Raw genomic sequence first — 56,517 nt, 5'->3', positions numbered from 1 at the left:
GGCTGGTCACCGTCGTCGACTACCTGCCCGAGGGTGCGGCGGTGGCGCTCGTCGACCCCGAGCGCGCCGTCACACGCGCCATCACTCTCGGCGACACCAACCGGGAGTTCCTCGAGGCCGCGTGGAGCGCCGCGACAGCCGGTGCCCAGACCCCCATCGACCTCGGGGCAGGCGATTTCCTCACGCTCCCGGCGCTGCGCGAGGCCGCGCAGGCGCGCGACGACGTGTGGTGGACGCTGAGCGCGTTCGATTCCGGAGAAGCGGATGCCTCCGCCGAGGGCCTGCTCGACATCGACGTCGCCCTCGAGGCGGCTGCGGCGGTCCGCGTCGCCGCCGCACCGGTGCCCTCGTTCCAGGGCAACGTCGACGGGGCGACCGCGCACGTGGGCGAGCTGCTCGCCGACGGCTGGCGCGTCGTGGTCGCCGCGTCCGGCGTGGGCCTCGTCGAGCGTGCGCGCGACGTGCTCGCCGAGCGCGGGATCGCAGCCCGCAAGGTCGACGAGGTGCTCGCCGCACCCGAGCCGGGCGTCGCGCACCTGATCGTGTCGGTGCTCGAGCGCGGCTTCGAGGTGCCCGACGCGAAGCTCGCCGTGCTCACCGAGACCGAGTTCTACGGCCGCACGATCGGCGGCGACCAGCGCGTCGTCAAGAAGCTCGCGTCGCGCCGCAAGAACGTCGTCGACCCGTTGCAGCTCAAGCCCGGCGACCACGTCGTGCACGTGACCCACGGCATCGGCAAGTTCGTGGAGCTCACACAGCGCGAGGTGTCCAGCGGCGGCCGCAACCCCGTGAAGAGCGTGCGCGAGTATCTCGTGCTCGAGTATGCGCCGTCCAAGCGCGGCTATCCGGGCGACAAGCTGTTCGTCCCCACCGACCAGCTCGACCTGCTCTCGCGATACGTCGGCGGTGAGGCGCCCAGCCTGTCGAAGATGGGCGGCAGCGACTGGGCCGCGGCGAAGGGGCGGGCGCGCAAGGCCGTGCGCGACATCGCCGTCGAGCTCGTCAAGCTCTACTCCGCCCGCATGGCGGCCAAGGGGTACGCCTTCGGGCCCGACACCCCGTGGCAGCGCGAGCTCGAGGAGGCGTTCCCGTTCGCCGAGACGCCCGATCAGCTCCAGACGATCGACGAGATCAAGGCCGACATGGAGAAGCCGATCCCGATGGACCGCCTGCTGTCGGGCGACGTCGGATTCGGCAAGACCGAGGTCGCCGTGCGTGCCGCGTTCAAGGCGATCCAGGACGGCAAGCAGGTCGCGATGCTCGTGCCGACCACGCTTCTCGTGAAGCAGCACCTCGAGACGTTCACCGAGCGCTTCGCGGGATTCCCGGTCAAGGTCAAGGCGCTCTCGCGCTTCCAGACCGACAAGCAGGCGCGCGAGGTCGTCGACGGCCTCGCAGACGGCACGGTCGACATGGTCATCGGCACGCACCGCATCCTCACCGAGAAGGTGCTCTTCAAAGACCTCGGCCTCCTGATCGTCGACGAGGAGCAGCGCTTCGGCGTCGAGCACAAGGACCAGCTGAAGAAGCTCAAGACCAATGTCGACATCCTGGCGATGAGTGCGACGCCGATCCCGCGCACGCTCGAGATGGCGGTCACCGGCATCCGCGAGATGTCGACGCTGCAGACCCCTCCCGAGGACCGGCATCCGATCCTGTCGTATGTCGGCGCCCGCAACGACAAGCAGATCGCGGCGGCGATCCGTCGCGAGCTGCTGCGCGAGGGCCAGGTGTTCTTCGTCCACAACCGCGTGCAGTCGATCCAGCGGGTGGCGTCCGAGCTCGCCGAGCTCGTGCCCGAGGCGCGCATCGCCGTGGCGCACGGCCAGATGGGGGAGCACGCGCTGGAGGAGGTCGTCGACGCCTTCTGGGAGCGGCGGTTCGACGTGCTCGTGTGCACCACGATCGTCGAGACCGGTCTCGACATCTCCAATGCGAACACGATCATCATCGACCGCGCCGACAAGTACGGCCTGTCGCAGCTTCACCAGCTGCGCGGCCGCGTGGGCCGGGCACGGGAGCGCGCGTACGCGTACTTCCTCTACGACGAGCTCAAGCCGCTGTCCGAGACGGCGGCCGACCGGCTCGAGACGATCGCCGTGAACAACGACCTCGGCAGCGGCATGCAGGTGGCGCTGAAAGACCTCGAGCTCCGTGGCGCCGGCAACCTGCTCGGCGCGGAGCAGGCCGGCCACATCGCCGGCGTGGGCTTCGACCTGTACCTCCGAATGATCGGCGAGGCCGTTTCGGCTTTCCGCGGCGACGACGTCGAAGGCCCCGCCGAGCTCCGGCTCGAGCTGCCGGTGCAGGCCCGCATCCCCGAGTCGTACATCGACAGCGAGCGGCTGCGCCTCGAGGCGTACCAGAAGCTGTCGGCCGCGGCATCCCTCTCCGCCAAAGACGACGCGATCGACCTCGTCGTCGAGGAGCTCACCGACCGCTACGGCGAGCCGCCCGCCGACGTCGAAGGACTCCTCGCCGTCGCGCGCCTGCGGCGCCGCGCCGCGCGGGCCGGTCTTTCCGACGTCGTCGCGATGGGTCCCAACCTGCGGATCGCACCGGCGAACCTGCCCGACTCGATGCGTGTGCGGCTGCAGCGGCTGCACCCGAAGGCGAAGCTGCTGCAGGGCGGCGAGGCGCTCGTCGTGCCGCTGCCGACCGCCGGCGGGGAGCGCGTCGCCGACGCCGACCTGATCGCGTGGGTGAGTCAGCTGCTCGACCAGCTCTGGCCGGTGCCGCAGGCGGCCGAGGCATCTGCCGCGGGGAACGGCTCCTCCTGACGCGGCAGCCGCGCGTCCGCGGGTCACGGGCGGCGCCGTCGCCCGTGCCGCGGATTCCTGCTGTGACGAATGGGCTGCACGCTCTATAGTCGCCGCATGGGTCCTGGGGCAGGCCGAACCAGGCTCGGCGAGGCCGCGGCGGCCTTCTCGAGCAACTGGCGCAACCCGAACCTGCGCCGCGCCCAGTTGAGCTTCCTCGGTGCGTGGACGGCGGAGTGGGCGTTCACCGTCGCGCTCGGGGTCGTCGCGTACGACCATGGCGGCGCCCTCGCGCTGGGCCTGGTCGGACTGCTGCGCATGCTGCCGTCCGCGCTGCTCGCGCCGCTGCTGTCCCCGTTCGCCGACCGCGGCCGGCGGGAGCGCGTGCTCGTCGTGGTGTCCACGCTCCGCGGGATCGCGACGGCCGTCGCGGCGCTGATGGTCGCGCTGGCAGGCCCGGTCATCGTCGTGTACGCGCTCGCGGTGCTCTCGACGATCGCCGCGACGCTCTTCCGACCCGCGCACTCCGCGCTGCTGCCCACGCTGTGCCGCACCGGCCACGAACTGGCCAGCGCCAATGTGGTCCGCGGCCTGCTCGATTCCGTCGCCACCCTCGTGGGGCCGCTCCTGGCCGCCGTGCTGCTCGCGGTCGCCGACGTGTCCGTCGTGTTCGCCGTCGCGGCGGCCGCCTCGTTCTGGGCGGCGCTGCTGCTCGCGCGCGTCCGGTACACGGCTCCGCCGCGGCCCGCAGCCCCGCCCCGTCCCGATCTGATGAAAGAAGCGGTCGAGGGCGTCCGCGCCGTCATCCAGAGTCGCGATCTGCTCCTCATCCTGGGGTTGGCGGCGGCCCAGTCCCTGACCCGCGGCGCGCTGACGGTGTTCTCGGTGGTGGTGGCCATCGAGCTGCTCGGCACCGGCGACCCCGGCGTCGGGGCCCTCATGGCGGCGGTCGGCGTCGGGGCGGTCCTCGGGTCGCTGGGCGCATCGTTCCTCGTCGGGACCGGCCGGCTGGGGGCGTGGTTCGCCGTCGGGGTGGGTCTGTGGGGGCTGCCCATCGCGCTCATCGGCGTCTTCCCTCAGCAGGCCGCCGCGCTGGGCGTGCTCGCGTTCGTGGGTGTCGGCAATGCGCTCATCGACGTGGCGGGGTTCACGCTGATCGCCCGGCTGGCTCCCGACGCGGTCCTGGCCCGGGTGTTCGGCGTGCTGGAGAGCCTCGTCGCCGTGTCCATCGGCGTCGGGGCGATCCTCGCGTCGGCCGTGATCGCGTGGTTCGGCGTCGAAGTCGCGCTCGTGTCGATCGGGCTGCTCTGCCCGCTGCTCGCTCTGGCGTCGTGGTGGCGGCTGCGGCGGATGGACGGCGCGGTCGGCGCGCTGGATGACGAGGTCACGCTGCTGCGTCGCGTCCCGATGTTCCGCCCCCTGCCGCTCCCGACGATCGAGCAGCTGGCTCGCGGTCTCGAACCCCTGTCGGTGCCCGCCGGCGAGACCGTGGTCTCGCAGGGCGACATCGGCGACCGCTACTACGTGATCGAGGCCGGCGAGGCCGAGGTGCGCGGCGACGGCAGGATCGTCGCAGAGCTCGGGCCGGGCGACGGCTTCGGCGAGATCGCGCTGCTGCGCCGCACGCGCCGAACGGCGACCGTGCTCGCGCGGAGTGCGCTCCGGTTGCAGGCGCTCGGGGCCGACCGTTTCGTCTCAGTCGTCCTCGGCTACCTGCCGAGCGCGGAGGCTGCAGCGGCGGGGGTGGACGACCAACTCGGCCGCTTCGCACCCCGTGAGCCGTCCGACGGGCCGCAGGCATGATCGTGTCAGCCTCGGCCGTTGAGAAGGCGCGGCCCGGATGGGAGGGTGAGGCATGACCTCCGCCCGCGCCGCTCTGCTCATCGCCGACATCGGCGGCTACACCGCCTACATGAGCTCGCACCGCATGACCCTCGCGCACGCGGAGGTCAACACGGCCAGGATGCTCGACAGGATGATCGGCGCGGCGCCGGGTTTCGACCTCGTCGAGATCGAGGGGGATGCCGCGTTCCTGTCGCGCAAGGTGGATGCGCGCGACCCCGATACGACCGTGACCGATGTGCTGCGCACGGCGGCCGCGATGCACCGCGCGTTCCACGTCGAGCGCCACTACGTGGCGAAGAACCTGTGTCCGTGCGGGGGCTGCAAGCAGGTGGGGGAGCTGAAGCTCAAGTTCGTGGCGCACGTCGGGGAGGTGGCGACGCAGACGATCCGCGGGAGGGACAAGCTCGTCGGGATCGACGTGATCCTCGTGCACCGCCTGCTGAAGAACTCGGTTCCCATCCCCGAGTACGTCCTGCTGTCGGAGGATCTGTATCTGACGGATGCCGGGGCACTGCCGGATTCGCTGGGCGAGATCACCCCCGACCTGGAGGGGATCGGGACGGTCCGCGCGTACTTCGCCGATGTGGCGCAGCTCGACGGGGAGCTGCCGCCCCTCCCGGACCCGTCATGGCGGGGTCGACTGGGGAGCACGCTCACCGCGGTGCGCGAGGGACTCCCGTACATGCTCGGCCGCAAGAAGCCGCGGCTGCAGCGGTGACCCGCCCGCGCGGCGGCGTCCCCGGGCCGACGCAGCGCGTCAGATGACGCCCTGCGCGAGCATCGCGTGTGCGACGCGCGTGAAGCCCGCCGCGTTCGCCCCCACGACGTAGTCGCCCGGTCGGTCGTAGCGCTCCGAGGCGGCGAACGCGGCGTCATGCACGTCCGACATGATCGAGCGCAGCTTCTCCTCGCTGTCCGCGAAGGTCCAGCGCTGTCGCGCCGCGTTCTGGCTCATCTCGAGTGCCGAGGTCGCCACACCGCCCGCGTTCGCGGCCTTTCCGGGACCGAACAGCACGCCCGACTCCCGGAACGCCGCGACGGCGCCGGGGGTCGACGGCATGTTCGCGCCCTCGGCGACGGCGCGCACGCCGTTGCCGATCAGCGCCGAGGCGTCGAGCTCATCGAGCTCGTTCTGGGTCGCCGAGGGCAGGGCGACGTCCATCGGGACCTCCCACGGCCGCGCGCCCTCGACGAAGCGCGCGCTCGCGCGGCGTGCCGCGTACTCGGCGATGCGGCCGCGCTCGATCTCCTTGACCTGACGGAGCAGGCCGACGTCGATCCCGGCGTCGTCGACGACGTAGCCGGACGAGTCCGACGCGGTGACCGGGATGCCGCCGAGCTGATGGACCTTGTCGATCGCGTAGATCGCGACGTTGCCCGAGCCCGACACTCCCACGCGGCGGCCGGCGAGCTGCTGGCCGTGCACCGCCAGCATGTTCTGCACGAAGAACACCGCACCGTAGCCGGTCGCCTCGGTGCGCACCTCGGCGCCGCCCCACTGGACGCCCTTGCCGGTGAACATGCCCGACTCGTGGCGGTTGGTGATCTTGCGGTACTGGCCGAAGAGGTAGCCGATCTCGCGCGCGCCGACGCCGATGTCACCGGCGGGCACGTCGGTGTGTTCGCCGAGGTGACGGTAGAGCTCGTTCATGAACGACTGGCAGAAGCGCATGATCTCGCCGTCGGAGCGGCCATGCGGGTCGAAGTCGCTGCCGCCCTTGGCGCCGCCGATGCCCTGGCCGGTGAGCGCGTTCTTGAAGATCTGCTCGAACCCGAGGAACTTGATGATCGACAGGTTCACGGTCGGGTGGAAGCGCAGGCCGCCCTTGTACGGCCCGAGCACCGACGAGAACTGCACGCGGAAGCCACGGTCGACCTGGAGCGTGCCCTGGTCGTCGACCCAGGGGACGCGGAACATGATCTGCCGCTCCGGCTCGACCAGGCGCTCCACGATGCCGCCGGAGACGAACTCGGGATGCCGCTCCAGCACCGGCACGATCGAGTCGAGCACCTCGTGCACGGCCTGCTGGAACTCGGGCTCGTGGGGATTGCGCGCCTGCACGGTGTCGAACACGGTACGGACGGCGGACGGCAGGGCGACGAGAGTGTCGGTCACGGATGGAGCTTTCTTCGGGACTGATCGGGGGCCGCGTCGCATGGCGCCGGGCCCGCGGGTGAGCGGGCATCCGGGCGATCCGCGGGGTGACACGGGACGCCGGGGCAGGCGCGGGAGAGCGCGCCGGGGACGGGCTGTTCCAGCCTACGCCCGCTGGAGGGCCGGGTCTCGGCGTGTGACGTTCCGGGCCGCTACGCTGGCACCGATCGAGGAGGAACCATGCGGTTCGAGCACCTCGGGGCGCAGCCCCGCATCCATCCCGACGCCGTGATCGCGTCGACCGCGGTGATCAGCGGAGACGTCGAGATCGGCGCCGACTGCCAGGTGCTGCACGGCGCCGTCATCACCGCCGAGGGCGGTGCGATCACGCTCGGCACGAACGTCATCGTCATGGAGAACGCCCTCATCCGCGCGACCTCGACGAATCCGGTGCACATCGGCGACCACGTGCTGGTGGGACCGATGGCGAGCGTCTCAGGCGCGGTCGTCGAGGAGGAGGTCTTCCTCGCGACCGGCACGCGCGTGTTCAACGGCGCCCGCATCGGAGCGCGCAGCGAGGTGCGGATCAACGGCGTCGTGCACCTGCGCACGACCCTGCCGGCGGAGTCGACGGTGCCCATCGGCTGGGTGGCGATCGGAGACCCGGTGCAGATCCTCCCGTCGGACCGCCACGAGGAGATCTGGGCGGCCCAGCGCGAGCTCGACTTCCCGGGCTACGTCTTCGGCCTCGATCGCGAGACGCCCGACCTCATGGTGCAGCTCACCGAGCGCTACGGGCGCAGCCTCGCCCGGCACGTCGACGACCGCAGGCTCGACTGAGTCGCCCAGACATCGAGCGTTCGGGATGCCGCGGCCGCGGCATCCCTCAGCGGTCGCTCTTCAGTCCCAGACCAGGCGGCAGCCGCGGCACTCGAATTCGAGGCGCTCGACCCAGCCGTCGTCGAGGTCACCGCGTCGATCGAGGTCGACGCGGAACCACCGGGGCTCGCTCGCGCGCACATCGAGCGACCCGCAGTCGGGACATGCTTCGGCGACGATGATCCGTGCCATGCGGCCACGGTAACCCCGGCGATCCGGAAGCGCGGAAGCGACGCGCGTGTCAGCCGGTGTTCTGGAGGCCGGCCGCGACGCCGCTCACCGAGAGCAGCAGTAGCCGCTGCTGCTCGGGGTCGACCGGCGCGCCCTCGGGAGTGTCGCGCAGAGCCCGCAGCGCGCGCAGCTGCAGCAGCGACAGCGCGTCGACGTACGGGCTGCGCATCTTCACGGCACGCTGCAGCACGGGCTTGTTGCCGAGCAGCTCCGTGCCACCGGTGACGCGGATGACCCACGACCGGGTGAGCGACATCTCCTCGCGCACCAGGGACGCGAGATCGTCGCGGTCGCCCAGCTCGAGGTAGTGGCGCGCGATGCGGTCGTCGGCCTTGGCGAGGCTCATCGCGACGTTGTCGATCAGCGTGCGCAGCAGCGGCCATTCGTCGTAGGCGCGCTGCAGCAGCTGCTCGTCGCCGACCGCCTCCAGCGCGGTGCCGAGCCCGAACCAGCCCGCGAGATTGATGCGGGCCTGCGTCCACGCGAAGACCCACGGGATCGCGCGCAGATCCTCGAGCGACTCGACCGACAGGCCGCGTCGCGCCGGGCGCGAGCCGAGGGCGAGCAATCCGACCTCCTCCATCGGCGTCACGCGCGCGAACCACGGCGCGAACCCGGGCGCCTTCACGAGCGAGAAGAAGCGTGCTCGGGATGCCTCGTCCAGCGTCGCTGCGACCGAGGCGTAGCGCTCTGCCGCGGCGCGATTGCGCTCCTCGTTCGAGGGCGACGACGCGAGCAGGATGGCAGCGGCGACCTGGTCGATGTGCCGCATCGCGATGGCCGGGTCGCCGTAGCGGGCGAAGATGACCTCGCCCTGCTCGGTGAGTTTGAACCTGCCGTCGACGGAGTGCGGAGGCTGCGCGAGGATCGCAGAGTTCGCCGGCCCGCCGCCGCGGCCGAGGGCTCCGCCGCGTCCGTGGAAGAGCGTCAGCTCGATGCCCTGCTCCTGCGCCCAGGCGGCGATGGCCGCCTGCGCCTCGTACAGCGCGAGGTTCGCCGCGACCGGTCCGACATCCTTCGACGAGTCGGAGTAGCCGAGCATCACCTCGAGCCGCCGGCCGGTCGCCGTGAGGCGCTCGGCGAAGGCGGGGTGCTGCACGATCTCGGCGAGGATGCGCGGCGCGGCCTGCAGGTCGGCGAACGTCTCGAACAGCGGGACCACGTCGAGCACCGGCACGTCGCCGTCGGCTCCGGCCGCGTACCGCGCGAGACGATGGACCGCGGCGAGGTCGTCTGCGGACTGCGTGAACGACACGACGTAGCGTCCGGCCGCGCGGGGGCCGTAGCGCTCCTGCAGGAAGGCGATCGAGCGGAAGACGTCGAGCACCTCCTCGGTCTGCTCGGAGCGCGGTCCGCCGGCATCGAGCTCGGCGAGCACCTTGGCGTGCACCGCGGAGTGCTGGCGCACCTCGAGCTCGGTCAGGTGAAAGCCGTAGGTCTCGACCTGCCACAGCAGCTGCTGCAGGTGGCCGTACGCCTGCCGGGCCGCCCCGGCCTGCACGAGCGAGTCCTGCACGATGCGCAGGTCCGCGAGGAAATGCTCGGGGTCGCGGTAGGCGAGGTCGGCGTCGCGCTCGCGCGTGGCCGTGAGCTTGCGCGCGAGCAGCAGCATGATGCGGCGGTGGGGCTCGTTGGGGGAGCGCTTCGCGATCTCGGCTGCGGCCTCGTCGTCGGCCGCCGCCAGCCGCTGCCAGAGCGCCACGAGCGCGGCGCTGGGCGGGGTGGTGGCCGCGTCGAGGGTGAGCGTGCGGCCGATCCGGCTCGCCGTGCGCTCCAGCCCCAGCAGCACGTGCTCGCTGGCGATCTTCGCCGCGGTGCGCGTGACGGATGCCGTCACGAACGGGTTGCCGTCGCGGTCGCCGCCGACCCACGAGCCCACCCGCACGAACGGGCGGACCACAGGAGCGCGACCGCCGGCCGCCGGGCCCTGGAGCGCGTCGTCGACGCGCCGGTACACGTGCGGGATGGCGGTGAACAGCGTCTCGTCGAACACCGCCATGACGGCCCGCACCTCGTCGGTCGGTGAGGGCTTCTCGGGCCGCAGCGGCGCGGTGCGCCACAGGGTGTCGATCTCCTCGAGCATGCGACGCTCGGCGCGTCGCTGGTCGGCGCCGTTGCGGAGCGAGGCGTCGTGGTCCTCGAGGAGTGCGGCGAGGCGCCGGATGCTCGCCGACACCGCGCGGCGACGAGCCTCGGTCGGGTGCGCCGTGAAGACAGGGTGGAACCGCAGCGCCTGCAGTCGCGCGAGGGCGGTGTCGTCGCCCACCTCGGCGGCAAGGCGCATGAACGCGGCGGCGACGGAGTCGGTCGCGCGCTCGCGGTCGGGGCGGCCGTCGCGCTCGCGGAGGATGCGCACCCGCTGGTGCTCCTCGGCGAGATTCACGAGGTGGAAGTAGGCCGTGAACGCGCGGGCGACTTCGTCGGCCCGCGCGACCGTGAAGGAGTCTGCGATGGCGGCGGCCCGTGCGAACGCCTCGGGCGTCTCGTCGGTGTACGCCTGGATCGTCGCGATGCGCAGCCGCTCGACGTCGTCGTAGAGACCGGGCGATCCGCTCTCGCGCAGCACCTGGCCGAGGAGCGATCCGAGCATGCGCACATCCGCGCGCATCTGCTCCGGGATCTCCTGCTCGGCCTCGAAGCGTCCCACGAGGTCGATCGCTTCGGTCTGGGTGAGTTCGCGCATCCGTCCACGGTACTGGCGAGCGGCCGCGCCGCCGTCCGCGGGGACGTTGTGTGACGTCCGCGGCGGCGTGGCGGGCCGCCGATAGACTGACCACGGTGTGCCGGGAAGTCTGGTCGGCGATGCGCCGCCGCGCCGACCGACCACCCCGACGAAAGGACCCGCGTGTCCCTGCTCCGCTCCGCCCGTTTCCCGGCCATCGTGCTCCTGGCCTCGGCGATCCTCGCCCTCGTGCTGGCGAACTCGCCTCTCGGCCCGGCGATCGCGGCGGTGAAGGGCGCGTACGTCGGCATTCCGGGGGTCTTCGAGATGTCGGTGGGCCACTGGGTGCAGGACGGCCTGCTCGCCATCTTCTTCTTCATCGTCGCCGTCGAGCTGCAGTTCGAGCTCACCAACGGTGAGCTGAACTCGGCGCGCAAAGCGATGCAGCCCGCGATCGCCGCAGCCGGCGGTGTGGTCGTGCCGATTGCCGTGTTCCTGCTGTTCGCCGGCGGGTCGGAAGCGGTCGACGGCTGGCCGATCCCGACCGCGACCGACATCGCCTTCGCGCTGGGCGTGCTCGCCGTCTTCGGCAAGGGTCTGCCATCCGGCATCCGGATCTTCCTCCTGGCCCTCGCCATCCTCGACGACATCGTCGGCATCATCTTCATCGCGGTGCTGTTCACCGACGACGTGAATGTGGGGCTGCTCGCGCTCGCCGCGGTGGCCGTGGCGATCTTCGGCGTCCTCAGCCGCCAGCTCGTCAGGCGCAACCGGCTGCCGATCGCGATCGTCCTGGTGATCCTGGCTGTCACGACCTGGGTGCTCGTGTACCTGTCGGGCGTGCACGCGACGATCGCGGGCGTCGCACTCGGCCTCGCGATGGCGCAGCGACCCGCGCTGCATGTGCGCCACTCGCTCGAGCCATGGGTGAACGGCATCGTCCTGCCGCTGTTCGCCTTCTCCGCCGCCTTCGTCGTGATTCCGTCGGTGACGCCGTCGCAGCTGTCGCCGGCGTTCTGGGGAGTGCTCGTCGCGCTGCCCGTGGGCAAGATCATCGGCATCTCCATCGCCGGCTGGATCTCGCTGCGCATCGGCAATCGCGGCGCCGCGCCGCACCTGTCGCTGCTCGATCTCATCGCCGCCGGCGCCCTGGGCGGCATCGGCTTCACCGTGTCGCTGCTGCTGTCGGAGCTCGCGTTCGCGGACGAACCGCTCGTGCGCGACGAGGCCACACTCGGTGTGCTCGGCGGCTCGATGATCTCGATCGTGCTCGCGGCGATCCTCGTGGCGCAGCGTGCACGTCACTACCGCCGCACGGCGCCGATCGCCGACGACGAGCTGCCGCCGCCCGCCAGCCACGAAGGACAGATCGCATGACCGACGCGACGCCCGCGACCGATCCGCTGCGGGAGGCGGCCGACACGATGCGCGCGGTGCGCGACCGCTGCGTGTGGACGCAGCAGATCGACCACCGTGCGCTGGTGCCGTACCTGGTCGAGGAGAGCGCCGAGCTGATCGACGCCGTCGAGGAGGACGACCGTGCCGAGCTCCGCGAGGAGCTCGGCGACCTGCTCTGGCAGGTGCTCTTCCATGCCGAGATCGCGTCGCGCGACCCCGCCGACCCGTTCGACATCGACGACGTCGCACGCGGGCTGACCGACAAGATGGTGCGGCGGCATCCGCACGTCTTCGGCGACGCCGTCGCGAACACGCCCGAAGAAGTGCTCGTGCACTGGAACGCCGCGAAGGCCGCCGAGAAGAGCGCGCGCACCAGCGTGCTCGACGGAGTGAGCGAGCGGATGCCGAGCCTGGCGCTCGCACAGAAGCTCCTGGGCAAGGCGGCCCAGGTCGATGTCCCGCCGCCCGTGCCCGCTGCCGGGGGAGCGCCGTCGTCCGAAGCCGAGCTGGGCGACGCGCTGCTCGCCCTCGTGGCGTCGGCTCGCTCGAACGGCTGGGACGCCGAGCGGGCCCTGCGCGAACGCCTGCGCGCCCTGTCGTCCGCCATCCGCTCCGCCGAGACCGCCTGACCCCCCTGACCCCGCCGCCCGCGAGACACCACTTCCGCGTCGAGACGGCGCACCAGGCACGCCGTTTCGTCGCACACACGTCGTCTCGCGGACGGCCCCGCGGACACCGGGCGAGGCCGGCAGCGCCGACCTGGAAAGATAGAGGCGTGGCATCCGTGAACCCGCCGCGCGGTATGCGCGACTTCCTCCCCGCCGACAAGGCCCGCCGCGAGCGCGTGCTCGCCGTCATCCGCGACCGCTACCGGGTGCACGGGTTCGACGAGATCGAAACGCCCGTCATGGAGGAGTACGCCCGCCTCCACGCCGGGATCGGCGGCGACAACGAGAAGCTCGCGTACAACGTCCTCAAGCGCGGTCTCGACGCCGACGCCGTCCGGGCGGCCGCCGACGACCCGTCGCAGCTCACCGACCTGGGCCTGCGCTACGACCTCACGGTGCCTCTCGCGCGCTTCTACGCGAGCCACCGCGGCGAGCTGCCCACGGTGTTCCGCTCGATCCAGATCGCGCCGGTGTGGCGCGCCGAGCGCCCGCAGAAGGGCCGCTACCGGCAGTTCATGCAGTGCGACATCGACATCATGGGGGATGCCTCGCCCCGCGCCGAGGCGGAGCTCATCGTCGCCACCCTCGACACCCTCGACGCCCTGGGCCTCGAGGGCGGCAGCGTGCGCATCAACGACCGCCGCGTGCTCGACTGGATGCTCGACAGCTTCGGCTTCGCTCCCGACGAGCGTCCCGGCGTGCTCATCACGATCGACAAGCTCGACAAGATCGGCGCCGTCGGCGTGGCCGCCGAGCTGCGCGAGCGCGGGGCGACGGGGTCCGCCGTCGACGCGTTCGAGGCCTTCCTCAGTCGCCCGATGACGCTCGAGTACAACCCGTTCGGCGAGCGCCAGATCCGCAAGGTCCTGCCCGCCGACGCCCCGGACGACGTGGTCGCGCACCTGGTGGGCATCGGAGACGCGGTCGCGGCAGCGCGGGCGGCGTCCACGACTGACGCGGCCGACATCCCGCTCGTGTTCGACCCGTTCCTGGTGCGCGGGATGGGGTACTACACCGGCACGATCTTCGAGCTGGCCCACCCGTCGGCCGACTACTCGCTCGGCGGCGGCGGGCGCTACGACGGCATGATCGGCCGCTTCCTCGGCCAGGACGTGCCGGCGGTCGGCTTCTCGATCGGCTTCGAGCGCATCGTCGACCTCGTCGACGCGGCCGCAGACGACACCCGTCCCGCCGTGGTGCTCGTGCACGACCGCGATGTGCCCGAGGCGGAGCTCCTCGCACACAAGGCCGCGCTGATCACGGCGGGCTCGCGGGTGCGTCTGGAGCACCGCACGAAGAACCTCAAGGCGCTGCTCGAGCGCGCGACGGGCGACGGCTACACGGCGTTCGCGACGGTGTCGGCCGGGGCCGCGCCGGGATCGCTCGAGCTCAAGCCGCTCGGCTGAACCGGAGTCGCAGCATCCGGTAGACGACTCCGGCGATCACGACGACGGCGCCGGCCACCACGCTCTGCCACGGCAGCGTGAGACCGAGGATGACGCACCCGGCGGCGCCGACGACCTGCAGCGCGCGAGGGTAACGCCGCGCCTGCGCGCCCTGGCGGAACGCGGCGAGGTTCGCGACCAGGTAGTACAGCAGCACACCGAACGACGAGAACCCGATCGCGCCGCGGAGGTCGACGAGCGTCACGGCGACGATCACGATGGCGGCGATCGCCGCTTCGGCTCGGTGGGGCACATGCCAGCGCGGGTGGACGGCAGAGAAGAACCGGGGGAGGTCGCCCTCGCGCGCCATGGCGAACGCGGTGCGTCCGATGCCTGCGATGAGGGCGAGGAGAGCACCGAGGGATGCCGCGGCCGCTCCGACCCGCACGACCGGCGCCGCCCATGCCCAGCCCGACGCGGCGGCGGCCGCGGCGACCGGCTCACTCGACGCCGCCGTGGCGTCGGGGCCGAGCGTCGAGAGCACGGTCGACGCGACGAGCGCGTAGACGATCAGCGCGCCCGCGAACGCGAGCACGATGGCGCGCGGGATGGTCTTGGCGGGATCGCGCACCTCCTCGCCCATCGTCGCGATGCGGGCGTAGCCGGCGAAGGCGAAGAACAGCAGCCCGGCGGACTGCAGGATCCCGTAGACGCCGTCCGCCCACAGAGCCTGAGGGCTGAGCCACTGCGCGCTGTCGGGCGCCGCGCCGCCCGCGGCGACCGCCACTGCCAGCGTGAGCAGCACGACGATGACGATCACGCGCGTCGCCTGCGCCGTGCGCGTGACGCCGAACCAGTTCACCGTCGCGAGGGCCACCACGGCGGCGATCGCGATCGGCCGCTCCCATCCGGGCGGTGCGGCGTACGCCGCGAACGTGAGCGCCATGGCGGCGCAGCTGGCCGTCTTGCCGATGACGAATCCCCACCCGGCGATGAACCCCCACCACGGTCCGAGCTCCGCGCGCCCGTAGGCGTAGGTGCCGCCCGAGGTCGGGTGCACGGCGGCCAGCTGCGCCGACGACGTCGCGTTGCCGAAGGCGACGACGGCGGCGATCGCGAGTCCGACGAGAAGGCCGCTCCCGGCCGCCGCCGCCGCGGGTGCGAAGGCGGCGAAGACCCCGGCGCCGATCATCGACCCGAGGCCGATGAACACCGCGTCGCCGAGACCGAGGCGGCGCTGCAGGGACGGGCTGGTCACGCGGGGACACTAGCGCACGCCGGTGAACGCGTGGCCGGCGTCAGCGGGCGACCTGTGCCGTGACGCGCTTCTTCTCGCGCACGTAGACCTCGCGTCGTACGCGCGCGACGACGTCGCCCGAGGCATCCGTGATGTCCGTGTCGAACCACTCGAGCACCTTCGCACCGCCGCGGGCGCGTTCGCGCAGCTCGTCGGCCTTCTCTCGCGGCACCTCGAACCGGGCGGTGAGCACGCCGCGTCCGGGCTTGACGAATTCGATCTCACCGCGCGTGTCCCACACGACGTAGTCGCTTCCGAGCTGGTGCATCACGAGCATGAAGAAGTACGGGTCGGTCATCGCCGACATCGAGCCGCCGAAGGCCGTCTTGACGTAGTTGCGGGTGATGAGGTTCACGTGGAGCTCGACGGTGGCGCTGGTCCAGTCGTCGGCGAATCTCTTCACGCGGATGCCGCTCCAGAGGTTCGGGGTCCACAGGCTCATGCCGAGGGCGAGGCGACGAGGAGTCATGCGCATGCGGGCCATCGTGCCAAAGCCTCCGCAGGAAGGCGACATCCGTTGTCGCCAGACGACAATGCTCAGCGCAGGTCGCGCCCACTGTTCTACTTGTTATAGAATAGTCGCGTGCTCATCCGAATCGATCCCGCCAGCGAGGACCCGATCTTCGCGCAGGTGGCCGCGTCGGTGCGCGCAGACGCCGCCACCGGACGGCTGCGTCCCGGCGACCGACTGCCGTCCGCGCGCGACGTGGCCGACGCGCTCGGCGTCAATCTGCACACCGTGCTGCGGGCCTACCAGGATCTCCGCGACGAGGGTCTGGTCGACATGCGTCGCGGGAGGGGGGCTGTGGTGACGGATGCCGCGACCCCGCTCGCCCAGCTGTACGACGACATCGCCGCCCTCGCGCGCCGCGCCCGCGCCCTCGGGCTCTCGCCCGACACCCTCGCCTCTCTCGTAAAGGAACACCGATGACCCCTCTCGCCGCCTCGAGCGATGTCCGCCGTGCCCGCCGCGCCTACGCCATCGTCGCGGTCTGGATTCCCGTGCTTCTGACGACCGTGGCGGTGATCCTCCTGCTGACGTGGCTGCCCCAGGTGCCGGCCACGGTCGCGATCCACTGGGGTCGCGGCGGCGAGCCCGACGGGTTCGGGCCCGCGTGGTCGGTGCCGCTGCTGACGGCCGCGGTCGGCTACGGACTCGCCGCGCTGTTCGGTGTGATCGCCCTCGGCACGCGCAGGTCGGGCGAGTGGGGGCCGACTCTGCGGTTCCTGGGCGCCCTGTCCTGCGGGACCACCGCCTTCCTGCTTGTGCTGGTGACCGTGTCGTTCGCGACGCAGCGCGGCCTCGCCGATGCGAGCGACGCTCCGAGCATCGGGTTGCCGCTGGTCGCCGGGCTGGTCGCCGGTGCGATCGCCGCTGCGGCGGGCTGGTTCGCCCAGCCCGCGGTCACCGTGAGCGGCGGCTCCGGCGAAGCGGCCGTCTCCGCCGTCGCCCTCTCCGAGGGGGAGCGGGCCGCGTGGCTGCGCACCACCACGATGTCGCGTGCGGCGATGGTCGCGATCGCGGGAGTCACCCTGCTGATGGCTGTCCTCGCCGTCGTGTTCGGCGTCTCCGGGGGAGAGCTCTGGTGGCTGTTCGCGGCGCTCGCGCTCCTGTTCGCCGTGCTCGCCGCGACGACCTTCGTGTTCCGGGTGAGCGTGACCGAATCGGGTCTGCGTGTGCAATCCCTCGTCGGCCTTCCCCGATTCTCCGTGCCGCTGGCCGAGATCGAGTCCGTCTCGGTCGTGCGCGTCGACCCGGCCGCCGAGTTCGGCGGCTGGGGCTTCCGGCTCGGGATCGACGGTCGATTCGGCATCGTCCTCCATGCCGGCGAAGCCATCCAGGTCGAGCGCCGGCACGGCCGCCCGCTCGTGGTGACGGTCGACGACGCACAGACCGGGGCGGGGCTGCTGGCCGCGCTCGTCGGCCGGGCGCAGACCGCGCGCCCTTGACGCGTGCCCCCGACCGCTTGTTGGCTGGGGGGATGAGCGACCCGACCCCCGAGCTGTGGCGCCGCGTCGACGCCTATCTGACCGAGACCCTCGTCGGGCACGACCCCGGCCTCGAGCACGCGGTCGCCGACCAGCGCGCGGCCGGTCTTCCTCCCATCGAGGTGGCGCCGGTCAATGGCAAGTTCCTCCACCTGATCGCCCGCATCAGCGGGGCGCGACGCGTGCTCGAGATCGGCACGCTCGGCGCCTACTCGACGATCTGGATGGCGCGAGGCATCCCGTCGGACGGTCAGGTGATCACGATCGAGGCCGAGCCCCGCATCGCGGAGATCGCGCGAGCGAACCTCGAGCGCGCCGGCGTGGCCGAGAAAGTCGAGGTGAGGCTCGGCCGGGCCGCCGACGTGCTGCCGACCCTCGAGGGGGCCGAACCGTTCGATCTGGTGTTCATCGACGCCGACAAGGAGTCGAACACGATCTACCTCGACTGGGCGGCGCGGCTCGGACGGCCCGGCACGGTCGTCATCGTCGACAACACCGTGCGCGGGGGAGAGGTGGCCAATCCCGCCACCGAGAACCCGCAGATCATCGGCGTGCAGCGCGGCCTGGAGATGCTCGGACGTGATGCCCGCTTCGACGCCACGGCGCTGCAGACCCTCGACCTCAAGGGGTACGACGGGGTGGCGCTCGCCGTCCTGGTGTAACAGCCCCGCGTCGAACGGCGCCGCATGACGCGGGCGCCTGTGGGGTGGCATCCCGGTCACTAGACTCGGACGCGGACCGACGATGCTCCGAAGAACCACCCTCCACAAGCAAGGAGTCCCCCTGTGGCACTTATCGAGGCTGTAGGCGCGCGCGAGATCCTCGACTCGCGCGGTAACCCGACCGTCGAAGTGGAGGTGCTCCTCGACGACGGAATCGTCCAGCGTGCAGCCGTCCCCTCCGGCGCGTCCACCGGTGCCTTCGAGGCATACGAACTGCGTGACGGCGACAAGAGCCGCTACGGCGGCAAGGGCGTGCTGAAGGCCGTCGCCGCCGTCATCGACGAGCTCGGCCCCGCGATCGAGGGCGTCGACGCGAGCGAGCAGCGCATCATCGACGAGATCCTCATCGAGGTCGACGGCACCGACAACAAGTCGCGCCTCGGCGCGAACGCCATCCTCGGCGTCTCGCTCGCCGTCGCCAAGGCCGCGGCCGACTCGGCCGACCTGCCCCTGTTCCGCTACCTCGGCGGACCGAACGCGCACATCCTGCCCGTCCCGCTGTTCAACGTCATCAACGGCGGCGAGCACGCCGACAACGGCATCGACATGCAGGAGTTCTTCCTTGCGCCCATCGGCGCCGAGACGTTCTCCGAGTCGCTGCGCTGGGGCACCGAGGTGTACCACGTGCTGAAGGGCGAGCTGAAGGCCGCCGGCTTCGCGACGGGCCTCGGCGACGAGGGCGGCTTCGCCCCCGACCTGCCCAGCAATCGGGAGGGCCTGGACTTCCTGGTCAAGGCGATCGAGAAGACCGGCTTCACGCCGGGCTCCGACATCGCGCTCGGTCTCGACGTCGCCGCCACCGAGTTCTTCAACGACGGCGTGTACCGCCTCGACAACAAGGACTGGACGGCCGCCGAGCTCACCGAGTACTACGTCGGTCTGGTGAACGACTACCCGATCGTCACGATCGAGGATGCGCTCGCCGAGGACGACTGGGACAACTGGAAGGCCCTCACCGAGGCGCTCGGCACCAAGACCCAGCTCGTCGGCGACGACCTGTTCGTCACCAACCCGACGCGCCTCGCCGACGGAATCAAGCGCGGCGTCGCGAACTCGCTGCTCGTCAAGGTCAACCAGATCGGCACGCTCTCCGAGACGCTCGACGCGGTCGACATGGCGCACCGCGCCGGCTACACGGCGATGCTCTCGCACCGCTCGGGTGAGACCGAGGACACCACGATCGCCGACCTCGCCGTGGCGACCGGCGCGGGTCAGATCAAGAGCGGCGCGCCCGCCCGCAGCGAGCGCGTCGCGAAATACAATCAGCTTCTGCGCATCGAGGAGGAGCTGGGCGACGCGGCGACGTTCATCGGCCGCGCAGCCTTCCCGCGCTTCCAGGACTGACACGCTGACGAGAGGGGGAGCCGTGGCGAAGACGACGGCTCCCCCTTCCCGTCCCCCGCGGCGCCGCCCGGAGCGCGGCCCGGTCGACGTGCGGCAGTGGCTGGGCGGCATCCGTCTGTCCGGCTTCATGGTCATCATGCTGGGCCTGGTCGTCCTGGCGGCCTTCGTGCTCGTGCCGACGATCGGCACCTACGTCGACCAGCGTCAGCAGATCGCGGCGCTCGAAGCGGCCGTCGAGGTGAGCCGCCAGGAGGTCGCCGACCTCGAGGCGCAGCGCGACCGCTGGGCCGACCCGGCCTACATCACGACCCAGGCGCGCGAGCGGCTGTATTACGTGCGTCCGGGCGAGGTGGTCTACCTCGTCGACAACGATCTCCCTGCCGAGCTCGTGCCGCAGGAGCAGGATCCGGTGAGCGACGAGGTGGAGCAGACGCGCACCGACTGGATGTCGCAGCTCGTGCGCTCGGTGACGTCGGCCGGACTCGCCCAGACGGTGAAGGCGCCCACTGTGGGCGTGCCCGACGAGCAGCCGACCCCGACGCCGACCGACGCTCCCTGACGGCGAACGGGCCTCGCCGTCCGGACAGCCCGTGCCGACGGGCATCCCGATCAGCGCCTTGCCAGGAGCCCCCGCTAGCCTGGCGACGTGACGACCTCGCCGTTCCCCCCTGCCACCGACGCCGACCTCGCCGTCCTGCATGAGCAGCTCGGCCGGCCGGCCCGTGGCGTCGTCGGCATCGCTGCGCGGTGCGTGTGCGGCAACCCGACCGTCGTCGCCACGTCGCCACGGCTGCCCGACGGTACGCCGTTCCCCACGTTCTACTACCTGACCCATCCCGCGGCGACGGTCGCGATGTCGGTGCTCGAAGCCGCGCACTCGATGCGCGAGCTGAACGATGCGCTCGCCGAGGACGAGGAGCTCGCCGCCGACTATGCGCGCGCGCACGAGGCCTATCTGCGCGATCGTGCCGCCTACGGCGAGGTCGAGGAGATCGAGGGCATCTCCGCCGGCGGCATGCCGACCCGCGTCAAGTGCCTGCACGCCCTCGCCGGGCACGCCCTCGCCGCCGGACCCGGCGTCAACCCCATCGGCGACCGCGCGCTCGCTCTCTCGTCGTGGTCGCCCGACCGCTGCGTCTGCGCCCAGCCCGGGGCGGCCGGATGAGGCGTGGCCTCCTCGCGGCCGTGGCCGCGACCGCCGCGGCGCTGACGCTCGTCACCGCCGCGCCCGCGGCCGCCGTCGCCGTGCCCGAGGCGCCGGAGGAGGATCCGGTGCGCGCCGCAGAGTACTGGCTCGAGGACTACGGCATCGACGAGGCGTGGAAGAAGACCCGCGGCGAGGGCGTCACGATCGCCATCATCGACACCGGCATCGGCAAGGGGCCGGTCGAGTTCGAGGGCGCGGTCGTCGACGGGACGGACGTCTCGGGGGTCGGAACCCCCGACGGGCGCACGCCGGTCGGCGCCGTCGACTCCAACCACGGCTCGTGGGTGGCATCGCTCGCGGCCGGTCGCGGGACCGGCGAAGACACCGGCATGATCGGCGTCGCCCCCGAGGCGGAGCTGCTCTCGGTCTCGGTCGGGTTCGGGTCGTCGGCGACGAAGTCGTTCACCGAGCAGATCGCGGAGGCCATCCGCTGGTCGGTCGACCACGGCGCCGATGTCATCAACATGTCGCTCACCACGAACGTGCCGGACTGGGACGAGAGCTGGGACGACGCCTTCCTCTATGCGTTCCAGAACGACGTCGTGGTGGTGGTCGCCGCCGGCAACCGGGGGAGCGGCACCACCCGCGTCGGCGCCCCGGCCACCATCCCCGGCGTGCTGACGGTGGGCGGCGTGGACCCCGACGGCAAGGCCAGCGTCGACGCCTCCACCCAGGGGATCACGATCGGCGTCTCGGCGCCGAGCGAGGAGCTCGTCGGCGTCTCGGCCGACGGCCGTCTGGTGCTGTGGAACGGCACCAGCGGCGCCGCGCCCATCGTGGCGGGCATCGCCGCGCTCGTGCGGGCGGCCCACCCCGACCTCGACGCGAACAACGTCATCAACCGCATCGTCGAGACCGCCCGTCCGCCGGCCGGCTCGACGGCGGTCCACGATCCCCTGTACGGGTACGGGCTGGTGGATGCCGCGGCCGCCGTGTCGGCGAAGGTGCCGTCCGTCGACGCGAACCCCATGGGCAGCCTCTCCGAGTGGATCCGCCTGTACCGCCGCGCACAGAGCGACCCCGTCCCGCAGCAGCCCGTCGAGCCGGTCGCTGTGCCGCCGCTGCCGCGTCCCGACAGCGCGGAGCGCGCCGCATCGCCCCTTCTGCCGTCAGGTCAGACCCTGCTCTACGGGACGCTCCCGCTCTCGGTGGCCACGGCGGCGGCTATACTGGTGGCGCTCGGCGTCACCGCAGCTGTCCGACGCATCCGATTAACGTCCCGCGCGCCGAGCCGCTGACCCAGGAGGAGCCTCCAAACGTGACCAACACCGTGCCCAAGATCCTCATCGTCGGTGGCGGATACGCAGGCTTCTACACGGCCTGGAAGCTCGAGAAGCATCTGCGCAAGGGTGAAGCAGAGGTGACGATCGTCGACCCGCTGCCCTACATGACCTACCAGCCGTTCCTCCCGGAGGTCGCGGCCGGCTCGATCGAGGCCCGCCACTCGGTGGTGGCTCTGCGCCGTCACCTCAAGAAGACCACCGTGGTCGCCGCCAAGGTCACCGGCATCAACCACGCGAACAAGGTCGCCACGATCACGCCGATCGCGGGCGACCCGTACGAGTTCGAATACGACCAGATCGTCGTGACCGCCGGCGCCGTCTCGCGCACGTTCCCGATCCCGGGCATCGCCGACAACGCCATCGGCCTCAAGACGATCGAAGAGGCCGTCGCGATCCGCGACCGCCTGATGTCGAACTTCGACAAGGCCTCGGTCCTGCCCCCCGGCCCCGAGCGCGACCGCCTGCTGACGGTCGTCGTGGTCGGCGGCGGCTTCGCCGGCATCGAGGTGTTCGCCGAGCTCCGCTCGCTCGCCTCGTCGCTGGTCAAGAGCTACCCGCAGCTCACCTTCGACGACACGCACTTCCATCTCATCGAGGCGATGGGCCGCATCATGCCCGAGGTGTCGCTGAAGACGAGCGAGTGGGTGCTGAAGGATCTCGCCAAGCGCGGCGCGTACGTGCACCTCGACACGCAGGTCACCGGCGCCGTCGACGGCAACATCGAGCTCTCCACCGGCGAGACGATCCCGAGCGACCTCATCATCTGGACCGCGGGCGTCATGGCCAACCCGACCGTCGTCCGCGGCGGCGACCTCCCCATCGAGGAGCGCGGCCGCATCCGCACCCGCGCCGACCTGCGCGTCGGCTCCGACGAGGAGATCGTCGAGGGCGCCTGGGCGGCAGGCGACGTCTCGGCCGTCCCCGACCTCTCGGGCGGCGGTGTCGGCGGCTACTGCGTCCCCAACGCGCAGCACGCTGTGCGTCAGGCGAAGCTCCTCGCGAAGAACCTCGTCGCGGTCCTCCGCGGAGAGGTGCCCCGCGAGTACTTCCACAAGAACCTCGGCGCCGTGGCCGGCCTCGGCCTCTACAACGGTGTCTTCCAGTCGGGCAACCTCGCCCTCAAGGGCATCATCGCGTGGGTCGCCCACCGCGGCTACCACGGCCTGGCCATGCCGACGTGGGAGCGCAAGTGGCGCGTGCTGTGGGGCTGGTGGAACAACCTCTGGCTCCGCCGCGACCTGGTCAACCTGTCGACGGTGCAGAGCCCGCGCTACGTGTTCGAGGAGTTCGCCGCGCGCCCGCGCCCGCCGCAGCCTGCCGCCACGCCGCCGGCCGAGCCGCGCGAGCAGGGGAAGAGGGCCGACCAGCCCGCGAAGGTGACGGCCGACAAGGCCGCCGCCGAGAAGGCGACCGCCGAGAAGGCGACCGTCACCCGCTGACTCCCGTGCCCGGCACTGCCGGGCGGTAGCGTGGAGGCGTTCGCTCCGGCGGGCGCCCCCGTAGCCCAATCGGCAGAGGCAGGCGACTTAAAATCGCTTCAGTGTGGGTTCGAGTCCCACCGGGGGTACGTGCTGCTCGACGCGTTGACCGACGACCCCTCGATCGGCCTGCGCTGGTCGGCCTGCGTCCTCGACGCCGGTTCGCGCGAGGTGCTCGCCGCGCATCGGCCCGACCGCGTCCTGTCGACGGCCAGCATCGGCAAAGTGCTGCTGCTGCTCGAGCTGTCGCGCCGCTTCCGCACCGGTGCACTCGACCCGTCGACTCCCGTCGCCCGCGGCGGCGAGACGGTCGCCGACTCTGGGCTGTGGCACGTGATGGAGGCCTCCTCCCTCGCGGCCTCGGACGCCGCACAGCTCGTCGGCGCAGTGAGTGACAACCTCGCGACCAACGTGCTGCTCGACGTCGTCGGGCTGGATGCCGTCGCCGACCTCGCCGCGTCGCTCGGGTTGGGTCGGACCGCACTGCTCGACCGGGTCCGGGATGCGCGCGGGCCGCAGCATCCGCCCGCCCTCTCGCACGGATCGGCGGCCGAGCTCGCCTCCCTCGTCGCGGCGATCGACTGCGGCGACGCCGTCGCCCCCGACGTGAGTGCGCTGGTGCGGGACTGGCTCTCGCTCGGCACCGATCTGTCGATGGTCGCCTCGGCGTTCGGCCTGGATCCGCTCGCGCACCGCGACGTCGACCGCGGAGTCGTGCTGTGGAACAAGACCGGCACCGACAGCGGTGTCCGCGCCGACGTGGGTGCGGTGCGGTCCGGGGACCGCGCGATCGCGTACGCCGTCCTCGCCGAGTGGGAGTCCGGTGCAGACCGGTCGGCGCGCGACACCGTCCTCGACGCGATGCGCGAGACCGGACGGCGCCTGCGGTCGGACCTGGAGCGCGACACATCCACAGGGCGTCCGGTCCCGGCACGCCCCGGGCTCTAGGCTGGTGCGCATGTGCGCGCACCCGAAGCGGGCCGTATGAGCCTCGATCTGCTGTCCTCAGCCACTGCGACGGAGCCGTGGAAGGAACCCGCGTCCTTCTGGGGCGGTCTGTCGCATGCCGTCCGCGATGTCTCCGGTCCGGTCGCGACGCTCAGCCTGCCGGCGCTCCGGTACAACGCGCTCGACATGGTCGTGCGCGCCGGCGGCGTGCCGATCCGCGTGGCGAGCAAGTCCGTGCGCGTGCGCGAGGCGATCGACGCGACGCTCGCGATGGCGGGCTATCAGGGGATCCTGGCGTTCACCCTTCCGGAGGCGCTCTGGCTCGCCGAGGCGCACGACGACGTGGTCGTGGGGTATCCGACCGCCGACCGGGCTGCCATCGCCTCCCTCGCGGCAGACGAGCGCGCAGCGCGTCGCGTGACGCTGATGGTCGACGACCTCGCGCAGCTCGATCTCATCGACGCCGTCGCCGCACCGGGCGCGCGCCCCGAGCTGCGCGTCGCGATCGATGCCGACGCGTCGTGGCGGGCTCCCGGCCTCGGCCACATCGGCGTCTTCCGGTCACCCGTGCATGAGCCGGGCGAGGTCGCCGCACTCGCCCGCGGCATCGCTGCCCGCCCGGGCTTCCGGCTCGTCGGGCTGATGATGTACGAGGCGCAGATCGCCGGCCAGGGCGACGACACCGGGTCGGGCGACGGCATGATCCGCTGGATGCAGCGCCGTTCGTCCCGCGAGCTGCTCGAGCGCCGAGCCGAGATCGTGGCGGCACTGCGCGACGTCGCCCCGCTCGAGTTCGTCAACGGCGGCGGCACCGGCTCGCTCGAGTTCACCGCATCCGATCAGTCCGTCACCGAGCTCACCGCCGGCAGCGGACTCCTCGCGGGTCACCTCTTCGACGGCTACCGGTCGTTCGAGCTCGCACCGGCCGCCGCGTTCGCGCTCGAGGTCGTGCGCAAGCCCGCGCCGGACGTCGCGACCGTGCTCGGCGGCGGCTGGATCGCCTCCGGCCCGCCCGTCGCCTCGCGGCAGCCGCTGCCGGTGTGGCCGCAGGGCCTCACGACCCTGCCGCGCGAGGGAGCGGGCGAGGTTCAGACGCCGCTCAGGGGCGACGCCGCCCGCGATCTGCACGTGGGAGACCGCGTGTGGTTCCGGCACTCCAAGAGCGGCGAGCTGGCGGAGCGGGTCGATCGGTATCACGTCGTCGACGGTGAGCGCCTCATCGGCGAGGTGCCCACCTATCGCGGCGAGGGAAAGGCGTTCCTGTGACGCGTCCAGGCGGCAAGTGGCAGAACTGGGCCCGCTCCGAGTCGGTGCGCCCGCGCCGAGTGGAGTTCCCCCGCACCGCCGACGCGGTGCAGCGTGCTGTCGCCGCTGCGGCACGGCAGAAGCTCCCGGTCAAGGCGGTCGGTGCCGGTCACAGCTTCACGGGCATCGCCGTCGCGCCGGGCGTGCTCCTCGACCTCGCCGACCTGAGCGGCCTTGTGGCGATCGACGTCGCCCGGTCGCAGGTCACCCTCCACGCGGGAACGCGCCTGCACCAGATCCCCGAGCTCCTCGCACCCTATGGTCTCGCGATGGAGAACCTGGGGGACATCGACCGCCAGTCGATCTCGGGCGCCATCTCGACCGGAACGCACGGCACCGGCGCACGCTTCGGCGGGATCGCAGCCCAGATCGTCGGAGCGACGCTGGTGACGGCATCCGGCGATCTCCTGGTGGTCAGCGACACCGAGAACGCCGAGCTGCTCCCGGCGGTGGCCCTCGGCCTCGGGGCGCTCGGCATCCTGGTCGACGTGACCGTGCAGTGCGTGCCGGCGTTCGTCCTGCACGCCGTGGAGCAGCCCGAAGACCTCGACGTCGTGCTCGACGAGCTCGACACGCGCATGGCTGAGGCCGACCACTTCGAGTTCTACTGGTTCCCGCATACCGACCGGGCGATGACCAAGACGAACACGCGCCTGCCCGAGGGCGCCCCGAGGCACCCGCTTCCGGCGGTGGGCAAGTGGGTCGACGACACGCTCGTCGGCAGCGGGCTGCATCAGGTGGCCTGCAGCGTCGCGAGGGCGATCCCTGCGACCATTCCGCCCATCAATCGCCTGTCGGTGAAGCTGTGGGGGGATCGCGAGTTCACGGATGTCTCGTCCCGCGTCTTCGCGACCTCACGATCGGTCCGGTTCCGTGAGATGGAATACGCGCTGCCCGTCGAGAACGTGCGACCGGCGTTCGACGCCCTCCGCGCGCTCCTCGACGACCGCGGCTGGCGCATCTCGTTCCCCGTGGAGGTGCGCTTCGCCGCCGCGGACGACCGGTGGATGTCGACCGCGCACGGCCGGGCATCGGGTTACATCGCCGTCCACCGCTATTGGCGCGAGGATCCGACCGAGTACTTCGAGGCCGTCGAGCAGATCATGCTGGGCTTCGGCGGCCGTCCGCACTGGGGCAAGATGCACACGCTGGATGCCGCGATCCTGAAGGACCGCTACCCGCACTTCGTCGACTTCGTGGCGCTGCGCGATCGCCTCGACCCCGAGCGCGTGTTCGCCAACCCCTACCTCCAGCGCGTCCTCGGTGAGTAACGGCTGAGAGTCCGAGGCACCGGCACAGACGGCAACGGCCGCCCTCGCTAGGATGAGGGAAACCTCGAACGGAGTATCCGGCAATGTGGGAATGGCTGATCCCGGTCCTGATCGTTGTGGCTCTCGCCGCGATCGTCGGGATCTACCTGTGGGCCACGTACAACTCGCTCGTCCAACTGAATGTGCGGGTCGATGAGGCGTGGAGCGACATCACCGTCCAGCTCAAGCGCCGGGCCGACCTGCTGCCGAACCTCATCGAGGCGGTGAAGGGCTACGCGGCGCACGAGAAGGCGGTCTTCGAGAACGTCACCCGTGCGAGGGCCGAGACGCTCTCGGCCGGCGGGCCCGCCGAGGCGGGCGTCGCCGAGGGGCACATGCAGCAGGCGCTCAAGTCCCTGTTCGCGGTCGCCGAGGCATATCCGCAGCTGCAGGCGAGCCAGAACTTCCTGCACCTGCAGCAGTCGATCGTCGACACCGAAGACAAGATCCAGGCCTCGCGCCGGTTCTACAACGGCGGCGTGCGCGAGCTGAACACCAAGATCAAGGTCTTCCCGAACAATCTCTTCGCCCGCAACCTCGGCTTCCACGAGCGCGAGTTCTTCGAGGTCGTCGACGGCGCCGCCATCTCCGAACCGCCGCGGGTCCAGTTTTGACGCGGCGCGGATCAATGTCGCGAAGCGACGTTGATGCGCGCCGGGTCAAGATCGAGTGCCGCCGCGAAGCGCCGGTGTATCGAGATCCAGACAGCAAGGACGGGCCGCGGAGCGTCCCCGACCCGCGCTAGCGTCTCCCCATGGCCCACCGGCTGACGCGCGAGCAGGCACGGCGCATCGCTGTGCGCGCACAGCTGCTGTCAGCGGACCGGCCCGCCGGCATCGTCGAGACGATCGACGCGCTGACCGTCGTGAACATCGAGCCCACTGCGGCGATCGCTCCGAGCGCCGACCTCATCCTGTGGTCGCGGCTCGGCTGGCCGTACCAGCCGGCCGATCTCGTGCGGCTCGTCGAAGAGGACCGCGCCGTCTTCGAATGGGGCGGCTTCTATCGCACCATGGCCGACCTGCCGCTGCTGCTACCCGAGATGGCGAAGCGCCCGCAGTCGCGCGAGGCGAGGGAGTGGCTGGCTGCCAACGACGTGTTCCGGCGGGAGGTGATGGCGAAGCTGCGGGCAGAGGGCCCGCTGCGTCCCGCCGACATCGCCGACACCGCGCAGGTGTCGTGGCGCTCGTCGGGGTGGACGGACAACCGCAACACGCTCCAGCTGCTCGAGATGCTCGTGCTGCGCGGCGACGTCGCCATCTCGTCGCGCGACTCCGGCGGCCGGCTGTTCGACCTCGCCGAGCGCGTGTATCCGACCGATCTTCCGGTGGTCTCACCCGAGGACGCAGCACGGGAGCGTGCGGAGCGACGCCTCACTTCGTACGGCGTCGCGCGCGCGAAGAGCCTGTCGCAGCCGATCGAGCCGATCGACGTCGGCGGGGTCGGCGAAGAAGCCGTGATCGACGACACCGCGGGCACGTGGCGACTCGATCCCGAGGCCCTCGCCGCAGTCGACGACTTCGTGCCTCGCACGGCGCTCCTGTCGCCGTTCGACCGGCTCGTGTTCGACCGGAAGCGGCTGGAGGAGATCTTCGGGTACGAGTACCTGCTCGAGATGTACAAGCCGGCGGCGAAGCGGCGCTGGGGCTACTTCGCCCTGCCGATCCTCCACGGTGACCGGTTCGTCGGCAAACTCGACGCCAAGGCCGACCGCAAGGCCGGTGTGCTGCGGGTCTTCGCCGTGCACGAAGACACCCCGTTCGACGCCCTGACGACCGAAGCGGTCCACCGTGAGATCCACGATCTCGCCCAGTGGCTCGGCCTCGAGGTGCAGGGCCTGCGCGAGGCGTGATCAGCGCACGGCGAGGATCATGTCATCGCCCGAGAAGCGAATCGATCCGCGCAGCGCCCAGTCGTCGGCGCGATACGTGAAGCTCGCAGACTCGCCGCCGTGGGTCGTGCCGGACGCGGTCGCGACGATCACGCCGCCGGTCGCGTCGAAGCCGGCCGCGTCCTCCTGCAGGGCGATGACCGGATGCTCGTCGATGCGGAATGCGATCGAGTCGAGGGTGGCGAGGTCTGCCGCCCACGGCACGCGCAGGCCGCAGTTGCGGGGGATGCTCGCGGCCAGAGCCGCACACGCATCCGCGTATGCATCGACCTGCGCCTGCGCGAGCGCGGTCGCCTCGGGGGAGAGCACGGCGTCGATCGTGACGGCGACCGGCGCATCGGTGCTCACGGCCGCCGTCGCCGTTCCTGCCAGGATGCCGCGCGGTGCCGCCTGCACGTCGTACACGGCAGGCAGGAGCATCAGCTCCGTCGCTGCGGGGGCGAGCGCCCCACCCACCCAGATCGCGTCGCCGGCGGGCACGGAGGTGAGCATCGTCTCCGCCTGGAGCACACCGAGGTGGTCGCCGGTGAGCTTCCACCCGTCGCCGGTGTCGCGCATCGTGAAGCTGAGCGTGTGCCGCTCGCCGCCGAGCAGCCCTTCCGCCTGCACTGCGGCCACGCCGTCGTCGCCGGCACGCACCTCGAGGATCTCCGCGTCGGAGACGTAGGAGGCCGCACCGGCGAAGGCCTCCTCGACGAGGGACTGCGCGTCCGCGCCGAGATCGTCGTCACGCAGGCCGGCGATCGCCGCGACGTCGCCCGTCTCGAGGGCGCGCAGGTAGGACTCGGCGGCGGCCTGAGCCGTGGGCGGGCGGCTGGTGAACCACCACACCCCGGCCGCCGCGAGCGCGAGTGCCGCGACGCCGCCGACGATGCCGACGACCGCTGCGCGTTTCACCTCTCCACGCTAGCCCGCGGGCTCGTCGGCGGCGAGCGCGACAGGCTCGGCGGGCCCCGTGACGTGGCGCTCTGCCTCGGGCATCACGTCGGCGAGGTCGTCGACGGCGTCGCCCCACCGCGAGATCGAGATGTGCTCCAGCGACTGCCAGCGTGCGGCTGCCCTGAGCTCGTCGGCGACGCGGGCCGCGGCATCCGTCGGTCTTCCGTGCTCCCACCATGCCGACTGCACGCGCAGGGTCGATGCTGCTCGATCGGCTTTGAGGTCGATCCGCCCGACGAGGTCGTCGCCGACGAGGAGCGGCAGCGAGTAGTAGCCGTACCGCCGCTTCGGCGCGGGTGTGTAGATCTCGATGCGGTACTCGAAGCCGAACAGGCGCTCGGCGCGGTCGCGGAACCACACCACGGGATCGAAGGGCGTCAGCAGCGCCGTCGCGTCGCCGCGACGGGGGAGGGCGGCGTCGCGGTGCACCCACGCCTTGGCCGGTCTTCCGGCGGTCGTCCACCCCTCGACGGTCACCGGCAGCAGCTCGCCCGTGTCTGTGAGATCGGCGATCGCGCCCAGGATCGCGGGGCGGTCGGCGATCCGCCAGTAGTCGGCGAGGTCGGCGGCCGTCGCCACGCCGTAGGCGGCCGCCGCGCGACGCACGAGTTCGCGGATCGCGTCGTCGCGCGGGACGGGCGCCGCGAGCACGTCGGCGGGGATGACATCGGCCGCCAGACCGTACCGGCGCTCGAAACCGCGCCTACCGGCGATCGCGACCTCGCCGAACATGAACAGGTACTCCAGCGCGTTCTTCACGTCGTCCCAGTCCCACCACTGACCGCGGGCACCCGTCGGCGCGTCGCGCTCGATCTGCGCCGGGCGGAGAGGGCCGCGGTCGACCAGCTCGGCGCGCACCCAGTCCACCGTCTGACGGTGGGTCTGGAACCAGCCGTCGGCCTTCGTGCCGTACTTGGCCCTCAGATCCTCCATGCGGAAGCGGAACAGCGACCAGTCGGCCGCCGGGATGAAGGCCGCGACGTGCGCCCAGTACTCCACGTACGGCGGGCGCCGGGCGAAGAGCAGGCGGTCGAGCGCCGCGGGATCATAGGGGCCCAGTCGAGAGAAGAGCGGCATGTAGTGCGAGCGTGCGAAGACGTTCACCGAGTCGATCTGCAGCGTCGCCATGCGCGCCAGCGCGAGGTTGAGCTGCCGCGTTCCCGCGACCGCCGGGAGCGGCCGCGCGAAGCCCTGGGCCGCCAGGGCGATACGGCGCGCCTCCGCGGCACTGAGGGTCGACTTCACGCGCGAAAGCCTAGCCAGGACCCCGGACACAGGTGCCGGCACACCCTCGCGCACCCTGCGGGCACATGACTCGCGCGGCATGCGACGCGCCTAGACTGGCGGAATGAGCGGCTCCGACGACAAGCCACGCGGCTCGCTGTTCGACGCGTTCCGCGACCGGAACAGGGTCGTCTCGACCGAGCTGTCGGGCACGATCCCGCGCGGTCTGCGCATCGCGACGGCCTACTCGTGGCGCTTCCTCGTCGTCGCCGCCGCCATCGGCGTCGCCGTGTGGCTCGTCATCCAGCTGAAGCTGCTGGTGATCCCGCTCCTGGTCGGCATCCTCGTGACCGCACTGCTGTGGCCGGTCTTCACGTGGATGCTGCGGCATCGAGTGCCTCGATGGCTTGCGATCGTGATCTCGGTGGTCGGCACCCTCGCCGTCGTCGGCGGCCTGCTGTGGCTGGTCGCCTGGCAGATCACCCGTCAGTGGTCGGATGTGCAGGCGAGCACCGTCGAGGCCGTCGACAACTTCCGCACCTACCTGGTCCAGGGGCCGATGCACCTCACCGAGGAGCAGATCGACGACCTGCTCGCACAGGGGTGGGGCTTCCTCCAGGAGCAGGCCGAGCTGGTGTGGTCGGGCGCGCTCGCCCTCGGCAGCACGCTGGGCCACGTGCTCACGGGCGGCATCCTGGCGTTCTTCATCCTGCTTTGCCTGCTCGCCGACGGCGCCGGCATCTGGCGATGGACGCTGCGGCTCTTCCCGCGCAAGGCGCGCCCCGCCGCCGACGGCGCCGGACGTGCGGGCTGGGTGACGGTCGTCAACTACGCCCGCACGCAGCTCCTCGTCGCCACGATCGATGCGGTCGGCATCGGCTTGGGCGCGTTCCTCCTCGGCGTTCCGCTGGCGATCCCGGTCGCCGTCCTCGTCTTCCTCGGCGCGTTCGTGCCGATCGTCGGTGCCGTCGTCACGGGCGCCATCGCCGTCTTCCTCGCCCTCGTCTACAACGGTCCCTGGATCGCCCTGTGGATGCTGATCGTCGTGCTCGGCGTCCAGCAGCTCGAGGGCCATGTGCTTCAGCCCCTTCTGATGGGCTCGGCCGTCAAGGTCCACCCGCTCGCCGTCGTCCTCGTCGTGGCCGGCGGCGCCATGATCGCCGGCATCCCCGGCGCACTGTTCGCGGTGCCCCTCGCAGCGTTCGTGAACGTCGTGGCGGTGTACATCGGCCAGCGATCGTGGGAGACGGGTGTCAGACCCACGGGCGATCTCATCTGGAGCACCGTCCCGCGCCCGAGCAGGAGACCTACGTGAGCACGACCTCGCCCGCTGCGCGCCACCTGGCCGCACCGACCCTCGCCGACTTCGCGGATGCCGCGGCCACGCTCGACGGCGTGATCACGCATACGCCGCTCGACGAGTCGCTGCACCTCTCCGAGCTCATGGGCGTTCCGGTGCACCTGAAGCTCGAGAACCTGCAGCGCACCGGCTCGTTCAAGATCCGCGGCGCGACCTATCGCCTGTCGCGTCTGACCGAGAAGGAGCGTGCGCGCGGTGTCGTCGCAGCCTCCGCGGGCAACCACGCGCAGGGCGTCGCGCTCGCCGCGAAGTCGCTCGGCATCTCCGCGACGATCTTCATGCCGCTGGGCGTTCCCGTGCCCAAGCTGCTCGCCACCCGCGGCTACGGGGCGGACGTCGTGCTCGAGGGAGCCACCGTCGAGACGCCGCTGCGCCTGGCCGCGGAGTTCGCCGAGCGCACCGGCGCGGTGTTCATCCACCCGTTCGACCACCCCGACGTGATCGCAGGCCAGGGCACGCTGGGGCTCGAGCTCATGGACGAACTCCCCGACCTCGACACGATCGTGCTGGGAATCGGCGGCGGCGGCCTCATCGCCGGCGTCGCGGCAGCCGTCAAGGCCCGCGCCGCCGCAGAGGGACGCACGCTGCGGGTGATCGGCGTCCAGGCCGAGAACTCGGCGGCCTATCCGCAGTCGCTCGCGGCGGGGCATCCGGTCGAGGTCGCCACCCGCCCGACGATCGCCGACGGCATCGCCGTCGCCCGCCCGGGCGACCTGCCGTTCGCGATCATCCGCGACCTCGTCGACGACGTCGTCACGGTCACGGAGGACGACATCGCGCGTGCCCTCCTGGTGCTGCTGGAGCGGGCGAAGCAGGTCGTCGAGCCCGCCGGCGCAGTCGGCGTCGCCGCGATCCTCGCCGGGAAGGTGCAGGCTGCCGGACCCGTCGTCAGCGTGCTGTCGGGCGGCAACATCGACCCCCTGCTGCTGCAGCGGGTCGTCGCCCACGGGCTGTCGGCCTCGGGTCGCTACATGACGCTGCAGATCCCGCTGCCCGACCGCCCGGGTCAGCTCGCCCGTGTCTCGGAGCTGCTCGCGCAGGCGGGCGCCAACGTGATCGAGGTTCTGCACACCCGCCACGGGCAGGGACTGCAGATCAGCGAGGTCATCCTGCAGCTGAGTGTCGAGACGCGCGGCGAGGAGCACCGAGCCCACGTGATCTCGGTGCTCGAGCAGGCCGGCTATCTCCCGACCGTCATGCCGGACTGACCGGCCGGGCGGCTACTGGCCGGCGTACGTCTCGACCTTGACGATCTCGACGGCGATCTCGCGGCCGTTGGGTGCCGTGTACGACGTCTTCTCGCCTTCCTTGCGCCCGAGGATCGCGGCTCCGAGCGGAGAGGCCTCGCTGTACACGTCGAGCTCGGACCCCACCGCGATCTCGCGGTTGCCGAGCAGGAAGACCTCTTCGCCGCCGGCGACGATGGCCGTGATGACGGTACCGGGCTCGACGACGCCGGTCGACTGCGGGGCCTCCGACACGGTCGCGGTCTTCAGCAGATGCTGGAGCGTGCGGATGCGCGCCTCCTGCTTGCCCTGCTCGTCCTTCGCCGCGTGATAGCCGCCGTTCTCCTTGAGGTCGCCCTCCTCGCGCGCGGCTTCGATGCGCTTCGCGATCTCCTCCCGGCCGGTGGTCGAGAGGTGCTCGAGTTCGGCGGCGAGCCGGTCGTAGGCATCCTGCGTGAGGAAGGTCACCGGGGCATCGCTGGACACGTCTGACTCCTTCGGTCTGCGGGGGACGGTCGATATGTCAAACGCCCCGGCTCTCGGCCAGGGCGCGTATCGACTGCGGTCGGCCCAGACTACGTCACCCAGCAGGAGTTGACAAAACCTGTCGTCGCCTCGGCCGTCGTGGGGATGACCTCGCGCAGTGCCTGGGAGTGGCTCTCGCCGGCCGGGATCTCGACCACGCGCCACCCCACGACGCCGTGCTCCTGGTCCTGTGCCTCGATCGCGCAGGCGACCGAGCGTCCGGGGGGAGCGGTGATCTGGAAGCTCAGCACCACCGAGTGCGCGTCGACGACCTCGAACCCGGTCGCATCGGAGTCGACGGCGTCGAGCGACCCCGACACGGTCATCCAGCCGAAGAGTGCGACCAGGACGACCGCCACGGCGATCCCCGCACCGACGATCCAGCGCCGCGCGGGGGAGCGCGTGCGCCCGTAGCGCTCGTCGAGCATCTGCTGTGTCGTCATGGCCGGTCCGTCGGGAAGATTAGGCTGGAGTTCCAGGCTATGCGCTTCCGAGCGCGGCCGTGGCCACCCGCACCGCCCGATCCGGGCAGAACGAGGAATTCCCCATGCACGACGCACTCGCCGCACTCGCGTTCGCGGCGGCGACAGCGACCCCGACGCCGACGCCGACGATGATCGACCCCGCCAAGGTGACGCCGGGTGCGTGGGGCTTCGTGATCACGGCCTTCGTGGCGGTCATCACGATCGTGCTGGTCTGGGACATGATCCGTCGCATCCGACGCGGTCGCGTGCGGGCCGACCTCCTCGACGAACTCGAGGCCGAGCGTCAGGCGGACCGTGCGGTCGAGTCGACCGAGACCGACGACGCGGGCGTCGACCCCGACGAGCCCACCGGCGACGCGCAGCGCTGAGTGCCGCATCCCACCGCCTGATCGGTTCGGGATGCCGCGCCCCGGCCCGCTCGGGTCAGCCGGACAGCCCGAGCGACGGCGAGAACGGGTCGACGGCGATGATGAGGCACGCCGCCCAGTGGCAGAGGAACGCCAGGACCGTGCACACGTGGAAGATCTCGTGGAAGCCGAAGTGCCCCGGCCACGGGTTCGGGCGCTTCATCGCGTACACCACGGCGCCGCCGGTGTAGAGCAGGCCGCCGACGGCGACGAGGATCATCATCGTCACGTTGGCGCGCAGCAGGTCGGGCAGGTACATCACCGCAGCCCAGCCGAGCGCGAGGTAGAGCGCGACGTACAGCCAGCGCGGAGCGTTGATCCAGAACACACGGAACAGGATGCCCAGCAGGGCCCCTGACCACACGACGATCAGCAGGATCGTGCCCTGCTGGGGCGGGAGGGCGAGCACGGCGATCGGCGCGTACGTGCCTGCGATGAGCAGCACGATGTTCGCGTGGTCGATGCGCTTGAGGACGGCCTTGGTCGTCGGGCTCCAGTTGAAGCGGTGGTAGAGCGCGGAGTTGCCGAACAGCAGCAGCGAGGTCGCCATGAAGACCGCGCATGCCCACTTCGCCGGACCGCCCTGGGCGACCGTGATGAGGATGATGCCCGCGACGATGGCGACAGGGAAGGTGGCGGCGTGGATCCAGCCGCGCCAGGAGGGCTTGATCTCGGGGTTGGCGGCGTCGACGGCCGCGGCGTCCATCAGGGGAAGCTCGGGGACCTCCGGGCCACGGGGGAGGCGGCTGCGACGGCTCATCCATCAAGACTAGGCCGCGCGGCATGCCGTGAGTGGAACATAGGCGGTCTCGCAGCGCCCGGCACCGAGTGCCACGCTAGGGCGGCGTCCGGGTGGAAGGTAGCGTAGGCGTGTGGCGCGCACAGGGTCGAACGAGGGCAGGGGGCCTCTCTACCGTCTCTACATCAACCGCCTGCGCCGCCGCCTCGAGCCCGGCTCGGTGCCGCGTCACGTCGCCATGATGATCGACGGCAACCGCCGCTGGGCGAAGCAGCTCGGCTTCGACTCCGCCGCCCACGGCCACCGCGCCGGCGCCGCGAAGATGCACGAGTTCCTCGGGTGGTGCGACGATGTCGGCGTCAAGGTCGTATCGCTGTATCTGCTGTCGACCGACAACCTGCGCAAGCGCGACTCGCGCGAGCTCGCCGATCTCATCGAGATCATCGCCGAGCTCGCGCACGAGCTGTCGCTCGAGCCCGACTGGCGTGTCCAGCCCGTCGGGCGCCTGGACCTCCTCCCTCCCGAGCTCGCCCGCGTGCTCGCCGAGGCCGAAGAGCGCACGAAGGACCACACCGGCCTCCACGTCAACCTCGCCGTCGGGTACGGCGGCCGCGGCGAGATCGTCGACGCCGTGCGCAGCATCATCGCCCAGCACGACGAGGAGGGCGGCTCGCTCGAGGAGCTCGCGGCGAGCCTCACGCCGGAGCAGATCGGCGAGCACCTCTACACCGGCGGTCAGCCCGACCCCGACCTCGTCATCCGCACCTCGGGCGAGCAGCGGCTGAGCGACTTCCTGCTGTGGCAGTCGGCGCACTCCGAGTTCTACTTCGTCGAGGCGCTCGGCCCCGACCTCCGCGAGGTCGACTTCCTGCGCGCCATCCGCGACTACTCCAGCCGCGATCGGCGGTACGGCAGCTGATCCGCCCGCACCGGCACGACCCCCGCGTTCGCGCACCGCGTGCCATGATGTGTCAGTGACGGATCTGGATACGTATCTGGCGTCGTTCGATGGGGAACCGGGGTATCTCGACTGGGCTGCGTTCGGACCGCTCTCTCCGGTCGTGCGCGCGGAAGCGCAGGCCGACACCGAGCTCCTGGGCTCGGGGCGCCGCACCAGCATCCAGCTCGTGAACGACCACGCCCGCGAGGCACGGGACCTCGTCGCGGGTCTGATCGGCACGGATGCCTCTCAGGTGGTCCTGCAGCCGTCGACCACCTACGGCCTGATGCAGGCCATCTACGGCCTCGCCGGCGGTCTCATGGTCGGACGCGGCGAGTTCCCGAGCCTCACCGTCGCCGCGACGCGGGCCGCGGCATCCCTCGGCTCGATCGACGTGCAATGGCTCGAGCCCGTCGACGGCTACATCACGCCCGACCTCGTGCGCTCGTCGCTCACCGACGACACGCGCGCGCTCGCCGTGAGCCTCATCGACTTCCGCACCGGCTATCGCGCCGATCTGTCCGCCCTCCGCGACGTCCTCGGCGACCGGCTGCTCATCGTCGACGCGATCCAGGGCTTCGGCGCGATCGACGCCGACTACACGGCGGCCGACGTCGTCTGCTCCAACGGGTACAAGTGGCTGCGCGCCGGGCGCGGCACCGGCTTCGCCTGGTTCGGCGAGCGGGCGCTCGAGCGCATCGCGCCGGTCCTCTCGGGGTTCGCGGGGGTCGACGGCGGCCTGCCGCTCGACGTCGTGCCCGCGCCCTCGGCCTCCGCCCAGGCCTTCAGCGTCAGCGGCATCGACACGCTGGCGGCGGCCCGCCTCGCCACGTCGCTGCAGGAGCTGACCGACGTCGGCGTCGCGACCGTCGAGGCCGAGCTCGCGGAACGCACGCGCACCGTGATGTACTACGCCGACCGCTACGAGGTTCCCGTCGTCACGCCGCGCGAGCCCGAGCGCCGCGGCGGGATCGTCACGCTGGCGCCCGCGCCGCAGGATGCCGCTCCGCTCGCGGCGTCGCTCGCCAACCATGGACTCACCGTCACGGTGCGCTCCGGGCTCGTCCGCGTCTCGCCGCACGTCGGCACCGGCGCCGACACGCTGAGACTGTTCGGCGACGCGCTGGCCGCGTTCTCGTCCGCACGCGTCTGGTGATCCCGGATGCCGCGGGTGCGGCATCCCGGGAATTAACCTGCTCGACACGTTCGTGCGCGTGTCGTGCACGGGTCGAGCCATGGCGCGGACGTACGTTCATCACATCGGGCAAGGCGCCCGTTCGAGTCGGCCTTTCGGACCACGACTCGTGACCCATGGTCGACTCGTGACTGCCGGGTTCTCCACCCGGGGCGGGAGTGGGTTGTGACCACACGAGCACCACACGAGCAGCACCGTCAGGACGTCGCACAGGCCGCGGATCTGGAACAGGATCTCCGCACCTACGTGCTCGACACCTCCGTGCTGCTGAGCGATCCGCGGGCGTTCTTCCGCTTCGCCGAGCACAACGTCGTGATCCCCGTGGTGGTGATCACCGAGCTCGAGGGCAAGCGGCACGATCCCGAGATCGGCTACTTCGCGCGCCAGGCGCTCCGGCACCTCGACGAGCTCCGCGTCGAGCACGGCCGCCTCGACTTCCCCGTTCCGGTCGGCGAGGGCGGCACGCTGCGCGTGGAGCTCAACAACACCGACGCCGGCGTCCTCCCCTCGGGCATGCGCCTCGGAGACAACGACAGCCGCATCCTCGCCGTCGCGATGCACCTCGCGTCCGACGGGCAGGAGGTGACCGTCGTCTCGAAGGACCTCCCGATGCGGGTCAAGGCCGCCTCGCTCGGCGTGATCGCCGAGGAGTACCTCGCCGAGCAGGCGGTGGACTCGGGCTGGACCGGCATCGCGACGATCGACGTCTCGGGCGACGACATCAGCGACCTGTACGAGAGCGAGGTCGCCAGCAGCGACGAGGTCCGCGGACTGCCCGTCAACACCGGCCTCATCATCCACTCCGAGCGCGGATCGGCGCTCGGCCGGGTCACCGGCGCGGGTGCGTACAAGCTGGTGCGCGGCGATCGCGAGGTCTTCGGCCTGCACGGCCGCTCGGCCGAGCAGCGCATCGCCATCGATCTGCTGACCGATCCCGAGGTGGGGATCGTCTCGCTCGGCGGTCGCGCCGGCACCGGCAAGTCGGCCCTCGCCCTGTGCGCGGGGCTCGAGGCGGTGCTCGAGCGGCAGCAGCAACGCAAGATCATCGTCTTCCGCCCGCTGTTCGCGGTGGGCGGGCAGGAGCTCGGCTACCTGCCCGGCGACCAGCAGGAGAAGATGAACCCGTGGGGCCAGGCGGTCTTCGACACCCTCGGCTCGGTCGTCTCGTCGAACGTGCTGGAGGAGGTCGTCGAGCGCGGGCTGCTCGAGGTGCTTCCGCTCACGCACATCCGCGGGCGGTCGCTGCACGACGCGTTCGTGATCGTCGACGAGGCGCAGTCGCTCGAGCGCAACGTGCTGCTCACCGTCCTCAGCCGCATCGGCCAGAACTCGCGGGTCGTGCTCACCCACGACGTCGGACAGCGCGACAACCTCCGTGTCGGCCGCCATGACGGCGTCGCATCGGTCATCGAGACGCTGAAGGGGCACGGCCTGTTCGGCCACGTCACCCTCGTGCGGTCGGAGCGCTCGGCCATCGCGGCCCTGGTGACCGACCTGCTCGAAGCGGGCGAACTCGCCTGACGATTCAGAAGGGGCCGGGATGCTGCATCCCGGCCCCTTCCGCATGTCCGGACTGGCCGGACATCGCTTTCCATCATGAGAAGAGTCTCATTCCACACGCCGGTCCTGCGCGAGACGGTCTGTCACCATGGAAGAGGTGCACTCGTCGCACTGGGGACGGAAGGCGAAAGCGTGGAGAGTCGGACGCGGCTGGCTGTCGGCGGCATGTCTGTCGTCGCTGCGAGCGTGGCCGTGATCTGCGCCGTCGCCCTCACCAACAGCGTGGCGCTTTCGGACGCCGCAGGTTCGACGATCGATGCGGCTGCCGTGGTGGTCCCGGCGTCGGCCGGCGACTCCGAGGGCGATGACGCGGGCGAAGAGCCCGCGCCGGCCACCACGACCGATCGCGTTGCCGAGACCCGTGGCACGCGCGTCGCCGAGGTCGTGCCTGCGCCTGCGCCCGAGGTGGTGCCGGCCGCTCCTCCGGCCTCGTCACCCACGGCGACGAACGCCGCTCGGCCCTCGCAGTCGCCGACCGAAGACGAGGTGGTCGCCGAGGCCGAGGCATCGCGGTCGTGGGACGCGGCCCGAAAGTGGGCCGAGCGACTCGGCTGGTCGCAGGCGCGCATCGACGCCTGGATCGACCGGCTCGAGAAGGCCCGCGGCCCGCTGTCCGGAGACCGCGCCCCGGGCGGACAGGGCGACCGCGACCCCGGCGACGACAGTGGGCGTCAGGGCCTGGTCGGATCCGGCAGCTCCCTCGGCCAGGTCGGCGAAGCCGCCCGTGGCCACGGTGCCGCGAACGGCAGCGGACACAGCTCGAAGGACCGGCCCGCCGCGGCCGGATCCTCCCACAAGCGCCCCGCGCACGCGGGAGCGAACGCCGACGACCGGTCGACGAAGCCCGGTGTCGGCGCGAAGAAGCATCGATCGCGCGATTCCCCAGACCGACGCGATTGATATACGGCCGGATCCCCCAGTCCGGCCCTTCCCAGCCCCCGGCGTCCCCCAGCGCCGGGGGCTTCTTCGTGCGCCGGAGTCACTCCCAGCGGTAGCCCGCGCCGCGCACCGTGATGATGTGGTCCGGGCCGAGCTTGCCACGCAGGTAGCGCACGTACACGTCGACGACGTTCGAGCCGGGATCGAAGTCGAGGCCCCACACGCGGCTCAGCAGCAGCTCACGGCTGAGCACGCGGCCAGGGTTGCGCAGGAACTGCTCGGCGAGGGCGAACTCGCGCGCCGAGAGGTCGACGTCGCGTCCGCCGACGGTCGCGCGCCGGGCGAGGATGTCGAGCACGACGTCGCCGTGCGACACCGCCACCCCGACCTGGGGAGTGGTCTCGCGCAGGCGCGAGCGGACGCGCGCGAGCAGCTCTTCGAAGGTGAACGGCTTCGGCACGTAGTCGTTGGCGCCGGCATCCAGTCCTTCGACCGTGTCGCGGGTGCTGGAGCGGGCGGTGAGCATGATCACCGGCACGACCGATCCCCGGGAGCGCAGCTCGCGGAGGACCTCGAAGCCGTCCATCGTGGGCAGGCCCACGTCGAGCAGCACGAGGTCGGCGTCGCCGCGGAGCGCGACCGCGAGGGCTTCCGCGCCGTCCTCGACGACAGTGGTCTCGTAGCCCGCAGATTCGAGACCGCGGCTGACGAACGACGCGATGCGCGGCTCGTCCTCGACGATGAGGATCCGTGTCATGCCGATGTCTCCCGCTGCAGAACGTCGCCCGCCCTCACCGGCGCCGGAAGCTCGGCGGCGGCGGGCGGAAGGTGGATGGTGAAGGTGGCGCCGCCACCGGGGGTGTCGGTCACCGCGCAGGAGCCGCCGTGACCCTTCGTGATCGCGTCGACGATCGCGAGGCCGAGTCCCGAGCCGCCCACGGTGCGCTTGCCGTGGGCGCGGTCGAAGCGCCGGAAGATGCGGCTGCGTGACGCCGGGGGGATGCCCGCTCCGTGGTCGCGGACCCACAGTCGGGCCCCGGTGTCGTCGAGTGAGCTGCCGATCTCGATCGGCGTGCCTGCGGGGGTGTACTTCGCCGCGTTGTCGGCGAGCTGGAGCCACGCCTGGAGGAGGCGGTCCTGGTCGCCTCGCACGACGCCCTCGGCGTGCGCCTCGATCGTCCACGCGTGCTGGGGGATCACGGCGACGAGCTCGCCCACGCGTGCGGTGAGGGCGGAGAGATCGACGTCGCGCATGACGTACGAGTCGCCCTCGGCGGCGGCGAGCAGGTCGATGTCCTCGACGAGGCGGGCGAGGCGGTCGAGCTCGGCGATGCCGATCTCACGCGCGGACGCGGCATCTCCGGCGTCGCCGGGGTTCATGAGCTCGAGGTGTCCGCGCACGATGGTGATCGGGGTCTTCAGCTCGTGGCGCACATCGTCGAGCAGCTGACGCTGCACATCGACGGATCCTTCGATGCGGTCGAGCATCGAGTTGACGGTGCGCGAGAGGTCGGAGATGTCGTCGTTGCCCTGCGTCGACAGCCGCGGGGACAGATCGGCGATCGTGATCGCGTCTGCGGTCTCGCGCATGAGGCGGATCGGCGACAGCAGGCGGCCGGTGACGAACCAGCCGACGACGCCGATCGCGGCCAGCACCGCGAGGGCCGCGATGACGTAGGTCGCCATCGCCGCGGTGACGGGTTCGAGTTCGGCGCCCATGTCGACCGCCCGGATGTACAGGCCCTCGCGATCATCGCCGGCCATCGTCACCGGGACGGCGATGTACCTCAACGAGCCGTCAGCGGTGGCGATGGTGCCGGTCTTGGTGTCGCCGTCGGAGGTCTCCGCGATGGCCCGGTCGATGAGCTCGGTGTTCCTGGAGATGTCGAAGCCCGAGAATGTGCCGGGTCGATAGCGCGCGACACCGTCGATCACCGCGACCGATCCCTCGTTGCGAGCGGGCACGAAGCTGGCCACGACATCTCGCAGGTAGGGGTCGATCGAGGTGTACTCGCGGATGTCGAAGATCTCACTCGCGGTGGTCGCACCGTCGTCCGATGCCGGCTCGTCATCCGGGTCGGCGGGCGGGCTCGCCAGCGTGCGGAGGCCCTCGACCTGCGCCAGGAGCCGGTGGTCCACCTCCTGCACGACGCGCTCGCGCTGCACGAGGAAGGTGACGCTCCCGACGACGGCCAGCCCGACGCAGGCCACGGCGAGGATCGCGGCGAGGATCCTCACACGGGCCGGGATCGGCCTGGGCGTCGAGCGGGTCACACCCTGATTATCGCCCGCGGGAGGCTCCTGCGGCACGAATCGGATGCTCAGCCCGGGTGCGTCATCGACAGCAGGTCGAGCTTCTCGTCGAGCTGCTCCAGCGTGAGCTCTCCGCGCTCGACGTAGCCGAGGTCGATGACGGCCTCGCGCACGGTGATGCCGTTGGCGACCGAGTGCTTGGCGATCTTCGCGGCGGCCTCGTAGCCGATGAGCTTGTTGAGCGGCGTCACGATCGACGGCGACATGCCCGCGTAGGCGGCGGCGCGGTCGACGTTGGCCTCGAGACCGTCGATGGTCTTGTCGGCGAGCAGGCGTGAGGCGTTGGCGAGCAGGCTGATCGACTCGAGCACTGCGGTGCCCATGACGGGGATCGCGACGTTGAGCTCGAACGAGCCGGATGCGCCGGCCCACGCGACGGTCGCGTCGTTCCCGATCACGCGCGCGCACACCATGAGCGTCGCCTCGGGCACCACCGGGTTGACCTTGCCGGGCATGATCGACGACCCGGGCTGCAGATCGGGGATGTGCAGCTCGCCGAGTCCGGTGTTCGGCCCCGAGCCCATCCACCGGATGTCGTTGTTGATCTTGGTGAGCGAGACGGCGATGGTGCGGAGGGCCCCGGATGCCTCGACCAGCCCGTCGCGGTTCGCCTGAGCCTCGAAGTGGTCCTTCGCCTCGGTGATCGGCAGTTCGGTGTCGGCGACGATGAACTCGATCACCTTCTGCGGGAAGCCGAGGGGGGTGTTGATGCCCGTGCCGACCGCGGTGCCGCCGAGCGGCACCTCCGCGACGCGGGGGAGGACGGCCTGCACGCGCTCGATGCCGAGGCGCATCTGACGGGCGTAGCCGCCGAACTCCTGGCCGAGGGTGACGGGCGTCGCGTCCATGAGGTGGGTGCGGCCCGACTTCACGACGGACTTCCAGGCCTCGGCCTTGGCCTCGAGCGCGACCGCCAGGTGGTCGAGGGCCGGGATGAGGTCGTCGATGAGCTCCTGGGTGACGGCGATGTGCACCGAGGTGGGGAACACGTCGTTCGAGGACTGCGACGCGTTGACGTGGTCGTTGGGGTGCACCGTCGAGCCGAGGTCCTGCGTCGCGAGGTTCGCGAGGACCTCGTTCATGTTCATGTTCGACGACGTGCCGCTGCCGGTCTGGTAGACGTCGATCGGGAACTGGTCGGCGTGCTCGCCGGAGATGATGCGGTCGGCGGCGCGCGCGATGGCATCCGCGATCGCGCCGTCCAGCGTGCCGAGCCCCTTGTTCGCGAGGGCGGCCGCCTTCTTGATGCGGGCGAGCGCCACGATCTGCGCGGGCTCGAGCGGGTCGCCCGAGATGGGGAAGTTCTCGACCGCGCGCTGGGTCTGCGCGGCGTAGAGGGCGTCCTTGGGGACGCGGACCTCACCCATGGTGTCGTGCTCGATGCGGTATTCGATGTCGGTCACTTCGTCGTTCCTCCGTTGGTGGCGAGTGTGCGTCAGGCTTCCTCGTCGACGTTCCCGACGATGACGTCGGGAACGGCGGTGCCTTCGGCGAGTCGGTAGTTCGCGCCCACGACGGCCAGGCGGCCTTCGGCGACGGCGTCGCTGATGAGCTCAGATGAGTGCAGCAGTTCGCCGCACGTGTCGCGAAGGTGCTCGCGGCCGACCTGCTCGGCGTCGATCGTCGCGGGCGGGACGCCGTCGACCGTGCCCGCGCGGACGACCCGGTGCACCGCCGGGACGATGGGGGCGATCTGGCGCCAGATGTGCGGTGGGAGCTCGGGGGCATTCGGCCGGGTGCTGTCGATGGCAGCCCCGACGGCGCCGCACTCGTCGTGACCGAGCACGATGATGAGCGGCACTCCGAGGACGGCGACGGCGTACTCGAGGCTGCCCACGACCGAGTCGGAGATGACCTGGCCGGCATTGCGGACCACGAACAGGTCGCCCAGCCCCTTGTCGAAGATGATCTCAGCGGCGAGCCGGGAGTCGGAGCAGCCGAAGAGGGCCGCGCGCGGACGCTGGCCGGCAGCGAGATCGTGCCGCCGCTCGACATCCTGGCGAGGGTGACGCGGCTCACCCGCGACGAAGCGGTCGTTGCCGCGCCGCATCTCGTTCCAGACCTTGCTCGGCGACGGTTCGCTCACTCGGTTTCCTCCTGCAATTCGCGGACCTCGGGGGAGACGGCGGCCGCGACCTCTTCGAGGGTCGCGTCATCGGCCTTGCCGTAGATCAGGACGGTGTCGGGTCCGGCCTGCGTCGACAGGGCGCCGGTGATGTTCCCGGCGCGCGAGGGATCGGCGATGTCGTATCGGTCCCACGTCACGCCGTCGACCTCGACCGTGCCTTCGGGGCTCGCCCCGGAGAGCACGCGCGCCGGCCAGGCAGGGTCGGCGTCGAAGCCCTGCGCCACGCGCACGAACCACGTCTCGTCGACGTAGACGATCGTCCATGCGCGCGGAACGTCGCCCTCGACGGACGCGGCGTTGACCTGCCACGAGGAGGGTGCGTCGGGTGCGATCAGGGCGCGGCCCTCGGCGGACCCGACGCGCTCGGCTACGGCCGAGACGTCGATGGGCTCGCGTGCCGGCGGCTCACCGCGGGGGACCGCCAGCACGATGACGAGGACGATGCCGATGGTGACGACGAGCGCCGCGATCAGGTTGCGGGTGTTCTGGGCCTCGCGGTGGACGCGCGAGGACTCGGCCTTGCGGGCGGCGGTCTCATCGGGAGTCTCGGGGCGGCCGAGCTCGGCGACGATGCGTGGTTCCTTCGTCATCACCCACGCTCCGATGCGGCGGACTCGGCCGATGAGCGTGCCGCGTCGAGACGGCGCTTGGCGCCCAGGAGCCACTCGTCGCAGCGGGCGGCGAGGGCTTCGCCGCGCTCCCACAGGGCGAGCGAGTGCTCGAGCGTCGGGGCGCCCTGCTCGAGTTCGGCGACCACGCGCACGAGTTCGTCGCGGGCCTGCTCGAAGGAGAGGGAGGCGACGTCGGACGGTGCACCGGTCGACTCGGTCATGGGTTCCATCCTAGTTCGGCGCCGGAGCGTCTCCTGCGGCGGTCGGATCCGACGGCGCACCGGCCGACTCGGCGACCTCGCCGTCGGACCGCGCCGCGAACGAGCCGCGTCCGACGGTGACGACGACGGGCGTGGATGCCGGCGCCTGCGACGCGTCACGCACGATGACGCCGTCGGCCAGGTGCGCGATGGCATAGCCCCGCGCGAGGGTGGAAGCCGGCGACAGGGCGCGCAGCGTGGCCCGGAGCTCGGCGGTGCGGCGCGCGTGCGACTCGAGGGCACGGTCGACGCGGTCACGGCCGCGCGCCGTGAGCAGCTCGACCTCCTGCGCGCGCGAGGCGATCATCGACTCGGGGGAGCGCAGCGCCGGCCGGGAGCGCAGCTGCTCGAGCTGCGCGATGTCGTGCGACACCCGCTGCGTCAGCCGGGACGTGAGTCGCGACCGCAGCTGCGCGACGAGAGCGCGCTGCTCCGCGACATCCGGCACCACTCGCTTGGCCGCGTCGGTGGGCGTCGACGCCCGCAGGTCCGCGACGTCGTCGAGGAGCGGATGGTCGTTCTCATGGCCGATGGCGCTGACGACGGGAGTGGATGCCGCGGCGACGGCGCGCACGAGGCGCTCATCACTGAAGCCGAGCAGCGTCTGCGGGTCGCCACCGCCGCGCGCGATGATGATCACGTCGACGTCGGGGGCGGCGTCGAGCGCCTTGAGCGCCGCGATCGTCTCGGGCACGCAGCGCTCACCCTGTGACGCGGCGTACTTCGTGCGGAACCGCACCTGCGGCCAGCGCAGCTCGGCGTTACGGTGGACGTCCTTCTCGGCGTCCGAGTTCTCGCCCGTGATGAGGCCGATGGTCTGGGGGAGGAAAGGGAGCGGCTTGCGGCGCGACGGGTCGAAGAGACCCTCGGCCCGCAGCTGCGCCCGCAGCCGCTCCAGACGCTCGAGCTGGTCGCCGAGCCCGACGTGGCGCATCGCCGACACGCCGAAGCTGAAGTCACCCGACTTGGCGAAGAAGTCCGCCTTCACGCACGTGACGACGTGGTCGCCGACCTTGAGGTCGTCGGGAAGGCGCTCGCGCGTCGACGACCAGATGCGGAACGAGATCGTCGCGTCGGCGGCGTTGTCTTTCAGCCGGCCGAACACATTGCCGCCGCGCACGTTCCACGACGTGATCTCGCCCTCGACCCACACCGAGCCCCACGTCTGGATGAAGCCGCGGATCGTCTCGTTGAGCCGCGACACCGAGGTCGGCGCCTGCGGCGTGGAGTCCTTCGGGCGCACCGAGTCGGGAGGGGGCGCCTCGCCCGCGACGGGCTCGGGCTGGAAGGTCGTCATGCGGTCCTCTCGTGCGGCGGGCGGGTCGCTCTTCGGCCCGCGCACAGGGGCCGCCCGTAGAATCGAGGGGTGAGCACCAGCACCGTGGGCAGTACCCCTGTGAGCATGCCCGTCCCCCGCGTCCCGCGGCGGCGCGAACGCCTTCAGGATATCCCCGTGCAAGGACAGAAGCGGGTGCTGCTCGCGTCGCCCCGCGGCTACTGCGCCGGCGTCGACCGTGCCGTGATCGCCGTCGAGAAGGCCCTCGACCGCTTCGGCGCCCCCGTCTACGTGCGCAAGCAGATCGTCCACAACATCCACGTGGTCACCGAGCTCGAGGCCAAGGGCGCGATCTTCGTCGAGGAGGTCGACGAGGTGCCCGAGGGCGCGCACGTCGTGTTCAGCGCGCATGGAGTTTCGCCGGCCGTTGTGAACGCGGCATCCGATCGCGGTCTTCTCGCCATCGACGCCACGTGCCCGCTCGTCACGAAGGTGCACCGCGAGGCGGTGCGCTTCGCACGCGACGACTTCGAGATCCTGCTCATCGGCCACCAGGGCCACGAAGAGGTCGAGGGCACTGCCGGCGAGGCGCCCGACCATGTCACGATCGTGAACTCGCCTGACGAGGCCGACACCATCGAGGTGCGCGACCCGTCGAAGGTCGTGTGGCTGTCGCAGACGACCCTCTCCGTCGACGAGACGATGGAGACCGTGCGGCGACTGCGCACGCGGTTCCCGCAGCTGCAGGACCCGCCGTCGGACGACATCTGCTACGCCACCCAGAACCGCCAGGTCGCGATCAAGAAGGTCGCGAAGGACGCCGACCTCGTGATCGTCGTGGGGTCGGCGAACTCTTCCAACAGCGTGCGGCTCGTCGAGGTCGCACTGGAGTACGGCGCGAAGGCGGCGTACCGCGTCGACTACGCCGACGAGGTCGAGCAGGCGTGGCTCGAGGGAGTCGAGACCGTCGGCGTCACCAGCGGTGCGTCGGTGCCCGAGGTGCTGGTGCAGCAGGTGCTCGAGGACCTCGCCGGCGCCGGCTACCGCGATGTCGAAGAGGTGCGCACCGCCGAGGAGGACCTGCAGTTCTCGCTGCCGAAGGAGCTCCGCACGAACGCCGCGGGCGCGCGCGATGACCGTGCGCTCGGCGGCCGGAGCCGCGGGTGACCGAGGCCGGCGGCGCCGTCCCGGCACCCGACCCGCGACCGCGGCCGCAGTTCGGCGAGTACGCCACCCCCGAGGAGCAGCGGGCGCGCATCGCACAGCCCGACGCGAGCCTGATCTACGAGCCCGCGCCGGTGGTCGAGTCCGCCGCCCCGGTCGCCGCGCCGCAGCCGGCGGGCGCGCCCACGGCCACTGCGCGGGCCCGCACCCGACCGGTCGACCGGATCGTGACCTTCGCCCTCCTCGTGTACGGGCTCATCAACGTCGTCTACACCTTCCCGGCGCTCGCCGACTTCAACGAGTACGCGCAGCGCATGTTCGACATTCTGGGCGTCGACGCGACGCTCACGGACCCGTCCGCAGGGCGGCCGTGGGGTGTGGCCGCCGCCATCGTGCTCGCGGTGGGGTGGCTGATCACCGCCGCGCTGTCGTGGATCAGCGTGCGGCGCGGGCGCGTCTCGTGGTGGATCCCGCTCGTCGGAGGCGTGGTGTTCACCTTCGCGTCGGCGACGCTGGTGCTCGTGCCCCTGATGAACGACCCCGCAGTGTGGGAGGCGATGGTCAGCAGCCTCCGCTGACCGTCCCCGCCGCTCTACGGCGATCAGGCGCCGACGATCCCGCCCCACACGGCGCGCGCGCCCGAGTCGCCGATGAGCACGACGAGCACCGTCGTGGCGACGCCGACGAGCACGGCGATCGCACCGATGACGATCGTCACGACGCGCGCCACCGTGGCGGACCGCTTCGCGGCGCGCTCCCTGCCCCACCGGTACCAGGCCCATTGGGCAGCGGCCACGGCGAACAGTCCGATGACCCACGGCAGCAGCAGCTCGCCGAGGTCCTCGTGGTGGTCCACGGCGTCGGTCTCGCCGACCAGGTCGGCCAGCGACTCGCCCGCGGCGGTCGTGATCGGGACGAGGACGAGCACCAGCAGCGCCGCGAGCGGGGTCACGATGCCCAGACGCCGGCGGGCGGCGGGCCAGAACGTGCCGAGCAGCAGCGCCAGCACCGTCAGCGGTGTGATCACCACGACGGCGTGCACGATGAGCGGATGCAGCGGCAGACCGGCGATCTCGATGACCACATCGGTGCGAAGGAGGTCCATATCGGGGACGATAGCGGTGCCGACAGCGGATCCCGGTGAACCTGGGCCTGCGACACTTCGTGACTCCTACGGGAGGTGAGGATGCCGGACGACGACGCCACGCGACTGGCCGCGCTCTACGACGCCCATGCGGCGCCGGTGTGGCGGTACGTCGTGCATCTCACCGGCGATCGGGCCGGTGCGGACGACGTCGTGCAGGAGACCCTCCTGCGCGCATGGCGCACCCCGCGGATCATGGCGCAGGCCCCGGAGTCCACGCGCTCGTGGATGTTCACCGTCGCGCGGCATCTGGTGATCGACGATGTGCGCTCCGCGCGGCGTCGGCGCGAGATCGGCGTCGCCGAACCACCCGAGACCGCGACCTCCGACGCCACCGACGCCCTGTTCGAGGCGATCCTCATCGAGGAGGCGCTCGCCGCGCTGTCCGCCGACCATCGGGCTGTCGTCATCCGCGCGTATTTCGGCGCGCTGACGGTGGCCGAGATCGCCGACGAGCTCGACATCCCGCAGGGAACGGTCAAGTCCCGCCTGCACTACGGCCTGCGCGCGCTGCGGCTCGCGCTGCAGGAGAAGGGAGTGACGCGATGAGTCCCGACCACGCGCGCTTCGCCGAATGGGATGCCGCCTATGTCCTCGGTGCGCTCAGCCCGGCCGACCGCCGACTGTTCGAGGAGCACCTCGAGGGCTGCGACGCCTGCCGTGCCGCGCTCGCCGACCTCGCGTCGACGCAGGGCCTGCTCTCGCGCGTGCCGCCTGACCGCGCGATGTCGCTCCTCACCGCCGCGGTGGGGGAGGAGGGTCCGGATGCCGCATCCCGCGCGCGCCTGATCGAGCAGGGGACCCGCGAGGCGCAGCGCCGCCGTCGGGCATGGTGGGCCGGCGGGCTCGCCGCAGCGGCGGCGATCCTCATCGCGGTGATGCTGGCCGTGACGACGGCGATCGCGCCGGCGCTGCGCGGCATCCAGGTCGTCGCCCTCGAGCCGCTCGTGGACCTGCCGCTCTCCGCGACGGTCGAACTCGCGGACGCGCCGTGGGGGACGCGGATCGAGATGACCTGCCGCTACACCGAGCCGGCGGGCGACGACGTTCCCGCCGAGGGCTGGCCGTACTCGCTGGTGCTCACCGGCGTCGACGGCACGACGAGCGAGGTCTCCACGTGGCGGGCACTGCCGGGTTCGACGGCGCGCCTCAGCGCCTCGACGGCGCTCGACGTCGACGAGATCGCAGCCGTGGAGATCCGCTCGCTCCGGACGGGCAAGGTGCTGATGCGCACCGAGCTCGATCCGCCGGACGACGGCGCAGCACCGCAGTGACGGCCCGGGAACGCCGGATGCCCCGGACCCGCCCCGGCGAAGGGGCGGAGCCGAGGCATCCGCTCGTCTGTCTGACGCGCCTCAGGCGGCGAGGCTCTTGCCGGCCGATCCCAGCTGCTGCGTGGCGCTGACGACGCGGGCCGCCATCGCCGACTCGGCGATCTTGCCCCATGCGCGCGGGTCGTAGGCCTTCTTGTTGCCCACCTCGCCGTCGACCTTGAGCACGCCGTCGTAGTTCTGGAACATGAAGCCGGCGACCGAGCGCGTGAACGCGTACTGGGTGTCGGTGTCGATGTTCATCTTGACGACGCCGTTGGCCACGGCCTCGGCGATCTCGGCGTCGGTCGAGCCGCTGCCGCCGTGGAAGACGAGGTCGAGCGGCTTCGGGCCGGTGCCGAACGCGGAGGCGATGCCTTCCTGGATCTCGCCGAGCAGCTCGGGCTTGAGCTTGACGTTGCCCGGCTTGTAGACGCCGTGCACGTTGCCGAAGGTGAGTGCCGAGATGTACCGGCCGTTCTCGCCGAGGCCGAGCGCCTCGACGGCCTTGGTGACGTCGGCGACGGTCGTGTAGAGCGCGTCGTTCGAGCCCTCGTGCTGCACACCGTCCTCTTCGCCGCCGACGACGCCGATCTCGACCTCGAGGATGGCGTTGATGTTCTTGAGGCGGGGGAGGAGGTCCTTCGCGATCTCGATGTTCTCATCGAGCGGCACGGCCGACCCGTCCCACATGTGGGACTGGAAGATCGGGTTGCGGCCCGCCTTCACCTCTTCCTCGGAGGCCTCGATGAGCGGCAGCACGAAGTCGGCCAGGGCAGGCTTCGGGCAGTGGTCGGTGTGCAGTGCGACCGTGATCGGGTAGGCCTTGGCGACCTCGGTGGCGAACTTCGCGAACGCCAGCGCACCGGCCGCGCGGGCCCTGACGGTGTGGCCGGCGAAGTAGTCCGCGCCCCCCGTGGTGACCTGGATGATGCCGTCGGAGCCGGCCTCGGTGAGACCCTGCAGCACGGCGTTGATCGACTGCGAGCTGGCGACGTTGATGGCGGGATACGCGAAGCCACCGGCCTTCGCGCGGTCCAGCATGTCGGCGTATTGCTCCGGGGTGGCGACGGGCATGGGTGCTCCTTGGTCGGTTGGGGGCTTCCCTCGACTTTAGCGCCGACAGATCGAGAGAGCGGATGCCGCATCCCCGCGTGACGGATGCACGCAGGCGTTCTGAGCCGGTGTGAAAGAATCGCGATTCCTTCGACGCTCGCGGCGTGAAAGTCTGCGGTTTGCGCAGGCGCGGTGGCTACGCTGGGGGTCATGGTGAGTCTGACCGCTGACATGAGCCCGCTCCACCCCGACCGCAACCTCGCACTCGAACTCGTGCGTGCCACCGAGGCGGCGGCGATCCGGGCGGTGCCGTTCATCGGTCGCGGCGCGAAGGAGGACGCCGACGGCGCCGCGGTCGACGCCATGCGCGCCTTCTTCACGACGGTGAACTTCGACGGCACGATCGTCATCGGCGAGGGCGAGAAGGACGAAGCGCCCATGCTCTACAACGGCGAGCGGGTGGGCAACGGCCGAGGACCGAAGGCGGACGTCGCCGTGGACCCGATCGACGGCACGTCGCTCACGGCCGCCGGTCGCAACAACGCGCTGTCGGTCATCGCGGTCTCCGATCAGGGCACGATGCTCGACGCCTCGAGCGTCTTCTACATGGACAAGCTCGTGACGGGCCCGGCCGGTGTCGGCGTTGTCGACATCCGCCTTCCGATCGGTGAGAACATCCGGCGACTGGCGAAGGCGCTCGGCAAGCCGGTCGACGAGATCGTCGTCTCGGTGCTGCACCGCCCGCGCCACGACCAGCTCATCGACGAGATCCGCGCCGCCGGTGCCGGCACACGCCTGATGAGCGACGGTGATGTCGCCGGCGGCATCAACGCCGCACGCCACAACGCCCGCACCGACATGTGCGTCGGAGTCGGCGGCAGTCCCGAGGGGATCGTCACCGCCTGCGCCATCAAGGCGCTCGGCGGACACATCCAGGGCCGGCTGTGGCCACGCGACGACGACGAGAAGCAGCGGGGCATCGACGCCGGGCTGAAGCTCGACGGCCACGTGTACGAGGCCGATGACCTCGTGAAGGGAAGCAACACGATCTTCGTCGCCACCGGCGTCACGGACGGCCAGCTCGTCGACGGCGTGCGCCGGGAGGGCGGCTATGTCTACACCGAGAGCGTCGTGCTGCGCGGCGCCTCGGGCACCCTCCGCCGCATCACCTCGGAGCACCTCGTCTCGAAGTGGCTGTAACAGCACGCCGCGTCGGAGGGCGCCTGTGACTGGTGTGACAGATGTGACTGGTGTGACAGATGTGACTGGTGTGACAGGATCGGGACGTCATCCGGGGGGAACTCTGGCAGAATCGAATCTGGGTCGACGCCGACTCGTGTTTCCATGCGAGGGAGTTCTCGATGTCCGGACAGGTAGGCGGTCCATCGCCGCAGACCGGCGCACAGGCCGTTGTGGCGAACGCCGTGGCGAACACGGCCGATCCGTCACGTCGCCCTGACGTGCTCCTGCGCGTGCGCCGGGAAGAAGGCCATGAGATCAGCGCGTGGTGGATGGTCGGCGCGTTCGTCGGTGTGTCCGCCGCGGTGATCGCACTCCTCAGCTTCGTGCCCGGCGGAGCCTGAGCCGCATCAGTCCTGAGTGGGCGCGATCCGCGCCCGCAGGTCGCCCAGGTCGGCCGTCGACGCGCGGCCCGAGGTCTCGCCCGCATCATCACCGGCGCGCTCGAGGTCGAGGGCCGCGTCGAGGAGCTCGGGTGCCGTGAGACGCCGCGGCGACTTCTCGATCGTCGCCGGCTCGCCGAGCGCCTCGAGCTTCGTCGCATCGATCCCCGGGAAGCGGCGCGCGCTCACGAGCACACGCGTCTCGAGGGATCCGGCGAACCGGTTGTAGCTGTCGACGGTGCGCTCGATCGCTCGGCGGAGATCGTCTGCGTGGCCCGCGAGGGAGCCGAGCCGCTCGTACAGCTGATTGCCGAGCTCGAACAGCGTGCGCGCCTCGGCCGAGACGTCCTGCTGCGTCCACGTATAGGCGACGGTCTTCAGCACCGCCCACAGGTTGACGGGCGACGCGAGGGCCACGCGCTTCCCGAAGGCATGGTCGAGCAGCGACGGGTCTTCTTCGAGGGCCGCCGCGAGCAGCGACTCGCTCGGCACGAAGCACACCACGAACTCGGGGCTCGACGACAGGCCGGACCAGTACGCCTTCTTGGCGAGCGCGTCGACATGCGCGCGCACCGCCTTGACGTGCTTGTCGAGCAGCGTGCGCCGGCGCGCGGCCTCCGCGCCCTGCGCGGTGAGCGGAATGGCGCTGGCCTCGAGGTAGGCGTCGAGCGGGACCTTCGCGTCGACGGCGATGGCCTTGTCGCCGGGGAGCCGGATGACCATGTCGGGGCGGCCGGCGCCGGCATCCGATCGGATCGATGTCTGCAGATCGAAGTCGACGTACCGCGTGAGGCCCGCGGCCTCGACGACCCGGCGCAGCTGGGTCTCGCCCCACACCCCCCGTGTCGACCCGGACCGCAGCGCGCTCGCGAGCGACTCGGTGGTCGCACGCAGGGCTTCGTCGGACTCGTGCGCGCGCCGCAGCTGCTCGGCGAGCGTGCCGAACTGCGTGTGCCGGTCGCGCTCGAGCTCTCCGACCTTGGCCTGCATGGCCGTGAGCGTCTCGTGCACCGGCGCGAGCGCGCGCAGGACCGTCTGCTCGCGACGCTCGCGCTCCTCGCGCGTCGCCTGGTCGTGGCGGGCCTGGCTCGCGAGCTCGCGGTAGAGCACCTGCTGGTGGTCGAGCTGGGCCTGCACGCCCTGTCGCGTGGCCTCGGCCGCGGCCAGGCGGGCGTGCAGCTCGGCCTGCTCGCGCGCGGCGCGCGCGGCCCCGCGGGCCAGGCCGGCGGTGAAGCCCGCGAGGGCGCCGACGAGCAGGGTCGCGACGGCGATCATCGAGACGAGGAGTGCGTCCATGCGCCCAGGATGACGGAGGCCCCCGACATCGCAGCGGGGACGCGCCCGCTACGCGACGGCGAAGGAGACCGCGGGCGCCTCGGCCACGGCGATCTGCGACACGCGCACCCCGCAGTACTCGGTGAGAAGGTCGATGTCGTCCGCGGCCAGGCGGCGGGCTGCGTCGATCATGACGTGAGCGCACGCGAGCGCGTCGGCGGTGGCGTTGTGGTGGGAGAACTCGGAGAATCCCGCCTCCGCCGCGACGAAGGGCAGGCGGTAGGACTCGAGCTGGTACACCTTGCGCGCCACCTGCAGGCTGCAGGCGTAGCGGTAGGGCGGGCAGTCGTCGCCGGTCGCCTCGCACGCCCGCTTGATGACGGCCATGTCGAACCCGGCGTTGTGGGCGACGAGCACGTCCCCGCCGATGAATGCGTCCATGGCGGCGAGCTGGCCGGTCCACGTCGCCGCGCCGATCACGTCGTCGGCGGTGATGCCGTGGATGCGCGTGTTCAGCTCGAAGAACCGGTCGTGTCCGGCGGGAGGCTGGATCAGCCACCCGGTCTGCGCGACGACCTGGCCGCCGCGCACCTTCACGAGCCCGACCGCGCAGGCCGAGGCATTGCTCGGATTCGCCGTTTCGAAGTCGATCGCGGTGAAGTCCAGGGCCACGCGCCCAGCCTCACCCGCGGCCGGCGGAGCCGGTGGCAGGCGCGCCGCGCGCAACCGGCATCGAGCGTCCTAGGCTCGGAGCATGGCCAGTCGCGATGAGATGTCCCGGTCGTTCGGAGCCGCCGCGAGCGCGTACGAATCGGGGCGGCCCGACTACCCGCGCGAGGCCGTCGAGTGGCTGCTCGCGCCGGTGCGGGCGGAGGCCCGCGCGCTGCGCGTCGCCGACGTCGGTGCCGGCACCGGCAAGCTCACCCGCACGATCGTCGAGGCCGGAGCCGATGTCGTCGCCATCGACCCCGACCCCGACATGCTCGCCGCGCTGCGCGACAACGTGCACGGCGTCCCCACGTTCGTGGGGACGGCGGAGCGGATGCCGCTGCCCGACGCCTCCGTCGACGCGCTGCTGCTCGGGCAGGCATGGCATTGGGTGGATCCGCTCGCCGCCGCCGCCGAGTGCGGCCGGGTGCTGCGGTCGGGGGGCGTGCTGGGGCTGATCTGGAACGTGCGCGACGAGTCCGACGCCTTCGTCAGCGGCCTGACCGCGATCATGCACGCCTCGAGCGCCGAGCGCATGATCGCCGAGGGCGGCCCGGTCGTGGGGGAGCCGATCGGTGATCTCGAGAAGCGCGTGTGGAGCTGGACCCGCACGATCGGACGAGACGCTCTGCTGGACATGGTCGCGTCGCGCAGCTACGTGATCACCGCGCCCGCGGACGAACGGGAGCGCATCCTCCGCGACGTCGGAGAGCTCTTCGACGGCGCGTGCCGCATGACCGACAGCGGCGGGGTCGTCGTCGATCTCCCGTACCGGACCGAGGCGTTCCGCGGCATCCGCCGCATCGATCGCTGAACGGCCTGCCGCCGAGTATCGGAACGCGTCCGACCCGGCTAGCGTGACGCCATGCGCACGCTGACCGTCTGCAACTTCGTCACCGTCGACGGCCGGTACGAGGACGACGACCACGACATCGCCTCGTTCTTCGAGCACCAGCACCCGGACTACGCCGGCGCCGACACGTTCGACCACTACACCACGGGGCTGCTGCGCGACGCCGGGACGCTCGTGCTGTCGGGTCGCCGGTCGGCGCTGGGCAATCTGGGCTACTGGACGGGGGTGACGCAGGATCCCGGCGCCTCGCCCATCCGCCACGAGTTCGCCGAGCTGATCCTCGGCGTCGAGAAGCTCGTCGTGTCGGACACGATCACCGAGGCCGACCTCGAGCCCTACGAGAACGTGCGGATCGTGCGGGTGGCGCAGGCGCGAGAGGCGATCCGGGCTCTGAAGGAAGGCGAGGGCGCCGGCATCCTGATCCTGCTCGGACGGCGGCTGTGGAACGACCTGATGCACGCGGGACTGGTGGACGAGCTGCATCTGGTGACGTTCCCGCTCATCGCGGGGTCGGGCGTGCCGCTGTTCGACGCGCGCCCGCCCGTGGCGCTGAAGCTGCTCGGCACCCACTCGTGGGACTCGTCGGGGAACGTGCTGATGCGGTGGCGCGTGGATCCGGTGG

General features: G+C 71.3%; 56 protein-coding genes and 1 tRNA gene (2 of these 57 cut by a window edge). 36 read left to right on the top strand and 21 right to left on the bottom strand.

All coding sequences use genetic code 11. The features are described 5' to 3' along the window. The 3 genes from mfd to H9622_RS15485 all read left to right on the top strand — a co-directional run. Positions 1 to 2,780: the 3' portion of a transcription-repair coupling factor gene (gene mfd / locus H9622_RS15495; RefSeq protein ID WP_191767318.1), read on the top strand. Its footprint begins 844 nt before the window's first position; only the last 2,780 of its 3,624 coding nucleotides appear in the window; its start codon lies off the left edge, out of view; the stop codon is at positions 2,778 to 2,780. A 96-nt stretch (positions 2,781 to 2,876) separates the two neighbouring features. Beyond that, entirely contained in the window at positions 2,877 to 4,562 is a 1,686-nt protein-coding gene (locus tag H9622_RS15490; protein WP_191767317.1) for an MFS transporter, read from the top strand. Between the two features lie 52 nt (positions 4,563 to 4,614). Then, positions 4,615 to 5,322, top strand: coding sequence for a DUF2652 domain-containing protein (locus H9622_RS15485; RefSeq protein WP_191767316.1), 708 nt, complete (start codon positions 4,615 to 4,617; stop codon positions 5,320 to 5,322). A 39-nt stretch (positions 5,323 to 5,361) separates the two neighbouring features. On the opposite strand, the gene gdhA is transcribed toward H9622_RS15485, so the two are convergent. Beyond that, complete coding sequence (gene gdhA, locus H9622_RS15480; RefSeq protein WP_318247146.1) at positions 5,362 to 6,720, bottom strand: NADP-specific glutamate dehydrogenase; 1,359 nt, start codon at positions 6,718 to 6,720, stop codon at positions 5,362 to 5,364. Positions 6,721 to 6,939: 219 nt separating this feature from the next. On the opposite strand from gdhA, the gene H9622_RS15475 reads away from it, so the two are divergent. Then, positions 6,940 to 7,539, top strand: a complete 600-nt coding sequence (locus H9622_RS15475; RefSeq protein WP_191767314.1) for a gamma carbonic anhydrase family protein — start codon at positions 6,940 to 6,942, stop codon at positions 7,537 to 7,539. 60 nt (positions 7,540 to 7,599) lie between these two features. Here the strand turns inward: H9622_RS15475 and H9622_RS15470 are convergent, their stop codons facing one another. Both H9622_RS15470 and H9622_RS15465 read right to left on the bottom strand, forming a co-directional pair. Beyond that, positions 7,600 to 7,770: a hypothetical protein gene (locus H9622_RS15470; RefSeq protein WP_191767313.1), complete on the bottom strand. Its 171-nt coding sequence runs from the start codon at positions 7,768 to 7,770 to the stop codon at positions 7,600 to 7,602. A 49-nt stretch (positions 7,771 to 7,819) separates the two neighbouring features. Then, positions 7,820 to 10,492: a phosphoenolpyruvate carboxylase gene (locus H9622_RS15465; RefSeq protein WP_191767312.1), complete on the bottom strand. Its 2,673-nt coding sequence runs from the start codon at positions 10,490 to 10,492 to the stop codon at positions 7,820 to 7,822. Between the two features lie 162 nt (positions 10,493 to 10,654). On the opposite strand from H9622_RS15465, the gene H9622_RS15460 reads away from it, so the two are divergent. The 3 genes from H9622_RS15460 (at position 10,655) to hisS (ending at position 13,943) form a co-directional block, all read left to right on the top strand. Next, a complete protein-coding gene (locus H9622_RS15460) occupies positions 10,655 to 11,848 on the top strand; it encodes a Na+/H+ antiporter NhaA (RefSeq protein ID WP_191767311.1) in 1,194 nt (397 codons plus the stop codon). Further along, a complete protein-coding gene (locus H9622_RS15455) occupies positions 11,845 to 12,498 on the top strand; it encodes a MazG family protein (protein ID WP_191767310.1) in 654 nt (217 codons plus the stop codon). The genes H9622_RS15460 and H9622_RS15455 overlap by 4 nt, the downstream gene beginning before the upstream one ends. Before the next feature lie 173 nt (positions 12,499 to 12,671). Next, on the top strand, positions 12,672 to 13,943 hold the full coding sequence (hisS, locus tag H9622_RS15450) for a histidine--tRNA ligase (protein ID WP_225222213.1): 1,272 nt from the start codon (positions 12,672 to 12,674) through the stop codon (positions 13,941 to 13,943). Here the strand turns inward: hisS and H9622_RS15445 are convergent. Next, positions 13,927 to 15,180 (bottom strand): APC family permease, encoded by a 1,254-nt coding sequence (locus H9622_RS15445; protein WP_191767308.1) that lies wholly within the window; start codon positions 15,178 to 15,180, stop codon positions 13,927 to 13,929. The genes hisS and H9622_RS15445 overlap by 17 nt on opposite strands. 40 nt (positions 15,181 to 15,220) lie before the next feature. Beyond that, a complete protein-coding gene (locus H9622_RS15440; protein ID WP_191767307.1) occupies positions 15,221 to 15,694 on the bottom strand; it encodes a DUF4442 domain-containing protein in 474 nt (157 codons plus the stop codon). A 108-nt stretch (positions 15,695 to 15,802) separates the two neighbouring features. On the opposite strand from H9622_RS15440, the gene H9622_RS15435 reads away from it, so the two are divergent. From H9622_RS15435 to H9622_RS15370, 14 genes are all read left to right on the top strand, one after another. Continuing rightward, positions 15,803 to 16,150 carry a GntR family transcriptional regulator gene (locus H9622_RS15435; RefSeq protein ID WP_191767306.1) on the top strand — a complete coding sequence of 116 codons (348 nt, stop codon included), beginning with the start codon at positions 15,803 to 15,805 and terminating at the stop codon, positions 16,148 to 16,150. Continuing rightward, the gene (locus tag H9622_RS15430; protein WP_191767305.1) at positions 16,147 to 17,169 is read left to right on the top strand and encodes a DUF1648 domain-containing protein; all 1,023 of its coding nucleotides are present in this window, start codon (positions 16,147 to 16,149) and stop codon (positions 17,167 to 17,169) included. The genes H9622_RS15435 and H9622_RS15430 overlap by 4 nt, the downstream gene beginning before the upstream one ends. A gap of 32 nt (positions 17,170 to 17,201) precedes the next feature. After that, entirely contained in the window at positions 17,202 to 17,870 is a 669-nt protein-coding gene (locus H9622_RS15425) for an O-methyltransferase (protein WP_191767304.1), read from the top strand. A 123-nt stretch (positions 17,871 to 17,993) separates the two neighbouring features. Then, on the top strand, positions 17,994 to 19,274 hold the full coding sequence (gene eno, locus H9622_RS15420; protein ID WP_191767303.1) for a phosphopyruvate hydratase: 1,281 nt from the start codon (positions 17,994 to 17,996) through the stop codon (positions 19,272 to 19,274). Between the two features lie 22 nt (positions 19,275 to 19,296). Beyond that, positions 19,297 to 19,833 (top strand): FtsB family cell division protein, encoded by a 537-nt coding sequence (locus H9622_RS15415; protein ID WP_318247145.1) that lies wholly within the window; start codon positions 19,297 to 19,299, stop codon positions 19,831 to 19,833. Positions 19,834 to 19,920: 87 nt separating this feature from the next. Further along, entirely contained in the window at positions 19,921 to 20,439 is a 519-nt protein-coding gene (locus H9622_RS15410) for a DUF501 domain-containing protein (RefSeq protein WP_191767302.1), read from the top strand. Continuing rightward, positions 20,436 to 21,719 (top strand): S8 family serine peptidase, encoded by a 1,284-nt coding sequence (locus H9622_RS15405; RefSeq protein WP_191767301.1) that lies wholly within the window; start codon positions 20,436 to 20,438, stop codon positions 21,717 to 21,719. Before H9622_RS15410 ends, H9622_RS15405 begins: the two co-directional genes overlap by 4 nt. Positions 21,720 to 21,751: 32 nt before the next feature. Beyond that, positions 21,752 to 23,203 carry an NAD(P)/FAD-dependent oxidoreductase gene (locus H9622_RS15400; protein ID WP_191767333.1) on the top strand — a complete coding sequence of 484 codons (1,452 nt, stop codon included), beginning with the start codon at positions 21,752 to 21,754 and terminating at the stop codon, positions 23,201 to 23,203. A 54-nt stretch (positions 23,204 to 23,257) separates the two neighbouring features. After that, positions 23,258 to 23,331, top strand: a tRNA-Leu gene (locus tag H9622_RS15395). A gap of 16 nt (positions 23,332 to 23,347) precedes the next feature. Then, on the top strand, positions 23,348 to 24,190 hold the full coding sequence (locus tag H9622_RS15390; RefSeq protein WP_225222188.1) for a serine hydrolase: 843 nt from the start codon (positions 23,348 to 23,350) through the stop codon (positions 24,188 to 24,190). A 36-nt stretch (positions 24,191 to 24,226) separates the two neighbouring features. After that, a complete protein-coding gene (locus H9622_RS15385) occupies positions 24,227 to 25,456 on the top strand; it encodes an amino acid deaminase/aldolase (RefSeq protein WP_191767299.1) in 1,230 nt (409 codons plus the stop codon). Further along, positions 25,453 to 26,766: a D-arabinono-1,4-lactone oxidase gene (locus H9622_RS15380; protein WP_191767298.1), complete on the top strand. Its 1,314-nt coding sequence runs from the start codon at positions 25,453 to 25,455 to the stop codon at positions 26,764 to 26,766. The genes H9622_RS15385 and H9622_RS15380 overlap by 4 nt, the downstream gene beginning before the upstream one ends. Before the next feature lie 83 nt (positions 26,767 to 26,849). Beyond that, positions 26,850 to 27,419 (top strand): LemA family protein, encoded by a 570-nt coding sequence (locus H9622_RS15375; protein WP_191767297.1) that lies wholly within the window; start codon positions 26,850 to 26,852, stop codon positions 27,417 to 27,419. 140 nt (positions 27,420 to 27,559) lie between these two features. Further along, complete coding sequence (locus H9622_RS15370; protein WP_191767296.1) at positions 27,560 to 28,657, top strand: DNA glycosylase AlkZ-like family protein; 1,098 nt, start codon at positions 27,560 to 27,562, stop codon at positions 28,655 to 28,657. Here H9622_RS15370 and H9622_RS15365 read toward each other — a convergent pair whose 3' ends face one another. Then, the gene (locus tag H9622_RS15365) at positions 28,658 to 29,593 is read right to left on the bottom strand and encodes a hypothetical protein (protein ID WP_191767295.1); all 936 of its coding nucleotides are present in this window, start codon (positions 29,591 to 29,593) and stop codon (positions 28,658 to 28,660) included. It lies immediately after the preceding gene. 9 nt (positions 29,594 to 29,602) lie between these two features. After that, positions 29,603 to 30,880, bottom strand: a complete 1,278-nt coding sequence (locus tag H9622_RS15360) for a winged helix-turn-helix domain-containing protein (protein WP_318247144.1) — start codon at positions 30,878 to 30,880, stop codon at positions 29,603 to 29,605. Between the two features lie 103 nt (positions 30,881 to 30,983). Between H9622_RS15360 and H9622_RS15355 the strand changes: the two genes are divergently transcribed. Together H9622_RS15355 and ilvA are read left to right on the top strand one after the other, a co-directional pair. Beyond that, positions 30,984 to 32,174: an AI-2E family transporter gene (locus H9622_RS15355; protein WP_191767293.1), complete on the top strand. Its 1,191-nt coding sequence runs from the start codon at positions 30,984 to 30,986 to the stop codon at positions 32,172 to 32,174. Then, positions 32,171 to 33,427 (top strand): threonine ammonia-lyase, encoded by a 1,257-nt coding sequence (gene ilvA, locus H9622_RS15350; protein WP_404802880.1) that lies wholly within the window; start codon positions 32,171 to 32,173, stop codon positions 33,425 to 33,427. The genes H9622_RS15355 and ilvA overlap by 4 nt, the downstream gene beginning before the upstream one ends. 12 nt (positions 33,428 to 33,439) lie before the next feature. On the opposite strand, the gene greA is transcribed toward ilvA, so the two are convergent. Both greA and H9622_RS15340 read right to left on the bottom strand, forming a co-directional pair. Next, entirely contained in the window at positions 33,440 to 33,931 is a 492-nt protein-coding gene (gene greA / locus H9622_RS15345) for a transcription elongation factor GreA (protein ID WP_191767292.1), read from the bottom strand. A gap of 89 nt (positions 33,932 to 34,020) precedes the next feature. Further along, entirely contained in the window at positions 34,021 to 34,413 is a 393-nt protein-coding gene (locus tag H9622_RS15340) for a DUF4307 domain-containing protein (RefSeq protein ID WP_191767291.1), read from the bottom strand. A 104-nt stretch (positions 34,414 to 34,517) separates the two neighbouring features. Here H9622_RS15340 and H9622_RS15335 point away from each other — a divergent pair, with 104 nt between their 5' ends. Continuing rightward, the gene (locus tag H9622_RS15335; RefSeq protein ID WP_191767290.1) at positions 34,518 to 34,823 is read left to right on the top strand and encodes a hypothetical protein; all 306 of its coding nucleotides are present in this window, start codon (positions 34,518 to 34,520) and stop codon (positions 34,821 to 34,823) included. Positions 34,824 to 34,878: 55 nt separating this feature from the next. Here the strand turns inward: H9622_RS15335 and trhA are convergent, their stop codons facing one another. Then, entirely contained in the window at positions 34,879 to 35,622 is a 744-nt protein-coding gene (gene trhA, locus H9622_RS15330; protein WP_191767289.1) for a PAQR family membrane homeostasis protein TrhA, read from the bottom strand. A 112-nt stretch (positions 35,623 to 35,734) separates the two neighbouring features. Between trhA and H9622_RS15325 the strand changes: the two genes are divergently transcribed. The 4 genes from H9622_RS15325 (at position 35,735) to H9622_RS15310 (ending at position 40,196) form a co-directional block, all read left to right on the top strand. Beyond that, positions 35,735 to 36,520: an isoprenyl transferase gene (locus H9622_RS15325; protein WP_191767288.1), complete on the top strand. Its 786-nt coding sequence runs from the start codon at positions 35,735 to 35,737 to the stop codon at positions 36,518 to 36,520. Positions 36,521 to 36,575: 55 nt separating this feature from the next. After that, complete coding sequence (locus H9622_RS15320) at positions 36,576 to 37,697, top strand: aminotransferase class V-fold PLP-dependent enzyme (RefSeq protein ID WP_191767287.1); 1,122 nt, start codon at positions 36,576 to 36,578, stop codon at positions 37,695 to 37,697. A gap of 204 nt (positions 37,698 to 37,901) precedes the next feature. Then, the gene (locus H9622_RS15315) at positions 37,902 to 39,257 is read left to right on the top strand and encodes a PhoH family protein (protein WP_191767286.1); all 1,356 of its coding nucleotides are present in this window, start codon (positions 37,902 to 37,904) and stop codon (positions 39,255 to 39,257) included. A gap of 171 nt (positions 39,258 to 39,428) precedes the next feature. After that, positions 39,429 to 40,196 carry a hypothetical protein gene (locus tag H9622_RS15310; protein ID WP_191767285.1) on the top strand — a complete coding sequence of 256 codons (768 nt, stop codon included), beginning with the start codon at positions 39,429 to 39,431 and terminating at the stop codon, positions 40,194 to 40,196. Between the two features lie 79 nt (positions 40,197 to 40,275). Here H9622_RS15310 and H9622_RS15305 read toward each other — a convergent pair whose 3' ends face one another. Genes H9622_RS15305 through xseA form a run of 7 tightly spaced genes read right to left on the bottom strand, consistent with a single transcriptional unit; the run spans position 40,276 to position 46,784 of the window. Then, positions 40,276 to 40,932 carry a response regulator transcription factor gene (locus tag H9622_RS15305; protein ID WP_191767284.1) on the bottom strand — a complete coding sequence of 219 codons (657 nt, stop codon included), beginning with the start codon at positions 40,930 to 40,932 and terminating at the stop codon, positions 40,276 to 40,278. Then, positions 40,929 to 42,449, bottom strand: coding sequence for a sensor histidine kinase (locus H9622_RS15300; protein WP_191767283.1), 1,521 nt, complete (start codon positions 42,447 to 42,449; stop codon positions 40,929 to 40,931). The genes H9622_RS15305 and H9622_RS15300 overlap by 4 nt, the downstream gene beginning before the upstream one ends. 47 nt (positions 42,450 to 42,496) lie before the next feature. Beyond that, positions 42,497 to 43,891 (bottom strand): class II fumarate hydratase, encoded by a 1,395-nt coding sequence (locus H9622_RS15295; protein WP_191767282.1) that lies wholly within the window; start codon positions 43,889 to 43,891, stop codon positions 42,497 to 42,499. Positions 43,892 to 43,923: 32 nt separating this feature from the next. Further along, positions 43,924 to 44,538 carry a carbonic anhydrase gene (locus H9622_RS15290; protein WP_191767331.1) on the bottom strand — a complete coding sequence of 205 codons (615 nt, stop codon included), beginning with the start codon at positions 44,536 to 44,538 and terminating at the stop codon, positions 43,924 to 43,926. 32 nt (positions 44,539 to 44,570) lie between these two features. Further along, positions 44,571 to 45,206 (bottom strand): DUF4245 family protein, encoded by a 636-nt coding sequence (locus H9622_RS15285; RefSeq protein WP_191767281.1) that lies wholly within the window; start codon positions 45,204 to 45,206, stop codon positions 44,571 to 44,573. Further along, positions 45,206 to 45,448 (bottom strand): exodeoxyribonuclease VII small subunit, encoded by a 243-nt coding sequence (locus H9622_RS15280; RefSeq protein ID WP_191767280.1) that lies wholly within the window; start codon positions 45,446 to 45,448, stop codon positions 45,206 to 45,208. Before H9622_RS15280 ends, H9622_RS15285 begins: the two co-directional genes overlap by 1 nt. A gap of 10 nt (positions 45,449 to 45,458) precedes the next feature. Continuing rightward, the gene (xseA, locus tag H9622_RS15275; RefSeq protein ID WP_191767279.1) at positions 45,459 to 46,784 is read right to left on the bottom strand and encodes an exodeoxyribonuclease VII large subunit; all 1,326 of its coding nucleotides are present in this window, start codon (positions 46,782 to 46,784) and stop codon (positions 45,459 to 45,461) included. A gap of 105 nt (positions 46,785 to 46,889) precedes the next feature. Between xseA and H9622_RS15270 the strand changes: the two genes are divergently transcribed. Continuing rightward, a complete protein-coding gene (locus tag H9622_RS15270; protein WP_191767330.1) occupies positions 46,890 to 47,930 on the top strand; it encodes a 4-hydroxy-3-methylbut-2-enyl diphosphate reductase in 1,041 nt (346 codons plus the stop codon). After that, positions 47,927 to 48,505: a DUF6264 family protein gene (locus tag H9622_RS15265; RefSeq protein WP_191767278.1), complete on the top strand. Its 579-nt coding sequence runs from the start codon at positions 47,927 to 47,929 to the stop codon at positions 48,503 to 48,505. Before H9622_RS15270 ends, H9622_RS15265 begins: the two co-directional genes overlap by 4 nt. A gap of 23 nt (positions 48,506 to 48,528) precedes the next feature. Here H9622_RS15265 and H9622_RS15260 read toward each other — a convergent pair whose 3' ends face one another. Beyond that, positions 48,529 to 49,032: a DUF2231 domain-containing protein gene (locus tag H9622_RS15260; RefSeq protein ID WP_191767277.1), complete on the bottom strand. Its 504-nt coding sequence runs from the start codon at positions 49,030 to 49,032 to the stop codon at positions 48,529 to 48,531. Between the two features lie 81 nt (positions 49,033 to 49,113). Here H9622_RS15260 and H9622_RS15255 point away from each other — a divergent pair, with 81 nt between their 5' ends. Together H9622_RS15255 and H9622_RS15250 are read left to right on the top strand one after the other, a co-directional pair. Beyond that, entirely contained in the window at positions 49,114 to 49,620 is a 507-nt protein-coding gene (locus H9622_RS15255) for a sigma-70 family RNA polymerase sigma factor (RefSeq protein WP_191767276.1), read from the top strand. Then, on the top strand, positions 49,617 to 50,345 hold the full coding sequence (locus H9622_RS15250; RefSeq protein WP_191767275.1) for an anti-sigma factor family protein: 729 nt from the start codon (positions 49,617 to 49,619) through the stop codon (positions 50,343 to 50,345). Before H9622_RS15255 ends, H9622_RS15250 begins: the two co-directional genes overlap by 4 nt. A gap of 81 nt (positions 50,346 to 50,426) precedes the next feature. On the opposite strand, the gene fbaA is transcribed toward H9622_RS15250, so the two are convergent. Further along, entirely contained in the window at positions 50,427 to 51,458 is a 1,032-nt protein-coding gene (fbaA, locus tag H9622_RS15245) for a class II fructose-bisphosphate aldolase (RefSeq protein WP_191767274.1), read from the bottom strand. Between the two features lie 189 nt (positions 51,459 to 51,647). On the opposite strand from fbaA, the gene glpX reads away from it, so the two are divergent. Then, positions 51,648 to 52,637: a class II fructose-bisphosphatase gene (gene glpX, locus H9622_RS15240; RefSeq protein ID WP_191767273.1), complete on the top strand. Its 990-nt coding sequence runs from the start codon at positions 51,648 to 51,650 to the stop codon at positions 52,635 to 52,637. A gap of 161 nt (positions 52,638 to 52,798) precedes the next feature. After that, on the top strand, positions 52,799 to 53,020 hold the full coding sequence (locus tag H9622_RS15235) for a UDP-N-acetylmuramyl pentapeptide phosphotransferase (protein WP_191767272.1): 222 nt from the start codon (positions 52,799 to 52,801) through the stop codon (positions 53,018 to 53,020). Positions 53,021 to 53,026: 6 nt separating this feature from the next. Here H9622_RS15235 and H9622_RS15230 read toward each other — a convergent pair whose 3' ends face one another. Continuing rightward, positions 53,027 to 54,355 carry a DNA recombination protein RmuC gene (locus H9622_RS15230; protein ID WP_191767271.1) on the bottom strand — a complete coding sequence of 443 codons (1,329 nt, stop codon included), beginning with the start codon at positions 54,353 to 54,355 and terminating at the stop codon, positions 53,027 to 53,029. A 48-nt stretch (positions 54,356 to 54,403) separates the two neighbouring features. After that, positions 54,404 to 55,006: a 3'-5' exonuclease gene (locus H9622_RS15225; RefSeq protein ID WP_191767270.1), complete on the bottom strand. Its 603-nt coding sequence runs from the start codon at positions 55,004 to 55,006 to the stop codon at positions 54,404 to 54,406. Between the two features lie 82 nt (positions 55,007 to 55,088). Here H9622_RS15225 and H9622_RS15220 point away from each other — a divergent pair, with 82 nt between their 5' ends. Beyond that, positions 55,089 to 55,856, top strand: a complete 768-nt coding sequence (locus tag H9622_RS15220; protein ID WP_191767269.1) for a class I SAM-dependent methyltransferase — start codon at positions 55,089 to 55,091, stop codon at positions 55,854 to 55,856. Between the two features lie 51 nt (positions 55,857 to 55,907). Further along, positions 55,908 to 56,517 carry the 5' portion of a dihydrofolate reductase family protein gene (locus tag H9622_RS15215; RefSeq protein WP_191767268.1) on the top strand. Its footprint extends 29 nt past the window's final position, so the window shows 610 of its 639 coding nt (coding positions 1-610); its start codon is at positions 55,908 to 55,910; its stop codon lies off the right edge, out of view.

It is taken from the genome of Microbacterium gallinarum (assembly GCF_014837165.1).
Taxonomy (GTDB): domain Bacteria; phylum Actinomycetota; class Actinomycetes; order Actinomycetales; family Microbacteriaceae; genus Microbacterium; species Microbacterium gallinarum.
The sequence above is the reverse complement of the archived record's forward strand: the minus strand, read 5'-3'. Positions and strand labels throughout refer to the sequence as shown.

Coding starts and splice junctions, on each gene's coding strand:
- H9622_RS15490 (WP_191767317.1), top strand. CDS start 2,877: ATGGGTCCTGGGGCAGGCCGAACCAGGCTCGGCGAGGCCGCGGCGGCC.
- H9622_RS15485 (WP_191767316.1), top strand. CDS start 4,615: ATGACCTCCGCCCGCGCCGCTCTGCTCATCGCCGACATCGGCGGCTAC.
- H9622_RS15475 (WP_191767314.1), top strand. CDS start 6,940: ATGCGGTTCGAGCACCTCGGGGCGCAGCCCCGCATCCATCCCGACGCC.
- H9622_RS15470 (WP_191767313.1), bottom strand. CDS start 7,770: ATGGCACGGATCATCGTCGCCGAAGCATGTCCCGACTGCGGGTCGCTC.
- H9622_RS15465 (WP_191767312.1), bottom strand. CDS start 10,492: ATGCGCGAACTCACCCAGACCGAAGCGATCGACCTCGTGGGACGCTTC.
- H9622_RS15455 (WP_191767310.1), top strand. CDS start 11,845: ATGACCGACGCGACGCCCGCGACCGATCCGCTGCGGGAGGCGGCCGAC.
- hisS (WP_225222213.1), top strand. CDS start 12,672: ATGCGCGACTTCCTCCCCGCCGACAAGGCCCGCCGCGAGCGCGTGCTC.
- H9622_RS15440 (WP_191767307.1), bottom strand. CDS start 15,694: ATGCGCATGACTCCTCGTCGCCTCGCCCTCGGCATGAGCCTGTGGACC.
- H9622_RS15430 (WP_191767305.1), top strand. CDS start 16,147: ATGACCCCTCTCGCCGCCTCGAGCGATGTCCGCCGTGCCCGCCGCGCC.
- H9622_RS15425 (WP_191767304.1), top strand. CDS start 17,202: ATGAGCGACCCGACCCCCGAGCTGTGGCGCCGCGTCGACGCCTATCTG.
- H9622_RS15405 (WP_191767301.1), top strand. CDS start 20,436: ATGAGGCGTGGCCTCCTCGCGGCCGTGGCCGCGACCGCCGCGGCGCTG.
- H9622_RS15385 (WP_191767299.1), top strand. CDS start 24,227: ATGAGCCTCGATCTGCTGTCCTCAGCCACTGCGACGGAGCCGTGGAAG.
- H9622_RS15375 (WP_191767297.1), top strand. CDS start 26,850: ATGTGGGAATGGCTGATCCCGGTCCTGATCGTTGTGGCTCTCGCCGCG.
- H9622_RS15370 (WP_191767296.1), top strand. CDS start 27,560: ATGGCCCACCGGCTGACGCGCGAGCAGGCACGGCGCATCGCTGTGCGC.
- H9622_RS15355 (WP_191767293.1), top strand. CDS start 30,984: ATGAGCGGCTCCGACGACAAGCCACGCGGCTCGCTGTTCGACGCGTTC.
- H9622_RS15340 (WP_191767291.1), bottom strand. CDS start 34,413: ATGACGACACAGCAGATGCTCGACGAGCGCTACGGGCGCACGCGCTCC.
- H9622_RS15335 (WP_191767290.1), top strand. CDS start 34,518: ATGCACGACGCACTCGCCGCACTCGCGTTCGCGGCGGCGACAGCGACC.
- trhA (WP_191767289.1), bottom strand. CDS start 35,622: ATGAGCCGTCGCAGCCGCCTCCCCCGTGGCCCGGAGGTCCCCGAGCTT.
- H9622_RS15305 (WP_191767284.1), bottom strand. CDS start 40,932: ATGACACGGATCCTCATCGTCGAGGACGAGCCGCGCATCGCGTCGTTC.
- H9622_RS15290 (WP_191767331.1), bottom strand. CDS start 44,538: ATGCGGCGCGGCAACGACCGCTTCGTCGCGGGTGAGCCGCGTCACCCT.
- H9622_RS15285 (WP_191767281.1), bottom strand. CDS start 45,206: ATGACGAAGGAACCACGCATCGTCGCCGAGCTCGGCCGCCCCGAGACT.
- H9622_RS15280 (WP_191767280.1), bottom strand. CDS start 45,448: ATGACCGAGTCGACCGGTGCACCGTCCGACGTCGCCTCCCTCTCCTTC.
- xseA (WP_191767279.1), bottom strand. CDS start 46,784: ATGACGACCTTCCAGCCCGAGCCCGTCGCGGGCGAGGCGCCCCCTCCC.
- H9622_RS15270 (WP_191767330.1), top strand. CDS start 46,890: ATGCCCGTCCCCCGCGTCCCGCGGCGGCGCGAACGCCTTCAGGATATC.
- H9622_RS15260 (WP_191767277.1), bottom strand. CDS start 49,032: ATGGACCTCCTTCGCACCGATGTGGTCATCGAGATCGCCGGTCTGCCG.
- H9622_RS15255 (WP_191767276.1), top strand. CDS start 49,114: ATGCCGGACGACGACGCCACGCGACTGGCCGCGCTCTACGACGCCCAT.
- H9622_RS15250 (WP_191767275.1), top strand. CDS start 49,617: ATGAGTCCCGACCACGCGCGCTTCGCCGAATGGGATGCCGCCTATGTC.
- fbaA (WP_191767274.1), bottom strand. CDS start 51,458: ATGCCCGTCGCCACCCCGGAGCAATACGCCGACATGCTGGACCGCGCG.
- glpX (WP_191767273.1), top strand. CDS start 51,648: ATGGTGAGTCTGACCGCTGACATGAGCCCGCTCCACCCCGACCGCAAC.
- H9622_RS15235 (WP_191767272.1), top strand. CDS start 52,799: ATGTCCGGACAGGTAGGCGGTCCATCGCCGCAGACCGGCGCACAGGCC.
- H9622_RS15230 (WP_191767271.1), bottom strand. CDS start 54,355: ATGGACGCACTCCTCGTCTCGATGATCGCCGTCGCGACCCTGCTCGTC.
- H9622_RS15220 (WP_191767269.1), top strand. CDS start 55,089: ATGGCCAGTCGCGATGAGATGTCCCGGTCGTTCGGAGCCGCCGCGAGC.